48 protein-coding genes and 1 pseudogene (1 of these 49 running past the window's edge) are annotated in these 54,285 nt (G+C 68.5%); 26 read left to right on the top strand and 23 right to left on the bottom strand.

The features are described from left to right. The first annotated feature begins 198 nt into the window (after window positions 1-198). Together GXY47_02905 and GXY47_02900 are read left to right on the top strand one after the other, a co-directional pair. Window positions 199-1,374, top strand: a complete 1,176-nt coding sequence (locus GXY47_02905; GenBank protein NLV30079.1) for a DNA repair exonuclease — start codon at window positions 199-201, stop codon at window positions 1,372-1,374. After that, complete coding sequence (locus GXY47_02900; protein ID NLV30078.1) at window positions 1,371-4,379, top strand: AAA family ATPase; 3,009 nt, start codon at window positions 1,371-1,373, stop codon at window positions 4,377-4,379. Before GXY47_02905 ends, GXY47_02900 begins: the two co-directional genes overlap by 4 nt. Before the next feature lie 13 nt (window positions 4,380-4,392). Here the strand turns inward: GXY47_02900 and GXY47_02895 are convergent, their stop codons facing one another. After that, window positions 4,393-4,644, bottom strand: coding sequence for a hypothetical protein (locus GXY47_02895; GenBank protein ID NLV30077.1), 252 nt, complete (start codon window positions 4,642-4,644; stop codon window positions 4,393-4,395). Further along, window positions 4,628-4,909, bottom strand: a complete 282-nt coding sequence (locus GXY47_02890; GenBank protein ID NLV30076.1) for a BrnT family toxin — start codon at window positions 4,907-4,909, stop codon at window positions 4,628-4,630. The genes GXY47_02895 and GXY47_02890 overlap by 17 nt, the downstream gene beginning before the upstream one ends. 208 nt (window positions 4,910-5,117) lie before the next feature. Between GXY47_02890 and GXY47_02885 the strand changes: the two genes are divergently transcribed. From GXY47_02885 to gloB, 4 genes are all read left to right on the top strand, one after another. Next, the gene (locus tag GXY47_02885) at window positions 5,118-5,486 is read left to right on the top strand and encodes a DUF488 family protein (protein ID NLV30075.1); all 369 of its coding nucleotides are present in this window, start codon (window positions 5,118-5,120) and stop codon (window positions 5,484-5,486) included. Next, window positions 5,483-6,037, top strand: coding sequence for a hemerythrin (locus GXY47_02880; GenBank protein ID NLV30074.1), 555 nt, complete (start codon window positions 5,483-5,485; stop codon window positions 6,035-6,037). The genes GXY47_02885 and GXY47_02880 overlap by 4 nt, the downstream gene beginning before the upstream one ends. 160 nt (window positions 6,038-6,197) lie before the next feature. Beyond that, window positions 6,198-9,347, top strand: coding sequence for a transporter substrate-binding domain-containing protein (locus tag GXY47_02875; protein ID NLV30073.1), 3,150 nt, complete (start codon window positions 6,198-6,200; stop codon window positions 9,345-9,347). A gap of 10 nt (window positions 9,348-9,357) precedes the next feature. Then, a complete protein-coding gene (gene gloB / locus GXY47_02870; protein ID NLV30072.1) occupies window positions 9,358-10,110 on the top strand; it encodes a hydroxyacylglutathione hydrolase in 753 nt (250 codons plus the stop codon). A gap of 12 nt (window positions 10,111-10,122) precedes the next feature. Here the strand turns inward: gloB and GXY47_02865 are convergent, their stop codons facing one another. Next, entirely contained in the window at window positions 10,123-11,010 is an 888-nt protein-coding gene (locus GXY47_02865; protein NLV30071.1) for a DUF1848 domain-containing protein, read from the bottom strand. Window positions 11,011-11,013: 3 nt separating this feature from the next. Then, window positions 11,014-11,397 carry a hypothetical protein gene (locus tag GXY47_02860; GenBank protein ID NLV30070.1) on the bottom strand — a complete coding sequence of 128 codons (384 nt, stop codon included), beginning with the start codon at window positions 11,395-11,397 and terminating at the stop codon, window positions 11,014-11,016. Between the two features lie 177 nt (window positions 11,398-11,574). Here GXY47_02860 and GXY47_02855 point away from each other — a divergent pair, with 177 nt between their 5' ends. From GXY47_02855 to GXY47_02835, 5 genes are all read left to right on the top strand, one after another. Next, window positions 11,575-12,570 carry a DUF362 domain-containing protein gene (locus GXY47_02855; GenBank protein NLV30069.1) on the top strand — a complete coding sequence of 332 codons (996 nt, stop codon included), beginning with the start codon at window positions 11,575-11,577 and terminating at the stop codon, window positions 12,568-12,570. 5 nt (window positions 12,571-12,575) lie between these two features. Beyond that, window positions 12,576-13,100, top strand: a complete 525-nt coding sequence (locus tag GXY47_02850; GenBank protein NLV30068.1) for a hypothetical protein — start codon at window positions 12,576-12,578, stop codon at window positions 13,098-13,100. Between the two features lie 34 nt (window positions 13,101-13,134). Next, window positions 13,135-14,064, top strand: coding sequence for a DUF362 domain-containing protein (locus GXY47_02845; GenBank protein ID NLV30067.1), 930 nt, complete (start codon window positions 13,135-13,137; stop codon window positions 14,062-14,064). Between the two features lie 25 nt (window positions 14,065-14,089). After that, window positions 14,090-15,709, top strand: a complete 1,620-nt coding sequence (locus tag GXY47_02840; GenBank protein NLV30066.1) for a 4Fe-4S binding protein — start codon at window positions 14,090-14,092, stop codon at window positions 15,707-15,709. Window positions 15,710-15,778: 69 nt separating this feature from the next. Continuing rightward, window positions 15,779-17,209 (top strand): amidophosphoribosyltransferase, encoded by a 1,431-nt coding sequence (locus tag GXY47_02835; protein NLV30065.1) that lies wholly within the window; start codon window positions 15,779-15,781, stop codon window positions 17,207-17,209. On the opposite strand, the gene GXY47_02830 is transcribed toward GXY47_02835, so the two are convergent. Continuing rightward, a complete protein-coding gene (locus tag GXY47_02830; protein ID NLV30064.1) occupies window positions 17,182-19,083 on the bottom strand; it encodes a hypothetical protein in 1,902 nt (633 codons plus the stop codon). The two genes, GXY47_02835 and GXY47_02830, sit on opposite strands and share 28 nt — an antisense overlap. 74 nt (window positions 19,084-19,157) lie before the next feature. After that, a complete protein-coding gene (locus tag GXY47_02825; GenBank protein NLV30063.1) occupies window positions 19,158-19,661 on the bottom strand; it encodes a porin family protein in 504 nt (167 codons plus the stop codon). Window positions 19,662-19,991: 330 nt separating this feature from the next. Between GXY47_02825 and GXY47_02820 the strand changes: the two genes are divergently transcribed. From GXY47_02820 to GXY47_02805, 4 genes and pseudogenes are all read left to right on the top strand, one after another. Then, the gene (locus GXY47_02820; protein ID NLV30062.1) at window positions 19,992-20,417 is read left to right on the top strand and encodes a DUF4258 domain-containing protein; all 426 of its coding nucleotides are present in this window, start codon (window positions 19,992-19,994) and stop codon (window positions 20,415-20,417) included. Beyond that, window positions 20,414-20,599, top strand: coding sequence for a hypothetical protein (locus GXY47_02815; GenBank protein ID NLV30061.1), 186 nt, complete (start codon window positions 20,414-20,416; stop codon window positions 20,597-20,599). The genes GXY47_02820 and GXY47_02815 overlap by 4 nt, the downstream gene beginning before the upstream one ends. Window positions 20,600-20,608: 9 nt before the next feature. Beyond that, window positions 20,609-21,940: pseudogene (locus tag GXY47_02810) on the top strand (radical SAM protein). Then, window positions 21,930-23,327 (top strand): phenylacetate--CoA ligase family protein, encoded by a 1,398-nt coding sequence (locus GXY47_02805; protein NLV30060.1) that lies wholly within the window; start codon window positions 21,930-21,932, stop codon window positions 23,325-23,327. Before GXY47_02810 ends, GXY47_02805 begins: the two are co-directional and overlap by 11 nt. Here GXY47_02805 and GXY47_02800 read toward each other — a convergent pair. Beyond that, window positions 23,311-24,042: a methyltransferase domain-containing protein gene (locus GXY47_02800; GenBank protein NLV30059.1), complete on the bottom strand. Its 732-nt coding sequence runs from the start codon at window positions 24,040-24,042 to the stop codon at window positions 23,311-23,313. The genes GXY47_02805 and GXY47_02800 overlap by 17 nt on opposite strands. Before the next feature lie 232 nt (window positions 24,043-24,274). Here GXY47_02800 and GXY47_02795 point away from each other — a divergent pair, with 232 nt between their 5' ends. After that, the gene (locus GXY47_02795) at window positions 24,275-25,093 is read left to right on the top strand and encodes a 4Fe-4S dicluster domain-containing protein (GenBank protein NLV30058.1); all 819 of its coding nucleotides are present in this window, start codon (window positions 24,275-24,277) and stop codon (window positions 25,091-25,093) included. A 12-nt stretch (window positions 25,094-25,105) separates the two neighbouring features. Continuing rightward, window positions 25,106-27,208 carry a hypothetical protein gene (locus GXY47_02790; protein ID NLV30057.1) on the top strand — a complete coding sequence of 701 codons (2,103 nt, stop codon included), beginning with the start codon at window positions 25,106-25,108 and terminating at the stop codon, window positions 27,206-27,208. Window positions 27,209-27,268: 60 nt separating this feature from the next. Here the strand turns inward: GXY47_02790 and nifS are convergent, their stop codons facing one another. From nifS to GXY47_02770, 4 genes are all read right to left on the bottom strand, one after another. Next, the gene (gene nifS / locus GXY47_02785) at window positions 27,269-28,489 is read right to left on the bottom strand and encodes a cysteine desulfurase NifS (GenBank protein NLV30056.1); all 1,221 of its coding nucleotides are present in this window, start codon (window positions 28,487-28,489) and stop codon (window positions 27,269-27,271) included. Window positions 28,490-28,495: 6 nt separating this feature from the next. Next, complete coding sequence (locus GXY47_02780) at window positions 28,496-29,455, bottom strand: hypothetical protein (protein ID NLV30055.1); 960 nt, start codon at window positions 29,453-29,455, stop codon at window positions 28,496-28,498. Between the two features lie 168 nt (window positions 29,456-29,623). Further along, window positions 29,624-31,738, bottom strand: coding sequence for an EAL domain-containing protein (locus GXY47_02775; protein ID NLV30054.1), 2,115 nt, complete (start codon window positions 31,736-31,738; stop codon window positions 29,624-29,626). 54 nt (window positions 31,739-31,792) lie between these two features. Next, window positions 31,793-34,660, bottom strand: a complete 2,868-nt coding sequence (locus GXY47_02770) for a PAS domain-containing protein (protein ID NLV30053.1) — start codon at window positions 34,658-34,660, stop codon at window positions 31,793-31,795. 139 nt (window positions 34,661-34,799) lie between these two features. On the opposite strand from GXY47_02770, the gene GXY47_02765 reads away from it, so the two are divergent. Further along, window positions 34,800-35,156, top strand: coding sequence for a metallopeptidase family protein (locus tag GXY47_02765; GenBank protein NLV30052.1), 357 nt, complete (start codon window positions 34,800-34,802; stop codon window positions 35,154-35,156). 27 nt (window positions 35,157-35,183) lie between these two features. On the opposite strand, the gene GXY47_02760 is transcribed toward GXY47_02765, so the two are convergent. Together GXY47_02760 and GXY47_02755 are read right to left on the bottom strand one after the other, a co-directional pair. Beyond that, window positions 35,184-36,242 carry an N-acetyl-gamma-glutamyl-phosphate reductase gene (locus GXY47_02760; protein ID NLV30051.1) on the bottom strand — a complete coding sequence of 353 codons (1,059 nt, stop codon included), beginning with the start codon at window positions 36,240-36,242 and terminating at the stop codon, window positions 35,184-35,186. A 186-nt stretch (window positions 36,243-36,428) separates the two neighbouring features. Beyond that, window positions 36,429-37,427 carry a hypothetical protein gene (locus GXY47_02755; GenBank protein ID NLV30050.1) on the bottom strand — a complete coding sequence of 333 codons (999 nt, stop codon included), beginning with the start codon at window positions 37,425-37,427 and terminating at the stop codon, window positions 36,429-36,431. 1,038 nt (window positions 37,428-38,465) lie between these two features. Between GXY47_02755 and GXY47_02750 the strand changes: the two genes are divergently transcribed. Beyond that, window positions 38,466-38,987, top strand: a complete 522-nt coding sequence (locus tag GXY47_02750) for a vitamin K epoxide reductase family protein (protein ID NLV30049.1) — start codon at window positions 38,466-38,468, stop codon at window positions 38,985-38,987. 7 nt (window positions 38,988-38,994) lie between these two features. Here GXY47_02750 and GXY47_02745 read toward each other — a convergent pair whose 3' ends face one another. The 4 genes from GXY47_02745 to GXY47_02730 all read right to left on the bottom strand — a co-directional run bounded on the left by GXY47_02745 (window position 38,995) and on the right by GXY47_02730 (window position 42,349). Next, on the bottom strand, window positions 38,995-40,155 hold the full coding sequence (locus tag GXY47_02745) for a hypothetical protein (protein NLV30048.1): 1,161 nt from the start codon (window positions 40,153-40,155) through the stop codon (window positions 38,995-38,997). 126 nt (window positions 40,156-40,281) lie between these two features. Beyond that, window positions 40,282-41,655 carry a hypothetical protein gene (locus tag GXY47_02740; protein NLV30047.1) on the bottom strand — a complete coding sequence of 458 codons (1,374 nt, stop codon included), beginning with the start codon at window positions 41,653-41,655 and terminating at the stop codon, window positions 40,282-40,284. 82 nt (window positions 41,656-41,737) lie between these two features. Next, complete coding sequence (locus GXY47_02735; GenBank protein NLV30046.1) at window positions 41,738-42,193, bottom strand: redoxin domain-containing protein; 456 nt, start codon at window positions 42,191-42,193, stop codon at window positions 41,738-41,740. Window positions 42,194-42,202: 9 nt separating this feature from the next. Continuing rightward, a complete protein-coding gene (locus tag GXY47_02730) occupies window positions 42,203-42,349 on the bottom strand; it encodes a redoxin domain-containing protein (GenBank protein ID NLV30045.1) in 147 nt (48 codons plus the stop codon). A 186-nt stretch (window positions 42,350-42,535) separates the two neighbouring features. On the opposite strand from GXY47_02730, the gene GXY47_02725 reads away from it, so the two are divergent. Both GXY47_02725 and GXY47_02720 read left to right on the top strand, forming a co-directional pair. After that, window positions 42,536-42,991, top strand: a complete 456-nt coding sequence (locus GXY47_02725; protein NLV30044.1) for an ATP-binding protein — start codon at window positions 42,536-42,538, stop codon at window positions 42,989-42,991. Between the two features lie 100 nt (window positions 42,992-43,091). Further along, on the top strand, window positions 43,092-44,366 hold the full coding sequence (locus tag GXY47_02720; protein NLV30043.1) for an MgtC/SapB family protein: 1,275 nt from the start codon (window positions 43,092-43,094) through the stop codon (window positions 44,364-44,366). Between the two features lie 19 nt (window positions 44,367-44,385). On the opposite strand, the gene GXY47_02715 is transcribed toward GXY47_02720, so the two are convergent. Then, window positions 44,386-45,237 carry a YitT family protein gene (locus GXY47_02715; protein NLV30042.1) on the bottom strand — a complete coding sequence of 284 codons (852 nt, stop codon included), beginning with the start codon at window positions 45,235-45,237 and terminating at the stop codon, window positions 44,386-44,388. An 18-nt stretch (window positions 45,238-45,255) separates the two neighbouring features. Next, entirely contained in the window at window positions 45,256-46,254 is a 999-nt protein-coding gene (locus GXY47_02710) for an NAD(P)-dependent glycerol-3-phosphate dehydrogenase (protein NLV30041.1), read from the bottom strand. A gap of 124 nt (window positions 46,255-46,378) precedes the next feature. Here GXY47_02710 and GXY47_02705 point away from each other — a divergent pair, with 124 nt between their 5' ends. Beyond that, complete coding sequence (locus GXY47_02705) at window positions 46,379-47,200, top strand: rhomboid family intramembrane serine protease (GenBank protein ID NLV30040.1); 822 nt, start codon at window positions 46,379-46,381, stop codon at window positions 47,198-47,200. Here the strand turns inward: GXY47_02705 and moaA are convergent, their stop codons facing one another. Next, on the bottom strand, window positions 47,201-48,229 hold the full coding sequence (gene moaA / locus GXY47_02700; protein NLV30039.1) for a GTP 3',8-cyclase MoaA: 1,029 nt from the start codon (window positions 48,227-48,229) through the stop codon (window positions 47,201-47,203). It lies immediately after the preceding gene. A gap of 164 nt (window positions 48,230-48,393) precedes the next feature. On the opposite strand from moaA, the gene GXY47_02695 reads away from it, so the two are divergent. The 3 genes from GXY47_02695 to GXY47_02685 are packed head-to-tail and all read left to right on the top strand — an operon-like array spanning window position 48,394 to window position 50,220. Then, the gene (locus tag GXY47_02695; protein NLV30038.1) at window positions 48,394-49,092 is read left to right on the top strand and encodes a CPBP family intramembrane metalloprotease; all 699 of its coding nucleotides are present in this window, start codon (window positions 48,394-48,396) and stop codon (window positions 49,090-49,092) included. A 25-nt stretch (window positions 49,093-49,117) separates the two neighbouring features. Then, window positions 49,118-49,798 (top strand): HAD-IA family hydrolase, encoded by a 681-nt coding sequence (locus GXY47_02690; protein NLV30037.1) that lies wholly within the window; start codon window positions 49,118-49,120, stop codon window positions 49,796-49,798. After that, window positions 49,798-50,220 (top strand): YjbQ family protein, encoded by a 423-nt coding sequence (locus GXY47_02685; GenBank protein NLV30036.1) that lies wholly within the window; start codon window positions 49,798-49,800, stop codon window positions 50,218-50,220. The genes GXY47_02690 and GXY47_02685 overlap by 1 nt, the downstream gene beginning before the upstream one ends. Before the next feature lie 7 nt (window positions 50,221-50,227). On the opposite strand, the gene GXY47_02680 is transcribed toward GXY47_02685, so the two are convergent. The 3 genes from GXY47_02680 to GXY47_02670 form a co-directional block, all read right to left on the bottom strand. Then, window positions 50,228-51,310: a hypothetical protein gene (locus tag GXY47_02680; GenBank protein NLV30035.1), complete on the bottom strand. Its 1,083-nt coding sequence runs from the start codon at window positions 51,308-51,310 to the stop codon at window positions 50,228-50,230. Then, window positions 51,307-52,263: a thioredoxin-disulfide reductase gene (gene trxB, locus GXY47_02675; GenBank protein NLV30034.1), complete on the bottom strand. Its 957-nt coding sequence runs from the start codon at window positions 52,261-52,263 to the stop codon at window positions 51,307-51,309. The genes GXY47_02680 and trxB overlap by 4 nt, the downstream gene beginning before the upstream one ends. A gap of 65 nt (window positions 52,264-52,328) precedes the next feature. Next, entirely contained in the window at window positions 52,329-53,975 is a 1,647-nt protein-coding gene (locus GXY47_02670; GenBank protein NLV30033.1) for an alpha-D-glucose phosphate-specific phosphoglucomutase, read from the bottom strand. Window positions 53,976-54,100: 125 nt separating this feature from the next. Between GXY47_02670 and GXY47_02665 the strand changes: the two genes are divergently transcribed. After that, window positions 54,101-54,285, top strand: partial view of a DinB family protein gene (locus GXY47_02665; protein NLV30032.1) — the beginning only. Its footprint extends 283 nt past the window's final position; the window shows 185 of its 468 coding nt (coding positions 1-185); its start codon is at window positions 54,101-54,103; the stop codon falls past the right edge of the window.

Below are 54,285 nucleotides of genomic sequence, written 5' to 3'. Positions count from 1 at the left end.
TCCCAGGTCAGGAATCCAGTATACCGGAAATCACGGATAGCGTGCACACTTTGGAGCAGGTTCGGTTTGACGGACCCTGTCCATGAATGCGGGAGCGGTTTCGGGCTTGGGGACACTGGTGACTGTCCCCTTACAAAAAGGGATTGCACTTCGGGGCGGGTGCGCGACAATGTTGGCAGCACGGGGGGAAAGAGCTTCATGAAGATCATCCACACCGCCGACTGGCAGATCGGCAAGCCGTTCGCGGGGATCGAGGACGATTACAAGCGCGCGCTCGTGCAGAGGGCGCGCATCGACGCCGTGGAGCGGATTGCGGAGATCGCACGCGAGGAAGGCGCACGGCTCGTGCTCGTCGCCGGGGACCTCTTCGATTCGCCGAGCGCGGACAAGGCCACGGTCGCGGAGGCGTCGAGCGCCATCGGCCGGATCGGCGCGCCGGTGGTCGCGATCCCGGGCAACCACGACCACGGCGGCCCGGGGAGCGTCTGGGAGCAGGATTTCTTCCGGCGCGAAAGCGCCCGCCTCGCCCCGAACCTGACGGTCCTGCTGGGCACGGCGCCGCTCGAACTCGACGAGGTCGTCGTGCTTCCCTGCCCCCTGCTCCGCCGGCTGGAGGCGGGGGACCGGACCGACTGGCTGCGCGACCCGGCCCTGTTCCAGAGCCTTTCCCCCTCCAAGGCCCGCGTCGTCCTGGCCCACGGCAGCGTCCACGGCTTCGCGGGGGGCGGGGACGACGAGGAGGCGGACGGGACGGAACCGAACCGTCTGGACCTTGCGCGCCTCCCGATGGAGGAGATCGACTACGTCGCCCTGGGGGATTGGCACGGGGCGAAGCAGGTGGGACCCAAGGCGTGGTATTCCGGCACCCCCGAGAGCGACCGGTTCCGGAAGGGGGAGGAGCAGAAGCCGGGCCACATCCTGCTCGTGGAGCCGCGGCGCGGGGCAATGCCCGGGGTTCGGATGATCCCCACGGGCCGGCTGCGGTGGTCGGAGGTCTCGTTCGAGTTCGCGGATGACGGAGGGGTCGCCCACCTTGCCGACCGGCTCGACGAGTTGCTGGGCCAGCGGGCCAACGAGGACCTGCTCCGCCTCTCCCTCGGCGGGAGTCTGGGCATCGGGGCCTCGAGCCGCCTCGAGGCGCTCCTCGATTCCCTCCGGGCCCGGCTCCTGCGGCTCAAAATCGACGACCGCACCACGATCGCCCCCACCGACCGGGAGGTGGAGGCCCTCACCATGCAGGCGGGCGATCCCCTCATCGCCACCGTGGCGCGCCGCCTGGTCGAACTGGCCCGCTCCGCCGGGGACGAAGCGGAGATCGCGGCCGTGGCGCTGCGCGAACTGCACGCCGCCTGCCGGCAGGAGGGGGGGGCATGAAGATCGTATCCGCCACGGTGCGCAACTACCGGATTCATCGCGAGACCCGGGTGGACTTCGACCCCTCCCTCACCCTGATCGGGGGACCGAACGAATCGGGCAAGAGCACCTTCATCGAAGCGGTCCACCGGGGACTTTTTCTCAAATCCAGGATCACGGGGGAGGGGCGGCAGGGGATGGTCTCGAGCCTGTACCCCGGCCACCCGGAGGTCGAGATCGTTTTCCGCGCCGGCGGGAAGGAATACCGGCTGCAGAAGCGCTTCAGCGGGGCGGGGGGCACGACGACGCTCTCCGAGTCCGGGGGCGCCTCCCGGCAGGGGGACGAAGCCGAATCGCTCCTCAACGCGCTTTTGCAGGTGGAGGACGTGGGCGGCGGCCGCAACCTCGCCGACCGGATCCTGCAGCAATGGGCCCATCTCTGGGTGTGGCAGGGCAAAAGCGGGCACGACCCCTCGGGCGACGCGGCATCGGAACAGAACGCGCTGCTCGCGCGGCTCCAGCAGGAAGGGGGCGCCGTCGCCCTGCAGTCCCCGCGCGACGCCGAGGTGGCCGGCCGCTTCGCCGAGCGCTCCGCCGCCCTCTTCACCCAGGCGGGCAGGCCGAAGGCCGGGTCCGAACTGCAGCAGGCGGAGGCCCGGCTCGAGGCCGCCCGGGCGGCCCGGCAGGACGCGGCCGGGCGGCAGCAGCGGCTGGTCGATGCCGCTTCCGCCTTCGACGAGGCCGAGGAGACGATCCGGCGCACCACGGCCGACCTGGAATCGCTGGCCGCCGGGCTCCGGAAAGTCGAGGAGCAGCTGGCCGCGGCGCAGACCTTGAAGGCGCGGGAGGAACAGCAGGCGCTCGCCTCCGCCCGGGCGGAGGAGAGGCTTGCCGACCTCCTGAAGGCCGACGGGCAGATCGACACGCTGCGCCGGGAGATACGGGCCCTGGAAGCGGCGCTGGCCCCCGGACGGGAGGAGGCCGAACGGGCCCGCGACCGGCGGGAGGAGCGGCGGGCGCAGGCGCAGCTTGCGGCCAAAGCCCACGGGGAGGCCGCCGCGGAGGCGCGGCTCCTCCGTCAGCGGTGCGACCTCGCCCGCGCCTGGGTGGAACGGTTCGACTGCGACGCCCGGTGCCGGCGCCTGGCCGGCCGGCTGGAGGACGCTCAAAAGATCCGGGACTCCATCCGCTCCCTGCGCGACGACCTGGCGCCGCTGCCCCGGGTGGACGCGGACTCCCTGGGCCGCCTGCGCCAGCTCCAGGCGCACGCGGACCGGGCCGCGGCCACGCTCGAAGCCATGGCCGCCGGCATCGAGGTCGTCTCATCGGGCCGGCCGGTGCGGATCGGAGACCGGGAGGCGCCCGCGGGGAGCGCGCACAGGGTGACGGATGCCGTCGACATCTTTATCGGGGAGGACGTTCACCTGCGCGTCCGGCCGGGCGGCGGCAACAGCCTCGCCGAGGCCCGGGACTCCCTCCGTGCGGCGGGCGACGCGCTCCGGGAGGCGCTCGACCCGCTCGGGGTGGATTCGGTCGCCAGGGCGGCCGAAATCCTGAATGTACGCGAAGGCCTGCAGTCGAAACTCGAGCGGGAACAATCCAGGCTCGGGGATTTCGATGACGGCAGCCTCGAAGGGGACCTGGCTGAAGCCCGGGAAGCGCTGGCCGCAGCCGAAGGCGAAGTGGACCGCCGCTCGCGGCTGGTCCCCGGCACCCGGGAACCTCTGGATCGCGATCGGGCGGCGGCCTGGCGCCAGGGCGAAGAGCAGGCCCTGGAACGGGCCGAGGAGGAGGAGACCACAAAAAAGGCCGCCGGGCAGGCCGCCGGGGAAGCCTTCGATGCGGCAGAACAGGCCCTGGTGCAACTCGCCGCCGCCATCGGCGCGCAGGAGGCGCACCTTGTCGAGATCCAGGCCCAGCTGCGCCTCCTCCTCACGAACCACGGAGAGGACGCATCCCGCCTCGAGGCCCTGCGCGCGGCCGGGGAGGCCGCCGCGGAAGCCCGTGCGGCTCTCGAACAGACTCGCGCGCAGCTGGCCCGGCTGCAGCCCCAGCAGCTGGAGCGGGACCGCAGCCGGCTCGAAAGGGCTGTCCGGACCCAGGAAGAGCAGCGGCAGAAAGCGCGCGAACAGCGCGCCGCCAGCCGTGCCGCCCTCACCCTCGACGGCAGCGAAGACCCCTTGGCGGAACTGGTCCGGGCCGACGTGCGCGAGCGGGCGGCCCGGGAGTACCACGAGTCCGTCCGCCGGCGGGCGGAAGCCGTCCGGCTCCTCGGCCGGCTCTTCGAAGAGGAGCGGCGCGTCCTGGCCGAGCGGTTCACCCGGCCGCTGGCGGAGCGGATATCGGACTACCTCGCGGGGGTCCTCGGCCCCGGCGCCCGGGCCGTGGTCACCTTCGACGGCGGCGTCTTCAAAGGCCTCCGCCTCGTCCGGCCCGGGGCGGCGGAGGCCTTCCCCTTCGACGCCCTGAGCGGCGGCGCGCGCGAGCAACTGGCCGCGGCGGTGCGGCTGGCCACGGCCGAGCTGCTGGCCGCGAACCATGGCGGTTCGCTCCCCGTGGTCTTCGACGACTCCTTCGCCTTCTCCGACCCGCTCCGGGTGCGCAACCTGCAGCGCATGCTGGATCTGGCCGCCGCCCGCGGGCTGCAGGTCATCGTGCTGACGTGCAACCCCTCGGACTACGCCCCCCTCGGCGCCCGCCAGACCCTCTTGTCCCCTGCCCCGGTCCAGCCCGTCGAGCCGGGCCAGCCAAGCCAGCCGGTTCAGCCGGGAGTGGATGACATGGGGCTGCACGCGGAGGGCGCCGTCATGGAGGAAGCTCCTTCGGCCGCGGAGACAACGGAAGCCGACGGCGACGCCTTCCTTGCCGCCCTCCAGGGGCTGGGGGGGAAATCGGGCAACCAGGCGCTCTGCGAACGGCTGGGCTGGACCGGGGAGCGTTACGCCGCGGTCAAGACCCGTCTCGCCCGAGAGGGACGCATCATCACCGGAAAAGGAAGGGGCGGGAGCGTGATGCAGCCGGCATAGGTGCCCATCAATATCATGAGGCTTCTGCGATGAGCCGGGCCAGATCCAAGGCCTTCGGATCCACCAATTCCCCCGTAACATAGCGGTGGAGGATACTGCCGATCAGTGTTTGATAGGGCACTCCCAGCCGATCCGCCTCGGATCGCAGATCCGCAAGCACCTTTCCATCCAGCCGGATGCTGATAGGGGTTCTGGCCGCGTCGGGATCCACTTTCACCCTTCCCGGACGTCGTTTCAGTTTTTGCAGGTCATATTCCCTTTTCATACTCCCTCCTCTCACCAGGGGTCGCCTTTCGAGCCGAAATCATGCGAATGGTGGATCCTTCGGAGCGTTCGCAGAACACGACCAGAAGCAATCGACTCCCTGTCGAATGACCGATTCGAATGAAACGATCTTCATTGGAGCCATGTTCCGGATCATAGAATTCGATGGATGCCGCATCGGCCCAAACAGTCTGGGCTTCCTCGAACCAGATTCCGTGTTTCCTGAAATTGGACCGGTTCCTATTCTCGTTCCACTCGAATTTCATTCTTCTACTGTATGCTATTGTATATACATCAGTCAATCCCCATGCACCGCAGCCCATGCACCGCAGCCCATGCACCGCGGCCCATGCACCGCGGCACGCGCACCGCGCTTCCGCGGGTTCCTCTCGCTGCGGCGCGCGCGGGACTGAACCCCTTCCCTTGGTCCCCCGTCCGGGGCATAATGGTCTCAAGGAACGACGCATGGCATCCCTGGATATTCGTGCGAAGCGCGTGTACGCCCCCATCGAAAAAACCGACGGGACCCGTGTGCTGGTCGACCGGGTGTGGCCCCGGGGCGTATCCAAAGAAAAACTGGGCGCGGAGCTGTGGCTCCGGGAGGCGGCGCCCACGGCGGCGCTCCGGAAATGGTTCGGCCACGCCCCCTCCCGCTGGGAGGAGTTCAGGCGCCGCTACCACGGCGAACTCGACGCGAAACCGGAAACGGTGCGGGCGCTCCTGGAACTTGCGGCGCATGGACGGATCACCCTTCTCTACTCGGCCCGCGACGAGGGGTGCAACCAGGCCGTCGCCCTTGGGGAATACCTGGTGTCGCGGGCGAAAGGAAGACAAGGGACATGAAAGCGACCGACGAGCTCAAGGCGGAACACGAAGGGATAGGCGTCATGCTGCGGGTGCTCGAGGCCGTGGCCGAACGGCTGGGGGAGGGGGAGGCGGTGGACGGCGGCGACCTCGAGGGGATGCTGGAATTCCTGACGGTCTTCGTCGACCGCTGCCACCACGGCAAGGAGGAGGACTTCCTCTTCCCCGCGCTCGAGCAGGCCGGGGTGGCGCGGGAGAACGGCCCGATCGGGGTGATGCTCGTCGAGCACGAGGAGGGGCGCCGCCTGGTCGCCCGGCTCCGGGAGGCGTTCGCCGGCCTCGGGCCCGGAAACGCGGCAGGCGCCGAAAGCGCCCGGCGCCTCCTCGAGGCCTACGTGACGCTGCTGTTCGGGCACATGGCCAAGGAAAACGAGGTCCTCTTCGTCATGGCCGACGCCCGGCTCGATTCCGACCGGGACGGCGAACTCGTCGCCGCGTTCGAGAAGCTCGAGCGGGAGCGCATCGGCGCCGGGCGGCACGAAGCGTTTCACGCCCTGCTCGGCCGGCTCGAGGAGGAGTACCTGTTCTGACCCCCCGCCGAAAGAATCGTGTGGCGCCCCGCGCCCTCAGTGTGTAATCTGGAAGCAGAGGTCTCCGGGGTTCGCGTTCCCGGGGACAGATTTGGTCCCTGAGGGAGGAAGAGCGGACAAGCCCGGTCCGCAGATGTCAAACCCGCCTGGCCGAGTGTTCATGACTATTCGTGCATTTTCGCGACACGCGCTGATACCGTGGATTCTTCTCGCGTTGGGAGTCTTCCCCGCCGCCCCGTCGGCCCGGGAGGAACCTCCCGCGCGCCCCGCCATCCGCTCGGCCGCGGAGATCGACTACCCCCCCTTCAGTTTCGTCGACCCCGAGGGGAACGCCGACGGGTTTTCGGTGGAGCTGCTGCGGGCGGCGCTGGGCGCGATGGGGCGGGAGGTCACCTTCCGGACCGGCACCTGGGCCGAGGCCCGCGGGTGGCTCGAAGAGGGGGGGGTCCGGGCGCTCCCTCTGGTGGGGCGCACCCCGGAGCGCGAGGAACTCTACGATTTCACCGTCCCCTACATGACGCTGCACGGGGCCATCGTCGTCCGCGGCGCCGAAACCGGCATCGCCCGCCTCGAGGACCTCGTCGGCCGCCGCGTGGCCGTCATGCAGGGGGACAACGCCGAGGAGTTTTTGCGCCGCACGGGCCTCGGGATCGAGATCCGGCCCCTGCCGACCTTCGAGATCGCCCTGGAGGAGCTGGCCGCGGGACGGCATGACGCCGTCGTGGTGCAGCGGCTGGTGGCGCTACGCTTGATCCAGAAAACCGGGCTGACGGGCCTCCGCGTCCTCGACGAGCCGGTCGAGGGGTTCCGCCAGGACTTCTGCTTCGCCGTCCGGGAGGGGGACCGCGACACCCTGGCGCTTCTCAACGAGGGGCTGGCCATCGTCATGGCCGACGGGACCTACCGCCACCTGCACGCCAAATGGTTCGCCGCGATGGAGCTCGCCTCCGATCGTCCCCTCGTCATCGGCGGCGACCGCAACTTCCCCCCCTACGAGTTCCTGGACGAGCGCGGGCAGCCGGCGGGGTACAACGTCGACCTGACCCGCGCCATCGCCCGCGAGATCGGGCTGGATGTGGAGATCCGGCTCGGCCACTGGCCCGAAAGGGTGCAGTCGCTCAAGGACGGCTACATCGACCTGCTGCAGGGGGCTTTCTACTCCCCCGCCCGCAACCTGGAGCTGGACTTCACCCAGGCGCACACCGTGGGGCACTACGTCGCGGTCGTGCGCGAGGGGGAGCGGACCCCGCCCGCATCGATCGCGGAGCTGCGGGGCAGAAGGATCGTGGTCGAGGAGGGGGACATCCTGCACGATTTCGCCCTGGAGCAGGGGCTCGGGCGCAGCCTCGTCGCGGTGGCGGACCAGGAGACGGCCCTCCGGGAACTGGCCGGGGGGCGCCACGACTGCGCCGTGGTCATGCGCGTCACGGCGCTCCACCTGATCGAAAAGCACGGCTGGTCGAACCTGGTCCTGGGGAAAAAGCCGATCGTCGGGTTCGAGTACGGCTACGCCGCCAAGAAGGGGCGAAAGGCGTTGATCGCGCAGTTCAGCGAGGGGCTCAAGGCGCTCGAGCGCAGCGGCGAGTACCGCCGCATCCACGACAAGTGGCTCGGCGTCTATTCCCCCGGCTCTTCCCTGCTGACCGTGCTGCGCTATTCGGCCGTCGTCGTGGTCCCGCTCCTCCTCCTGCTGGCGACGGCCCTCGCCTGGACCTGGGCCCTGCGGCGCCAGGTGGCCGACCGGACCCGGGAGCTCCGGGAAAGCCTGGAGAAGTTCGAAACCTTCGCCCGGCTGGCCCCCGTGGCCGTGGCCATCTCGGACGACGAGGGGAAGGTGATCCACCTGAGCCGGAAATTCACCGAGCTGTTCGGCTACACGGCCGAGGACCTCCCCCGCCTGGACGAGTGGTGGCGTCGCGCCTACCCGGACGAGGAGCGGCGCCGGCGCGTGCGCGAGCACTGGACGGCGACGATGGCCGAGCTGAGGCGCACGGGGGCCGAAATCCCGCCCGTGGAGTTCCCGGTGCGCGCGGCCGACGGCCGGGAACTCCAGATCGAGTTTCGCGCGGCCCCGGCGGGCAAGTTCGACATCATCATCTTCGTGGACGTCAGCGAGCGACGCAGGGCCGAGCGGGAAAAGCAGAAACTCCAGGCAGAACTGATCCAGTCCCAGAAGATGGAATCGGTGGGACGGCTGGCGGGGGGGGTGGCGCACGACTATAACAACATGCTCAACGTCATCATCGGGTTCGCCGAGCTGGCGCTGGAAAACACCCCCCCGGAGGACCCGCGCCGCGGGGACCTCGAGGAGATCCTCGCCGCCGCCCGCCGCTCGGCCGACATCACCCGGCAGCTCCTGGCCTTCGCCCGGCGCCAGACCATCCAGCCGGAGGCCCTCGACCTGAACGCGTCGGTCGAGAGCATGCTCAAGATGCTCCGGCGCCTCATCGGGGAGGCGATCGACCTCCGGTGGCACCCCGGGCCGGGGCTCTGGAGCGTCTTCATGGACCCCTCCCAGCTCGGGCAGATCCTGGCCAACCTCTGCGTCAACGCCCGCGACGCCATCGCCGACGTGGGTAAGATCACCCTGGAAACGGACAACGTCACCCTCGATGACGCCTACTGCGCCGAGCACCCGGGGTTCATCCCCGGGGAGTTCGTGTCCCTGGCCGTCAGCGACGACGGCCACGGGATGGACCGGGAGACCCTCGCCAACGCCTTCGAGCCCTTCTTCACCACCAAGAAGCCGGGGGAGGGGACGGGCCTGGGGCTGGCGACGATTTACGGCATCGTCAAGCAGAACGGCGGCTTCGTCAACGTCTACAGCGAGCCGAGCGAAGGAACCACCGTCAGGATCTACCTCCCGCGCCACGCGGGGGAAGGAGCCGCCGTCCGCGTCCCCGAACCGGGGCGGATGCCCCCCGCCGAGGGGGAGACCGTAATGGTCGTGGAAGACGAGGCCGCCATCGGGCATCTGGCCCGGACCCTGCTCGAAAGGCTCGGCTATGTCGTTCTCTCCGCCGACAGCCCGCGCGCGGCGCTGGCCGAGGCCGGGCGGCACGGCGGGAGCATCGACCTCGTGATCACCGACGTCGTCATGCCCGAGATGAATGGACGCGACCTGGCCGACCGGATGCGGCAGATCCACCCCGAGATCCGGGTGCTCTACATGTCCGGGTACACCGCCAACGTCATCGCCCACCACGGGATGCTCGACCCCGGGGTGTTCTTCATTCAGAAGCCGTTCACCAACCGGGAACTGGCGACACGGGTCAGGGAAACGCTCTCCGGCCGTCAGCGGCCGGACTGAAGGAGGCTCCATGGAAGTGACCGCCCTCCCCGCCCTGGGAGACAATTACATCTACATGATCTCCGGCGACGCGCCCGACCGGGCGACGGCGGTGGACCCGGGGGACGCCCGGCCCGTCCTCCGCTGGCTCGAGAAGTCGGGGCGGCGGCTCGAGTCGATACTCATCACCCACCACCACGCCGACCACACGGCCGGCGTCCCGCGCCTGCGGGAACTCTTCCCAGGCGCCGGGGTCTGCGGGGGGGCGGGCGACCGGGGCCGGATCCCGTGCCAGACCCGGTTCCTCGCCGAGGGGGACCTCCTCCCCGTCTGCGGCGCCCCGGCCCGGGTCCTCGAGGTGCCGGGACACACCCGGGGGCACATCGCCTATTTCCTCGAAGACGGGCGCGGGGGCGGGGAGCTGTTCTCGGGCGACACCGTCTTCGGCGGGACCATCGGGAATCTGTTCGAGGGGACCCCGGACGACATGTTCGCGTCGCTCGAGAAAATCCGCGCGCTCCCGGGCGGAACCCGCATCTGGTGCGCGCACGAATACACCCTCGAATTCGTGCGGGAGGCGGCGCGGGTGGACCCGGAGAACACCCTCCTCCGGCGGCGGCTGGAGCGCCTGGAATCGGCCGCGGGCACGCCGACGGTGCCCCTCACCCTCGCGGAGGAGCGCGCCACCAACCCCTTCTTCCGCTGGGACGCCCCCGAATTCCTGGCCCTTTTCGGGACCGCCCCCGGGATCGAGACCTTCCGTCACCTCTGCGCCATCGCCTGACGGGCCCGATCCTCAGGTTCGGACCAGCGCGCCCGAGGCGGGGTCGCACCGCGCCGCGGCCCTGCGCGCCCTTTCCGCATCGGTCGTCGCGTAGCAGTAGAGGCACCCCCCGGGGCAGGTGTCGTAAACGCCGATGTCGCGGCTGGGGACGCAGCGGCACGCTTCCCGCTGCCCCCGGTCCCTTCCCGGGCCGACGGTCAACCCGAATAGGCGCCGGATCAGGACGTCGTCGATGCATTTGCCCGCTTCCACGCCGAAGCGCTCCAGGGGCTCGGCGCAGCTCCGGATCTCCATGCCGCATGCGCGGGCCGTCGCAGCCAGCCCGCTGATGAGGATCCCCAGGTCTCGCTCCCCGGGCGTCCGCTCGGCCTGGACCCCCCGCCGCTCCATTTCCCGGAAACCGGGCCCGGTCTTCCGGTAAAAATCGACCAGGCTGACGATTACCCGACTGGTCGAGCCCGAGAGCGCCCGCGCGATCGCCGAAAATTGTTCCAGGTGCCAGTCGACCCCGGTGCGCGCCGAAAGGAGGATGGGATCGTAGCGCCAGACCACCCTTTCCGCCCCCACCCGGGCGGCCAGCCGCCGGAAGGACGCGATGCGCCCGGCGCGATCGGGGATGCCCCGTTCGATCTCCCGGCCGTAGGCGTTCAGGGTGTAAAGGAAAACGTACCGGTAGCCGCGCCGGTCGAGACGCGGGAGATGGGGCTCGAGCGGCGCCGGGTTCTTGGTCCAGAACACGAACAGCGCCACCTCCTCCGGGGTGAGGGGGATGCGGCTCACCCGGCCGCGGACGCGCGGGTGGGGGACATCGCAGAACCCCTCCTCGACCCGCGCGATGAACCAGTCGGCATACCAGGCCGGGATATCCGTGCGCCGGCTCGCGCTGATGATCGCACCCATGGCTTAGCGCGAAAGGAACGCCTCCCGGCTCCGGTCCGAGGAGAGGACCCACAGGCCGTAGGCCCCGAGCGCGGTCCCGAAGGGGAAGTTCAGCAGATGGAGGACGCTGACGACGACGCCCAGGATCCGGCCCCAGTTCCGGAGCCGCACCAGGCCGATGCCTGCGACGATCGAGGGGGCGGAGAGCAGGAGGAGCAGCAGGGCGATCGCCCCACCGACCACGGCCAGGACCGAGGGCGCCACCGCCGGGTGCACGGAGGGGGGCGACGCGGCCCCGACGATCCCGATCACCCCGCCGAAGACGGCCAGGATCGCCACGGCGCCGAGGACACCCAGCGCCCCGCAGACGATGTTCAGAACCCCCAGGACCTTGATATGCTGATCCATCACCCACCCCTTTTCTTCGAGCCGCGATTATACTCCTGCCTTACGTTTCCCGGGGAGGCGGGGTTCAAAAAATCGCGAACCGGGAATTATTGACTTTGAACAGGCCGTATCCTACCCTTCCGGAAACGGGGCGCGTGGGCCCCGGTTCCCTGTTTATGGTCCAAGGAAAGGATCCGGATGTCCCATATACCCGACCGCAGGCGGTTTTTGAAACAGGCCGTCGCCCTGGGCGCGGCGGCCGCCCACCCTTCAATCACGGGAAGATTCGCGAAAGCCCAGGAAGCGCCGAAATCGCGCCTCGTCATCGTGCGCGACCCGGCCGTGCTCACCCCCGCCGGGGACGCGGACGTCGACACCGCGGTCCTGGCCCGCATGCTCGACCAGGGGGTGGCCCGGCTCACGGGGCACTCCGATGCCCGGGCGGCGTGGAGATCGCTGTTCACCCCTGAAGATGTCGTGGGGGTGAAGATCAACTGCCTCTTCGGACGGGGGGCCTCCACCCACCCGGCCGTGGCGCACGCGGTCGCCGCCGCCCTGGTCGCAAGCGGCGTCAAGCCCTCGAACGTCATCATCTGGGACCGCTCCACGGGGGACCTGCTCAAGAGCGGCTACACCATCAGCAAGGAGGGGGACGGGGTGCGCGTCCTGGCCAACGACGGGGTGTGGGAGGACGAGCCGACGGTCCAGGGGCAGATCAGCGGCCGCCTGACCAGGATCCTCACGCGCGACATCACCGCCCTGGTCAACGTCCCCTTCATGAAGGACCACGGGATGGCGGGGGTCACCGGGGCGATGAAAAACCATTACGGGAGCTTCGACAACCCGGGGCGCTGCCACGCGAACCACTGCGATCCCTACCTCGCGGACCTGAACGAGATCCCCGTCATCCGCCGGAAGACGCGCCTCATCGTCATGGACGCGCTGCGCCCCCAGGCCGACGGAGGCCCGCCCCTGCGGCGTGACGCGCTGTGGGACTACGCCGGACTGCTCATCGCCCGCGACCCCGTGGCCGTGGACGCCATGGAGTGGCGCATCATCGAGGAGCGGCGCAAGGCCACCGGCCTGCCCACGCTGGCCGCTGCCGGACGGGAACCGACCTGGATCGCGACCGCCGCCTCGCGGGGGCTGGGGGTGGACGACCCGTCCCGGATGGACATCGTCAGGATAGGATGAGGGCCATGAACCGGAACCTCCTGTCCCTCACCCTGCTGGCGTCCCTCCTCGGTCTCCCCGCCGCCCGGGGAGCCCGCGCGGACCTGGAAAAGATCGCCGTGGACCGCCCCGCGGCCGGCTGGAGCGCGGTCCCGGGATCGACCGTCTACGGGCGCGGGGACGGGCTCCAGGACATCTACAACGGCGGGTACGAGGTCTACACCCGCGCGGGGATGCTCGAAGCGCTCCGGCGCCTGTACGAAAACGCGGGGGAGTATCTCGAGGTGACCGTGCACACCGCGCGGTCGCCGCAGGAGGCGCGCGGGTTTCTCGCCGACCGCTACCGGATGGAAACAGGGGGGCCGGCGCCGCGTAATACAGACTGGGACCGTTTCACCGCCGCGGGCGCCGGGAGCACGTCGGGCTACGCGGTCGCGGGACGCGTCTTCCTCTCGGTCGTGGCCTACGACGCCGGGGAGAAGGGGCGGCGGCAGACGGAGTTGTTTCTCAAAACGATGCTCGGGCGCGCCGCCCCGGCCCGGGCGGACTGACCGGCCGGACGGCCGCGTGTGGCAAGGGAGACCCATGGATAGACGCAGATTCCTCGGACTGGCCGGAATGGCCTGCGGCGGCGCCGCCATCGGCGGGTGCGGCCGGGGTCCGGACCCGGGCGGGACGGCCGCGCCCGGGCGCGCCTCGCTGACGGCGGGAAAGGGAAAAGGGGAGGTGTACGTGGGCAAGGACGCCGACCCCGTCACGGCCCTCCGGTCGGCGCTGGCCGCAGCCGGGGGCCTCGAGTTCATCCGGCCCGGGAGCCGCGTGGTCCTCAAGCCCAACGCCGCCTGGTCCCGCACCCCCGCCCAGGCCGCCAATACCGACCCCAGGCTGCTCTCGGCCATGATCGAGCTCTGCCGCGAGGCGGGAGCGGGCAAGATCACCATCTTCGAGCATACGATCGACCGCCCGGCGGCGCAGGTGCTCGCCGTTTCCGGCATCGCCGCCGCCGCGCGCCAGGGGGGGGCCGAGCTGATCTACGCGGCGACCGAGCGGGATTTCGCCCCGATCGAGGTGCCCCGCGGCAGGATGATGAAGCGGGACACGCTGGCCCGCGCGGTGCTCGAGGCGGACGTGTTCATCAACATGCCCAAGGCCAAGCACCACTCCCAGACGCAGCTGACGCTAGGGCTCAAAAACCTCATGGGGGTGAATTTCAACCGCCAGGCTTGGCACTCGAGCCCGGACCTCGCCCAGTACATCGCCGACTACGCCAGCGCGGTGGCCGTCGACCTCACCGTCATGGACGCGTCCCGCATCCTGGTCACCAACGGGCCGAAGGGGCCCGGCAAGACGCGCGAACCCGGGGAGGTGATCGTGTCCTTCGACCCGGTCGCCGCCGACGCCTACGCCTGCGGGCTGTTCGACCTGGAACCGTCGGCGGTCCCCTACATCGGAAAAGCGGCGGACCTGGGCCTCGGCGAAGGCAGCAGCTCCAACATCGTCGTCAGGCGGGCCTGACCCGCAGCCACCGGGTACCGACTCTATGAAAACCGTCCGAAGAGGCAGCCAGCTCTTTTTCCTCATCCTCTTTTTCGTGCTTTTCTTCCAGACCGCGCGCCAGATCGACTGGGCGGACGGCCGGATGACGGTCGGGGCCTTCCTCCCCGCCGATTTCTTCCTCCGCATCGACCCCCTGCTCGGCTGGACGGCGCTCGCCGCATCGCGCACCTTCCTCCTCTCGGTCGCGCTCTGGACGGTGCCGGTGCTGCTCCTGACCCTTCTTTTCGGCCGGGCCTTCTGCGGCTGGGTCTGCCCGCTCGGAACCCTGATCGACGGCGCGGACAAGGGGGTGCGGCCCAATCGGGAACGCCGCACCCACCGGGAGCGTTCCTGGCCCCGGTTGAAGTACTACGTCCTGGCGGCCGTGGCCGCGAGCGCCATCCTGGGATCGCAGCTGGTCTGGTTCCTCGACCCGATCGCCCTCACCTTCCGGAGCCTGACCCTCGGGTTCTTCGCCCCCCTCGACCGTGCGGTCCATGCGCTCTCGGCGGTCCCGGGTTTGGGCTGGATGGAATTCCCGGCGATCTTTCCCGATCAGCGGGCGGCGTACGGGTCGGGGTTCGCCGCGCTGCTGATGCTGGCGGCCATTCTCGCCGGCGGCGTCCTCTCCCGCCGGTTCTGGTGCCGCAGCCTCTGTCCGCTGGGCGCCCTGCTGGGCATTGTCGCACGCGTCCCCCTCTTCCGCCGCCGGGTGGGCGCCGGGTGCAACGAATGCACCCTCTGCCAGCGGGACTGCAAGATGGACGCGATCGGCGCCAAGGGGAAGCGAACCGCCGCGGCCGAGTGCATCTTCTGCTACTCCTGCGACGAACTCTGCCCGCAGGGGGCGATCCGGATGGCCCCCGGCAAGCCGGAGAGGAGCCTCCCGCTCGACCTCAACCGCAGGCGCCTCCTCACCGGCATCGGCGTGGGCGCCGTCTGGGGGCTGGGCGCATCGTCGGCCCTGGCGCGGCGCCCCACGCGGGACGGGGAGAGCCACATCACCGGCAAACGGCTGATCCGTCCCCCCGGGTCGGCGGCCGAGGAGCTCTTCACCGAGCGCTGCGTCCGCTGCGGCGCCTGCATGAAAATATGCCCGACCAACGGACTCCAGCCGGCGCTCTTCGAAGGGGGACCGGGCGCGATCTGGACCCCGGTGCTGATGCCCCGCGTGGGCGAATGCAGCCAGAACTGCAACCTCTGCGGCGAGGTCTGCCCCACGGACGCCATCGAATCGTTCACCATCCCGGAAAAGGAGCACCTGTTCATAGGGCGAGCCGTCATCAACCGCTCCTCCTGCGTCGTCTGGGAATCGCGCAAACAGTGCCTGGTCTGCGACGAGGTCTGCTCCTACAGCGCCATCTACTGGCTGGACGAGAGCGGGGCCGAGATCGGGCATCCCGCCGGCGAGGGGGACGCCCAGCCCCGCCAGGGGTTCCCCTACGTGGACCCCGCCCGCTGCGTGGGGTGCGGCATCTGCGAATACAACTGCCCCGCCGGCGGCCCCGACGCCGCCATCCGGGTGACGCGCGACGGGGACAAGCGGCACCTGTCCCGGGAGGGGCAGCGGGCGTGGCAGGCGGCCAACTGGACCGAGCGCGAGGGGATACCCCCGCTCCGGTAGCGCATCCGCCTCCCCCGCACGGCCGTTTTCTGGTATAGTTCCGGCGCACTCAAGCAAAAGGAGCAGGGTATGTCCGGAATCTTCGGCGCGGCATCCAGGAAGGGCAACTGTATTCAATCGCTCTATTACGGTCTCGACTACCACAGCCACCTCGGCACCGACTACGCCGGGATGGCCGTGTACCGCGACCGGGGGATCGAGCGCAAGATTCACGACATCCGCGGGGAAAACTTCCGGCCCAAGTTCCGGCACGATTACGAAAGGATGGGCGGCCCCTACGGCATCGGCGTCATCGGCTACGACATCCAGCCGGTGGTGCTCTCGTCCCGCCTCGGGGTCTTCTCCGTGGTCATCAACGGCAACATCCACAACCTCGACGCCATCATCGCCCGGCTCCAGTCGGAGGGTTCGACGTTTGCCGAGATCCAGCCCGATTCCACCATCAGCCCCGCCGAGGTCATCGCCGAAATCATCAGCCGCGCCGACAGCCTCGAGTCGGGCATCCTCTCCGTCTTCGCCCAGATCGAGGGTTCGGTATCGCTGCTGGCGCTGACCAAGGACGGCATCTACGCGGCGCGGGACCGGGAGGGGCATTCCACCCTCGTCATCGGGGAGAACGGCGACGGGTTCGCCGTCACCACCGAAACCACCGCGTTTCCCAACCTGGGCTTCAGGACCATCGCCGAGCTCGCGCCCGGCGACGTGGTGCTGATCTCCGAACGGGGGATCGTCAAGCGCTGCGGAACCGAGCCGACCCTGGGCAGGCCCTGCGCCTTTCTCTGGATCTACACCAGCTTCCCCGCCAGCTCCATCCACGGGATCAACGTGGAACAGGCGCGCTACCGCAGCGGAGCGCTGCTGGCGCGCCGGGACCGGGCCGCCGGCTTCACGGCCGACATCGTTTCCGGCGTCCCCGACAGCGGCGTGGGGCACGCCATCGGTTACGCCAACGAATCGGGGATCCCCTACGCCCGCCCGCTGGTCAAGTACACCCCCTCCTGGCCCCGGAGCTACATGCCCTCGGAGCAGGCGACGCGCGACCTGATCGCCAACATGAAACTGATCGCGATCCCCGAGCTCATCCGGGACAAGCGCATCGTCCTCTGCGACGATTCCATCGTGCGCGGCACCCAGCTCCGGAGGATGATCAAGGAAAAGCTGCTGGCCAACGGGGCCCGCGAGGTGCACATCCGCATCGCCTGCCCCCCGCTTGTGTTCCCCTGCATCTACAACGAGTCGACGCGCACGACCAAGGAGCTGGCCGCGCGCAAGGCGATCCGGGCCCTGGAGGGGAGCGACATCCCCGATGTCACCGAGTACCTCGACACCCGGTCGGCCAAATTCGGGAAGATGGTCTCCGCGATCGCCCAGGAACTGGGGGCCGATTCGCTCCTGTACCAGGACATCGGGGACATGGCCGCGGCCATCGGCCGGCCGATCGAGGGGATCTGCACATACTGCTGGACGGGGTGTCAGGGGAGCGCGGCGAACACCCGGTAGGAATGGGGTTTTATCTCGACCGGGACCGTCGTGCGCTTCACCCCCCCCGCGCCGAAGAGCCCGAAGCCGCCTGAAGTCCCCGCCTTGCCCGCCAGGGTCTCCCCCGTGGTCACTTCCCGCACCCCCGTGTACCGGGCGTCGAGCGACAGGGTGACGGCGACCGGTTCCGGACGGAACGACTCCACGATGAAGGTGCCGTTGTCATAGACGAAGAGCGCGACGTCTCCCGGCGCCTCCACCCGCACGAACATCCCGCCGAGCAGAACGTTGCGGATCTGCGTGAGCACCGGGGGGGGGAAGCTGTAAAGGTCGCTGAAGTTGTCCGGGACCGTCAGGACGTAAAGGGTCCCCCCGCCGTAGGCGGCCTGGACGAGGAGCGGGTACCCGAGGTCGTTCTGGGTCATGGCGCTCGCCAGTTCCCAGGCGTCGTTGGTGAGGTACTGGAGCTGCGGGATGAGGATGCGCAGGCCCGGAGGGAGCTCGGGCTGGCCCCGGAAATTCCTGACGATCGCCCTCCGGCCGGTGTCGCGGATCTCGGCGATATCCCCGATCCCCTTCCCTTCGAGCGCCCGCAGCAGGCCCGAGGTGATGGTCACCGATTTGCCCGCCGTCAGCTGGCGCTTGATCTTGTCCACGATGCCGGCATCGAAGGCTGCCGACTCGGTCAGCAGCACCATGGGCGCGTCTTCAGGAAAGCGCGGGAGGAGGTCGATCGGGATGCCGATCATCCCCAGGTAGTTATGGAGGAAATCCTCGCCCGTGGAATGATAGGGCTTGTAGCTCGCGAGCCCGACGGGACGGCCGAGCTGGCCCAGGAACCGGTCCGCCTCCCCGAGCGCGTACCCCGCAGCGCGCGCGAAGGTGAGCGGAGGGGTCTCCCCCCCTTCCGGGGCGGCGACCGAGGCCGCCATGGCGTCGAAATCGAAGCTGGGCCCGAGATCCTGCCAGGGCGCCCGGTCGGCCGGGCGGATCGGGCGCTCGAGCTGGGCGAAGTCGAAGAGGGTGATTTCCGGGGCCCGGGCGAACAGGGTGAGCCAGATCTGTTCCGCGTAGCGGTCGGGGTAGCGCCCCCCGTAGGTGTCGACCCAGCCGCCGCCGTTGTGCCCGGGGCGGATGTTCTCGAAGTAGCGGAAAATCGAATACCCCAGGTACTGCTGCAGGTGCTGGTCGCCGGTCCGGTCGCGCGTCTCCGTGCCGGTGTAGATGCCGTCGAACAGCACGGGCCCCCGCTCGAGATCGAAGCCGAGCCCCTGGAAGTGCTCGTACCAGTTCGGGTACTTGACCACCATCCGGACCCGGGGGTTCACCCGTTTCGCCGGCCCGATGACGAGGTTGCGGGCGGCTTCGTCCATCAACTGCAGGCGGAAGCCGGTCCAGCTCTTCTCCCCCTTGGCCCGGATGCAGCGCTCGCACTTGCAGTTGGTGAAGAAGAAGTCGTCCAGGATGATTTCGTCGAAGAGCCCGGCCGTGAACTCGACCACCTGCCGGACCTTGTCCCGGTGTTCGGGGTTGCTGTAGCAGTAGGTCTCGAAGCGGTTGCTCTCGTTGACGGTCAGGGTGATGCCGCCGGCGACCTCCAGCCCCCGCTTCCGGAAAAAGTCGGCCGCCCGCTTCACCGTCTCCTCGTCCGCGACGATCGTGTCCCGGTGGGTTTCCAGGTAAATCTTGTCGACCTTCACCTGGCGCGCTATCGCGTCCCAGCGGGCCTGGAGCCACTCGGGGTCGGCCATCCGCCGCACCTCGTAGACGCGGGCGTAGACGGAGACGGAGAAATTGCGGTACTGCCCCGGGGGCGGCATGGCCCCCGGGAGTGAGGAGACGAGGACCGCCACGGCGGCCATTGCGGCGCAAAGGAAGGAAAACCGTCGCATCATGCCCGCCCTGCCGGAAGAGACGGGGGCGCCGTCAATACGGCCCCCGTGCCCTTCCGGCCCGATTCATGCCTGGACTAACGGCTGCCGAAGTTGAACACCACGCCGGCGGAAAACCGCATGTTGTTCTGGAAATCGGAATTGACCCGGGTGCCCACGTATTCCAGCTGGATCGGACGTACGGACATCTTGTCGGTGACCTTGACATCCACCCCGCCGCCGAAGGCCAAGGCGAAGTTGTTCTGGGTGGCGTCCCCCGCTTCGGGGTTGACGTGGTTGACGCCGAAGAGCGCATGGAGGAAAGGCGTGACTTTTTCACCCCTCATCTTGAAGCGCGGTCCGAACATGAAGTTGTGCGACTTGACATCGTACCACGGATAGACACCCGAAGCCGTGGCGACGGGACCGTCCAGGTACCCGTAGTGGCCGCTGAAATCCATGACGGCGCTCCAGTTGTCGCTGACGTTGAAATCCACTGCGGCGTTCCACCCGTTCAGGTTGCAGGAAATGTCATCCCCCGCATCGCAGCGGAAAAAGGAATACCCTCCGAAAACCTCGGCAACCGGGACATCCTGCGCCATGACCATTCCCGAAAAGCCCAACAACAGAATCACTGCAAGCCCAAGCTTTTTCATCAGTCGTACCCCTTCAAGTGTAAGTTATGTTTGTCTGACTGCAATCACAATCAGCGTGAGCGTCCTCGAAACCAAAGTCCAATCCTAACCGAAGAGTTCGTTATGGGTTCTCACCCGAGATGGCCGCATATTATCCAAATATGGTTTTTATTGTCAACAAGTATTGAAGATAACAGAAGACTTGGTTTTCCGCGGGGATAGTGAGAATCTTTAACAGGGTGGGGCCTGCGTTCCGGCACGGCCCCGATGGAAAACCGGATTCGGGAGATCACACGCATGCCCCAGAAAAAGAAGGGATCCAGACCCGGAAGGAAGGGACAGCCCCTTTCCCGCAGGGAGTTCACGCTCTCCTCCCTGGCGGCCGTGGGAGCGCATTCGCTCGCAGTGGGAGCGCATTCGCTCGCCGTGGCCGAGGATCTCCCCCCGCTCTCGGACGAGGCGCGGGCGATGAAGCTGGTCCTGCCCGACGGGGTGAGCGGGCGGCTGGAAGAGCGCCACATCACCGAGGAGGACATCCGCCGCGTCATCGACCACGCGGAAAAATCGGGCGTCAAACTCTACCGCCCGGGGTGCCCGGGATTTCTGGCCAAGCTGCGGGTCGCCGAGACCTATTTCTACGTGGAATACGAGCCGGTCGACGGGGCCTTCCGCGTGGAGACGGCCTATGCGCACCGGCTGCTGCTCGAGGGGGACCCCAGATGACCGAATGGTACTGCTACGAGGACAAGGTCGCCATGGAGGAAAAGGAACTGCTCATCAGCTACATGCTGCTCCGGCAGTTCGTCCCGGGAATCAAGTGCCCGGTCTGCGGCCGGGAATACCTGACCGAGGAGGTGGTGTCCACCATCGTCAACCCGGCGGAAGACGCCCTTGAACAGAAATAGAGCGGGCGCATGACCGAGGTCCTGTCGCAAACCGAGAGCCTGTGCCCCCACTGCCTGCGGCGCATCCCCGCCGAGCGGGTGGCCGAAGGGGAGGAGGTTTACCTGCTGCGGCGCTGCCCGGAACACGGAGAGGTGGAGCCGGTCCTGATCTGGCGCAACCGCCCCGTCCCCTATCCGCTCTGGGAACGGGCCCGCGCCGGCCGGCCCGGCGCCGAGCCCGATCCGCCCGGGGACTGCCCCCGCCTCTGCGGCATCTGCCCCGGGCACCTGCAGCAGACCTGCAGCGCCATCGTGGAGGTCACCGGCCGCTGCGACCTCCGCTGCCCCGTCTGCTTCGCCGCCTCCGGGCCCGCGGCCGGCCCCGACCCCGCACCCGCCCGGCTGGAGCGGCTGCTCCGGCGGACGTTCGCGCTCGCCGGGAACTGCCCCCTGCAGTTGAGCGGCGGGGAGCCCACCCTCCGGGATGATCTGCCCCTGATCGTGCGCCGTGCGCGCGACATCGGTTTCGACCATGTCCAGGTCAACACCAACGGCCTGCGCCTCGGGCGCGACGCGGAGTTCGCACGCGCGCTCGCCGATGCGGGCGTCACCAGTTTCTTTCTCCAGTTCGACGGGGTCAGCGACGATGTCTTCCGCCGCCTCCGGGGGGCGCCGCTTCTGGACCTCAAGCTGAAGGCCCTGGAGCGCTCGAGGGAGCTCGGGATCGGCGTCATCCTCGTCCCGACCCTCGCGAGGGGGGTGAACGACTCCCGGATCGGCGACCTCATCCGGTTCGCAAAGGCATGGATCCCGGTCGTGAAGGGGATCCACTTCCAGCCCCAGGCCTGGCTCGGCCGCTACCCGCAATCGCCCCGCAACGGCGACCGGATGCTGATCCCCGACATCCTCGAGGCGATCGAGCGTCAGACCGGGGGGGAGCTCGAGGCCGCCCATTTCATCCCCCCCGGGTGAGAGGAATCCCACTGCTCCTTTTCCGCCCTCTCCGTGCTGAGAGAAGATGGGACACTGATGCCAACGACCCGGTTCGAGCGCGCCGGCCCGGCCGGGGACGACGCCGCGGAAAGGTCGCGCGCCTATGTGCGCCGCCACTGGAAGTACGCCGACCCGGGCCCGTCCGCCCCGCGACCCGGGCGGGGAGACTCTTTCGAGCGGATCCGCACCCACGCCTTCTGCATCTCCGGCATGGCGTTCCAGGATGCCTGGAACATCGACCTCGAACGCCTCCGGCGCTGCTGCATCCATGTCGCGTCCGAAACCCGGGGGCTGGTCCCCTTCTGCGCCCACTACCTGACCGACACGCGCGGCCGCGCGCTCCACGAGGAGTCCCGGCATGTTCCTTGAGGAGTGGCTTGCCGCCGTCATCCGTTCCGAACCGGGGTACGACGCCGGTCGGCGCGCGCGGATCCCCGCAGGGGCCGGACGCCCCCTGGGGCGGACCGAGGTGCGGCGGTACCAGGGGGCGCTCCTGGCCCGGGTGGTGCGGTACGCGGCGGCGCAGAGCTCCTTTTACGGGGAACTCTTCCGCAGGAGCGGGACCCGCCCGGAGGGGATCGGCGGGTGCGACGACATCGGACGCCTTCCCCTTACCCGGCAGGAGGATGTGGCCCGCGAGCCCTATCGCTTCCTGTGCCTCTCCCGGGCCCGGGTCGAACGGGTCCACACCTTCGTCACCTCCGGCACGACGGGGCCCCGGAAGAAGATCTTCTGGACCCGGGGGGACCTCGGGCGCATCGTCCGCTTCATGGCCGCCGGCATCGGGACGGTGGCCGGCCGCGGGGACGTCGTGCATATCTGCCTCCCCGACGGCCCCCCCTACAGCCAGGCCGACCTGCTCGCCCGCGGGGTGGCCGCCATCGGCGCCCGTGCGGTGGTGGCCGGAACCGGGCGCTCCGCGCGGGAGCACCTGGAGCTGATCCGGCGGCACGGCAGCACCGTCCTGTTCGGCTACGCGGGCCCCCTGTACCGCCTCACGCGCGAACTGGAGGCGCTGTGCGACCCGGGCCGGTGCGGGGTGCGCGTCCTCTTTCTCGCCGCCGAGTACGTCCCCGAGGCGCGCAGGCGGGAACTGGAAAGGATCTGGAACTGCCGCGTGAGGACCCACTACGGCCTCACCGAAATGGGGCTGGGCGTGGCCGTGGAGTGCGAGGCGGGGCACGGCTACCACTTCAACGAGGCCGACCTCCTGCTCGAGATCCTCGATCCCGTGACGCTCGAGCCGGCCGCCGCGGGGGAGGAGGGGGAACTGGTGTTCACCACCCTCAACCGCGAGGCGATGCCGCTCTTGCGCTACCGTACCGGCGACCTCTCCCGCTGGATCCCGGGGCCCTGCCCCTGCGGCGCCCGGAGCCTGCTCCGGTTCGACGCGGTCCGGAAGCGCCGGGAATCGATCGTGACGATCGGCGCGGGGGAGGAGATCTACCCCACGCTGTTCGACGACATCCTCTACGCCCTCCCCGGGGTGCTGGACTACCAGGTGGAGGTGACGCGGGAGCGGGGGAGGCCGCGCCTCGATTTCCGTGTCGACCTGCTCCCGGGACCGGAGGACGCGGCGCACACCATCGCCGCGAGGCTCCACGGGCACCCCCTCATCGAACGGAATCTCCGCCGCGGGGAGATGGCCCCCCCGCACGTGGACATCCTGCCTCCGGGAGCTCTGAAAACGGCGGAGCGGGCCAAAAAACTGGTCGTGGACCGGCGGCCCCTGAGGCGGGTCACGGCCCGGGCTTGACGGCCGTGATCGAGGCACTGGCCCATTTCCGGTCCACGTGCGGGATCATGGGCCCGATGTCCCACCCCTTCTCCTCGAGAAACCCGAGGACCTCGCGGGCCCGGTAGCGGTGCGTCGCCTCGATGCGGATTCCCCCGAAACCGGCCCCGGCCAGCCTGCGGGCGTACTCCCCCTCCTCGAGCGCCCCGCCGAGGCACCCCACCCAGCGACTCACGCCGGCACGGATCCCCGCGGGGATGTCACCCCGGGTGACGATATCGCACGCCGCCAGCCTTCCGCCGGGGGCCAGGACCCGGAATGCCTCCTCGAAGGCCCGGCCCTTGTCGGCGGAGAGGTTGAGGACGCAGTTGGAGATGATGACATCGATCGCGCCGTCCCTGAGGGGGATCCGCTCGATGTCGCCCCTGACCAGCTCGACGTTGTCCGCCCCCGCGCCCCTCAGGTTGCGGGCGGCCAGGGCCACCATCTCCTCCGTCATGTCCAGGCCGTAGACCCGCCCCCCCGGCGCCACCCGGCGGGCCGCCAGCAGGCAGTCACGCCCGCCGCCGCTGCCGAGGTCCAGCACCACCTGTCCCGGCCGGAGCCGGGCCAGCGCCACGGGATCGCCGCAACCGAGCGGCACGGCCACGGCCGCGCCCCCTTCCCGCTGGCTCCTCTGGAGCGCGCGGGCTGCGATCGACCCGTATCTGCGCCGCACTTCCCCCCCGATGTCCATACCGCCCTCCGTCCGGGGCCGCATCCAGACCGGGTGCGGCCCGCTTTCGACGAAACGTTACCATCATCGCGGACGTATATTAAAGGGATTGGATTGAATGGTTGACAACCCGTCCCCGTTTGTTTCACAGTGGTAGCCGCCCACCCGCACGCGGATGCCAAGGCAACGGTTGTTCATGGGGCTGCCCCGAAAACGACCTTCATTCTTTAATATCGAGCGAAGGAGTAACGCTATGTCCGATGGCAAGAAAGCTGAAAGCACGGAAGCTGCTGCCAAAAAGAAATTTACAAGACGTGATTTTCTGGTCACCGGCGGTGCCGTCGTCGCCGTGGATGCCCTGATATCCACCAACCCCGCAGCGGCGGCCGCGCTGCCGCCTGAAAAGGTCCAGGCGTACCCCGCGTCCAAGGGATACCTGGTCTACGACAGCAAGAAATGCACCGGGTGCACGACCTGCATGCTCAGCTGTTCCCTGACCCACTACGGGGAGCAGAACCTGTCGCTGGCGCGCATCCAGATCATGCAGGACTCCTTCGGAAAGTTCCCCTACGATCTCGAGATCGCCCCCTGCCGCCAGTGCAAGTACCCCCCCTGCGTGCAGAGCTGCCCCGTGCAGGCCTGTTTCGTCGACGAGGCCAACGGCAACGTCCGCAGGATCGACACCGACAAGTGCATCGGCTGCAAGACCTGCCTCAAGATGTGCCCGCAGCAGCCGCACCGGACCGTGTGGAACCACAAGATCAGCAAATCGACCAAGTGCGACCTCTGCCTGGACACCCCCTACTGGAACGAAAAGGGGGGGATCGGCGGCAAGCAGGCGTGCGTGGAATCGTGTCCGATGAAGGCCATCAGGTTCGTGACCGAAATGCCCGACCAGAAGGAAACCGAGGGGTACAACGTCAACCTGCGCAACGAGCACTGGCTCAAGCTGGGGCTGGTGGACGACAGCAGGACTCAACCGCCTGGAATGGGCGGCTTCGGCGGTGGCGCACCCAAAGCCAAAATGCAGGCACCGAAAGCCAAAATGCAGGCGCCCAAAGCGAAAGTTTAAGGAGGAGACATCATGCCAGGCGGATATACAGGTAAGATTTTAAGAGTCAATCTGACGAACAAACAGATCAGCACCCTCCCCACGGAAAAGTACCTGGAATTCGGAGGCGGCCACGGCATCGGCTCGGCCGTCTTCTTCGACCTCGTCGGCGACCAGCTCCCGTTCGAGGCCTTCGATCCCCGCAACCTCATCATCATGATGGCCTCCCCCTTCTCGGGCACCTTCATGCCCGGGAGCGGGCGGTGCGAGGTCCAGGGCCTGGGCCCCATGCTCTACCCGGTCGAGTGGTTCGGCCACAGCAATTTCGGCGGCCGCTTCACCGCCCAGATGAAGTTCGCGGGCTGGGACGGCATCGTCGTGGAAGGCGCCTCGGAAAACCCGGTCTACATCGACGTCGTCAACGACAAGGTGAAGATCGAGGACGCCACCAACGGCGTTTGGGGCATGGACACCTGGGACGCGCAGCAGGAGATTTCCCGCCGCGCCGTCCCCGGGCTGCGCCGGGGCGAATGGGCCGAACTGGCCCAGAGCTGCTACACCACCCAGATCCCGGCCGTCGTGGCCTGCGGCCCCGCGGGCGAACGCAAGAGCCGGCTGGCCGCGCTGCTTCACGGGCCGGGCTCCCAGGCCGCCCTCTGCGGCTTCGGCGGCGTGTTCGGGTCCAAGAACCTGAAGGCCATCAGCTTCCTCGGCACCGGGGGGGTCCCGATCGCCGACCCGAAGGCGTTCATGGACGCCCGCCTCTGGTTCCGCCAGTTCCAGTGGGACGTGGATAACCCGCGCGACGCCGAAATCTTCGAGGGGAGCGGCTATTCCCTGATCAACGGCGCCCCGAGCGGGGGCAACGTGACCAACGGCGGACCGAACCGGGTGCCCGCGCGCGCGGCCGCGTGCGCCTCCTGTCCCAGGGGGTGCAAGATGCGGCTGGCCAGCGCCGACAGCAACGAGGCGGTGTGCGCCGGCACCATGGTGGCCAACGTCGGCGGCGGCGGCATGTTCGGCGGCTTCGGCCGCAAGCCGGACCCGAACGCCATGCCCACGGCTCTGAGCCAGAAGCTGACGCGCCAGGCCAACGACCTCATGCACCGCTACGGCCTCGGCCACTGGCAGGTGATGGCCACCCGCGGCTATATCGAGGCCCTCGCCCGCGAAGGCGTCATCGGCAAGGGAAAGCAGATCGATTTCGAGCTGCCCCCCTCGGGAAGCTACGCCTATCACGAAACGATGTTCCGGACCATCGCCCTGCGCGAGGGTCCTCTCGGCGCGCTCGCGTGCGAGGGGGCGGCCCGCATGGCGGAAAAGCTCGGGCGCTACCAGAAAGACGTTTCGAGCGGCCTCCTGAAGCTGACGTACTACGGGACCCAGGAGCATTACGACTCCGCCACCCAGGTGGAATGGGGCTACGGCTCCATCCTGGGGGAGCGCGACCTGATGCTGCACCAGATGTCCAACTACCCGCTGCACTGGATGGCGCAGTCGGGCAACCCCTACCTCGACGCCGAGCAGGCCTCCAAGCTCTACGCCGAGGCGATGGTGCCCTACCAGGACGACCGCTACCTGGTCGATTACGGGGACGGGCCGACGGGGATCTATTCCGATTCCAAGGTCAAGCAGGTGGCCTGGGTCAAGCACTACGAGAAATTCTGGATCGGCGCGGGCGGGTTCTGCGGCTGGCGCTGGCCGCAGTGCATCACCAACAACTCCGCCGACCGGCGGGGGGCCACCCCGAACGCGGAGCCGAGGTTCTGGAACGCGGTGACGGGCCAGAACAAGACCTTCGCCGATTACATGGAACTCGGGCACAAGATCTTCACCCTCGACCGCGCCATCTGGGCGCTGCAGGGCCGGACGCGGGACATGGAGGTCTTCCCCGACTATGTCTACGACCAGCCCACCCGCGGCAGCGTCCAGCCGATGGTGGTCGACGGCAAATGGACCTACGCCACCGGCCAGGGGCGCAAGCTGGACCGCGCCAAGGTCGAGGACTGGAAGACCCGCTTCTACAAGTTCGAGGGGTACGATCCCAAGACCGGCATCGCCACGCGGGAGACCCTCGAGAAGATGGGGATGAAAAAGGTGGCGGACGCCCTCCAGAAACAGGGCAAGCTGGGCTGACCGCCTCTGAATCCTGAGGCTTCGGGCCGCGGGTCGCGCAGGCGATCCGCGGCCTTTTTTTTAGTGCGATCCGATCATCCCGACCGCGTCGGGGCGCGGGGCGTTACGGGCGTTGTCCCAGTACGGCGAGAGGGTGCGCAGGTTGGCGACGATGCCGGGAAACACCTCGATCACCCGGTCGATCTCGGCTTCGGTGGTGTAGCGGCTCAGGCTGAAGCGGACGGAACCGTGGACGGCCGTGAACGGCACCTTCATCGCCCGGAGCACGTGCGAGGGCTCGAGCGACCCGGAGGTGCAGGCCGATCCGCTCGAGGCGCAGATCCCGTATTCGCTGAGCTGAAACAGCATCCCCTCCCCCTCGATGTAGTGGAAGGAGATGTTGAGCGTATTCGGCAACCGCGGCGCCCCGCCCCCGTTGACCTCGACCGACGGGATCCTTTCCACCAGCCCCCGCTCCAGCCGGTCGCGCAAGCGCCCGATCCTGGCCTCGTCTTCCCGCGCGGTTTCGGTCGCGAGGCCGAGGGCCCGGCCGAGGCCGACGATGTAGGGGACGTTCTCGGTCCCCCCCCGCCGGCCCGATTCCTGGTGCCCCCCGAGCAGAAACGGGCGGACACGGGTGCCGCGGCGGAGGTAGAGGGCCCCGATCCCCTTGGGCGCGTGCAGCTTGTGCCCGGAAAAGGACAGGAGATCGACGTAGGGGAGCCCCCGCACCATGTCGATGGGCAGCTTCCCCACCGTCTGGGTCGCGTCGGTATGGAAGAGGATGCCCGGGTCGGTCTCCTTGACGATGCGCGAGAGCCGCTCGATGGGAAACACCACGCCGGTCTCGTTGTTGGCGTGCATGATCGACACCAGCAGGGTTTCGGGCGAAAGCGCGCGGATGAACCCCGGCATGTCGAGGTTCCCGTCCCGGTCCACACCCACATAGGTGACCGGGTGCCCGCCCCGTTCCATCTCCCGGCAGACCTCCAGCACGGCCGGGTGCTCGACCGTGGTGGTGACGATCTGTTTGCGGTTCGGGTTCGCGCGCGCGGCCCCCTGGATCGCGGTGTTGTTGCTCTCGGTCGCGCACCCGGTGAAGAGGATTTCTCCGGGAGCCGTCCCGCCCAGGCATTCCGCGATCGTCCGCCGCGCGGCCTCCAGCGCCTGACCCGTCTTCCGGGCGGGCTCGTACATGGAACTGGGGTTGAAATAGTCGTCGGTGAAAAACGGGATCATGGCCTCGTACACTTCGGGGGCGATCCGCGTCGTGGCGTTGTTGTCGAGATAGATGATGTCCATGTCCCGTCAGACCTCGATCACCCGGATCCGCTCGTCCACCTGTTCCTTCAGAATCCGCTCCACCATCATCTTCAGCGTCTGGGCCGCCCCCGCGCAGTTGGCGCAGGCGCCCTGGAGCCGGCAGTAGACCATGGTACCCTTGATGTCCACGATCTCGACATCGCCCCTGTCCATTTTCAGGGAGGGCCGGATGTACTCCTCCACCACCTTTTCCACCTTCTTGGAGAACTGGTAGGGGGAAAAATCGGCCGGCGGCGGCGCCTCGATGGAGACCAGGGGCAGCGGCGACCCAGCCCCGCCCGAGGCCGGGCTCTTCCCCTGCCAGACCCGGTCGAGCAGGTCCTGCAGTCCGCCGGGGACGTGGTGACAGCTGCCGCAGGCGCCGCCGGCCTTGATGGCGCTCGTTATCTGCGGGATGGTGCGCAGGTTGAGTTCCTTGATCTTGCGCAGGATGTAGGGCTCGGTGAGGGAGAAGCACTTGCACACCACCCGTCCCTCTTCCGTCTCCTGGTCATGGAGATCGATGCCCAGTGCCTTCAGGTCCACCCCGCGCCGCTGGGCCCAGTTGAAGACCGCCGCCTCCAGCGCCTCGGCCCCCATGACGGAGCAGTGGATCTTCTGTTCCGGGAGCCCCTCGAGGTAGGTCACGATGTCGCTGTTCTGGATCTTGAGCGCGGCGATCGGGGTGTACTCCCCCTTCTCGATGATGTCGCAGAGCGCCTCGGAAGCGGCGATGGCGGAGGTGCAGCCGAAGGTCAGGTATTTCGCCTCGGTGATGACGTCCTGGGTCGGGTCGCTGGGATGGCGCCGGACGCGGAAGGTGAACCGCATCGCGTCCCCGCAGGCGATCGATCCGTGCTCCCCCAGACCGTCGGGGTTTTCGATCTCGCCCAGGTGGGTGCCCGGCCTGCCGTGCACCGCGTCCATGAAAAGCTGCTTGGTCTTTTCGCTGTATTCCCAACCCATCGTCCGACTCCGTGTGATTTCCGGTGGCCCCGGTCCGGGCGGCGCCCCGCGCGGCGCCCCGCCCCCTCCGGCCGGGTGACTGTATACTATAGCGCTTCGGGAGGCTTCAGGCAAACGGGGAGGTGCGGACGAGGGGGGGGGACACGGCGGGGAAAACGGGCGGGGGGCTCAGCCGGCCTCGGCCACGCGCGGGAAGGTCCGGACGGCGCCCGGCTCGAACAGCACCCTCCAGGGGAGGGGGCCGGCCAGCAGGGCGTCCACATCCCGGGGCGCCATCGCCTTGGAGAAGTAGTACCCCTGGCCGAAATGGCAGTGCAGCGACTGGAGCATCCGCAGCTGCATGACGTTCTCGATCCCCTCGGCGATCAGTTCCATGTCCAGGTTCCGCCCCAGGTTCACGATCGCCTGCACGATCTTCCAGGTCTCCTCGCACAGCCCCAGGTTCCCGACGAAGGAACGGTCGATCTTGAGGCTGTCGATCGGAAAGCGGTTCAGGTAGCTGAGCGAGGAGTACCCCGTCCCGAAGTCGTCCATGTGGAGCCGGATGTTCATCGCCTTGATGTCCGAGAGGGTCCGGAAGACCGCCTCGGAGTTTTCCATGAGGGCGCTTTCGGTGATCTCCAGGCTCAGTCGGCGCGGGTCCAGTCCCGTCGCGCGCAGCACGTCGTCCAGTTCGCGGATGAGGTTGGGATCGGTGTAATGCCCGGGACAGAGGTTGACGTTGATGGTCAGCTCCTCCCCGCCCGCGAGCCTCCAGCGGGCCATCTGCCGGCACGATTCCCGCAGCACCCAGCTCTCCAGCGGCAGCAGGATGTCGGTGGACTCGGCGATGGCGAGGAAATCCTTGGGGAACATCATCTCCTCGCTCCGCTGCCAGCGGACCAGCGCCTCGAAACCGACCAGCCGCCCCGTCTTCAGTTCGGTGATCGGCTGGTAGTGGACCCGGAACTGTCCGCTGTCCAGGGCCCGGCGCAGGTCGGATTCCATTCTCAGGCGGGCGACGGCCGAAGACCTCATGTTCGCGTCGAAGATCTCGAACCTCCCCTTCCCCCCCCCTTTCGCCCGCTGCATGGCGACGTAGGCGTCCCGGATCATTTCGTCCGGATGGACGTGGTCCCGGGTGCTGACGGTGATGCCGATATGGGTGGTGGCGTAGATCGACTGACCGTCGACCAGGAAAGCCCGGGAGAGCTCCTTGTGCAGCCGGGAGGCGGCCCTGGCCGCCTGCTTGCCGTCGGAGGCCTCCTCGATCAGGAGCACGAAGTCGTCGTTGCCGAAATGGGCGACGGTGTCCTCCGCCGAAACACACTCCTGGATCCGGCGCGCCGCCTGCACGATCAGTCCGTCGGCGACCACGTGCCCGAGGCTGCCGGCGACCGTCTTGACTTCGCCGATCTCCACCACGGCGATGCCGAAGGAACGGGCGTTGTCACGCGTCCGCCGCAACGCATGCTCCACCCGGTCCAGGAACAGGAGGCGGTTGGGGAGCCCGGTGAGGGGATTGTAGACCTTGCGGTCGGTGATGTCGGTCTGCGACCCGGCGATCCGGTGGGCCCGGCCTTCCCCGTCGCGGCTCGCCAGCCCCCGGCAGAGGACCCAGCGGTAGGCCCCCTTCGCGTCCAGGATGCGGTACTCGCTCTCGAAATGACCGGTTTCCCCCTTCAGGTGCCGGGCGACGTTCTTTTCCACCTGCTCCCTGTCGGCCGGGTGGATCCTGCCGAACCAGTCCAGGGGGGAGCTCCCGATCTCGGGGTCCCGGTAGCCCAGCATCGATTTCCAGCGCGGGGAGAAATAGATCTCCTTCGACCGCAGATCCCAGTCCCAGAGCCCGTCGTTGGCCCCCTGGGTGGCGAGCGAATAGCGCTCCTCGCTCTCCCGCAGCTTCCTCTCCATGCGATGGCGGTAGAGGGCGATCTCGATATGGCTGTGCAGCTCCCGCTCCTCGAACGGCTTGATCATGTAGCCGAAGGGTTCCGTCACCTTGGCCCGCTCCAGGGTCTTTTCGTCCGCGCACGCGGTCAGAAAGATCACGGGGATGCCCAGCCGGGCGTGAATGGCCCGGGCCGCCTCGACGCCGTCCATCTCCCCCTTCAGGATGATGTCCATCAGCACCAGGTCGGGCATGGTCTGGTCCGCCTTGCCGATCGCTTCCGGGCCCGAGGTCGCGGCCCCGGCCACCTCGTATCCGAGCAGCCGGAGGCTGTTCTGGATGTCCATGGACACGATCGTTTCGTCCTCGACGACCAGGATCCGTCTCGGCTTCACAGGCGCTGTATTCGTCATCGTTCCAATCCTTGATATGAGGGGCCGCGGCGCTCCCGCCCGGCGCCCGAACCGTTACGTCCTGGCATGGGGGATCACGATCGCGCAGGCGAACCCGCTGCGGCTCCGGAATTCGATCGTCCCCCCCAGCTGCTCGGTCAGGCTCCGGACCAGCTTCAGCCCGAGGGAATCGCACCGGTCGGGGTTCCAGTCCGGGGCGCATCCGACGCCGTCGTCCCGGACCGAGAGATGCAGCCCCCCGTCGCTGCCGGCGTAGAAACGGACGTCGATGCACCCGTTTTTCCCCTCCGGGAAGGCATACTTGAACGCGTTCGACACCAGTTCGTTGATGACCAGGCCGCAGGGGATGGCGACATCGAGACTCATCGGCACCGATTCGACCTCGAGGTTCAGGCGGATGGCCGAGGCGTTGACCCGGTAGGACCGGACCAGGTGCCCCGTGAGGCTGCGCACGTAGCCGGAGAAATCGATCCTGGCCAGGTCGCTGGACTGGTACAGCCGTTCGTGAATCAGGGCCATGGCCTTCACCCGGTCCTGGCTCTCCTTGAACTTCTGGTTCGCCTGGGGGTCCTCGATCTCGGCGCTCTGCAGATTCAGGAGGCTCGAAATGATCTGGAGGTTGTTCTTGACGCGGTGGTGGATCTCCTTGAGCAGGACCTCCTTCTCCTGGAGCGACGCCTTGATCTGCTCCTCCGCCCGGCGGCTGGCCGTGACATCCTGGTATTGCCACAGGTGGTAGCGGTTGCCGGCGTCGATCGAAAGGGGTACGTAATTGCGCAGGAAGGCGCGCTCCTGCCACGCGATCTCCTCCCCGAGCACCGGTTCCGCGTCCCTGATGACGGATTCGATCCTCTCGGCGAACTCCGCCGTCTGGGCGAAAAGGAGGCGGCTGTCGATCCCGAGCAGCGACCCGCGCTGGACGGGGACCCTGAACATGTCGGTGAAGGACTGGTTGACGTGGGTGATCCGGCGCTCCTCGTCCTCGACCACGACGCCCGAATGGAGGTGGTCGATCAGGCTGGAAAGGAGCACGGTGGCGGCGCGGAGGCTCTCCTCGGTCTTCTTCTGCCGGGTGACGTCCTCGGCGATGCCGACGACGCGCTCCACCTTCCCCGCCTGGTCCCGGACCGGGAACGCGCGGTCGTGGATCCAGCGGATCGACCCGTCGGGACGCTCCACGCGGTATTCCTCGTCATACTCGTTCCACCCCTGCCGGATGAGGGCCTCCGATATCCTGCCCCGGTCCTCGGGATGGATCGCCTGGATCCAGGAGGAGGGGTTGCGCTGCAGGCTCGCGCACGTCCGCCCCCACACCTCCTCGTAACCGGGGCTCACGTATTGCTTGGCCCGGCCGTCCGGGGCCGATATCCAGAACACCGCCTGGATGTTGCCGGTCAGCTGCCGGAACTGCTGCTCCACCCGGACGCTCGCGATGATGGTGCCCAGAATCTGCCCCGCCATCTTCAGCCCGTCGATTTCCGAAAGGGGCCACTCCCGGTCGACGAAACACTGCTCCAGCCCGATGCAGCCCCACAGCTGCCCGTCGACGAACATCGGGACGATGACGCCCGAACGGATCCCCATCGCCTCGAGGATCTCCCGTTTCTTCCTGTCGACATCCCGCGCGTGGAACACGACCGGGTGCCCGCCGTAAAACCGGTCGGACATCTCGTCGATCATCTGGCTCCGGATCAGGTCCAGGACCTTGCGGTCCCCCTCCTCCTTCGCGAGCGCCGAACTTTCCCACTCGTAGCGGCAGGCGTCCCCCACCTGCCCCCCCAGTTCCGGGGTCCGGCTGTCCATCAGGTAGACACGCGTCACCGCGGTCGCTTCCCCGAGTCTCCGGATCACGTCACGGGCACCGGTCTCCCATCCCGTGTTCCCCAGGAACTGGCGCGCCGCGTGACTGACCGCGTCCAGGATGGCGTTCCGGCGTTCCATCTCCCCCTCGATCGAACGCGTGCGGGTGATCCCCACCGCGATCGCGTGGGCGTTGACGGAAGCCGCGCACACGATCGCGAGCCAACCCCAGCCGGCGGCCGGCGCGGCGTCCACTGTCGCCAGCAAAAGAGCGAAGGCGCCGCCGATCAGGGGCGCCGCGATGCTCGTCCCCTCCAGCCCCCGTCGGACCGCGACCCACACCAGCGGGGCCGAAAGCAGGATGAAGGCATAGAGCCTGTCCGGCGCCGGGCGGGTGAAGACGAACCAGAGGGCGGCGCCCGCAAGGCAGAGGAAAGCGAGGGCGAAGAAGGTGCTGCGCCGGTCCATGCGCAGCGGCCGGAGGAAACCGGCCCGTTCATCCCTGACCCCGAACAGCGCTGCCTGCAGCCGGGGACCGAGATGGATCACGAGCAGCGGGGTCAGCAGGAGCAGGCCGCAGGCGTACCCCACCAGCGGCGGCGCGAACTCCCCCAGCAGGCGGCTCCAATCCCCCGGTGCTTCCAGGGCCCCCGGCAGGATGGCGGCCGCGGCGCACAGGACCGCCCCGCCCGCGGAGACCCCCAGGAAAAAGGCGAGGTCCCTCCCCCGGCGCAGCGTCGCGCGGTGCCCGGACAGGAACCGGAGCAGGAGGGCGGCCGCCCCGATTTCCACCAGGACGACCGCCGCGCCGATACCGAGCGCCCAGGCGCCGGAATAGGCGGGGTCGTGGAACCAGAAGGAGTGGACGAAGGCGGCGGCGGCCACCACCGGGGCGTATCCCAGGCCGCAGGAGAGAAGGAGTCCGACGTTCAAGCCGGCGTGGAGGCCGAATTCCCCCGTAAACGCGGACACTCCCAGGGCCCGCACCCCCCAGAGCAGGGCCGCATAGAGGCCGAGGTAGAGGGCCGCGGGCACGATCAGGCGCATGTGGTAGCCGAACCTGGGGGCCAGGTTGAAATCGGAGTCGAGAAGCGCGGTTTCCAGTTTGAAAGCGTTTTGCATTTTCCGGCATTCCTATGGATACAACGGCTTATCGTCGCCCCGGGGCCGTAACTATAGGCAAGAATTGCATCCATCCCGGCCCGCGGGCCGCGGGGATGCGGCGGGAGTGTGGTAGAATGGCCCGTAACGGGCGGCCACCATGAGACTGAGCGAATTCGAGGAGATCGTCGCGAAAGCCCTGCGGGGGGTGCCCCGGCGCTTCAGGGACATCCTGGAGCGGGAGGGCATCCCGGTGCTGGCGCGCAACCGGGTCCCCGGGCCGCTGCGGGAAAAGGACCGGTTGCTGTTCGGGCTCTTCGTCGGGGTGCCCTACACGGAACGCTCCGCCTTCGACCTCGAAATGGAGCCCACTCGCATCGAGCTGTACCGGGAGAGCTTCGAGGAGGCCTTCCCCGACCGCGGGGAAATGGAGGCCGAAATCGTGAAGACCGTGATCCACGAAATCGGCCACTATTTCGGCTTTTCCGAACAGGAGCTCGAGCGCCACGGCCTCTGACCGGCCGGGGACGGCCCCGCGGGCCCGCTAGGGATGCTGCGGCGCCATGTCCAGCCCCATCGTCTCGGGCAGCCCGAACATGGCGTTCATGTTCTGCAGCGCCGAACCCGCCTGCCCCTTGACCAGGTTGTCGATGTGGCTGATGACGCGGAAAACGCCCGTGCGCTCGTCGGTGGCCACGGTGACGATGACGCGGTTGGAACCGCGCACGTCGCCCGTCCCCACCGCCTCGCCGAAGTCGCGCACCTGGAGAAAGGGCTCCCCGGCGAAGGTGTCCCGGTAAGCCTCCAGGACCTTCCGGTGCGTCACCCCTTCCGGGAGCCGGCCGTAGAGGGTGGAGAGAATGCCGCGCACCATCGGCACCACCTGCGGCGTGAAGGTGACACGCACCTCGGCGCCGGCAAGCAGACCGAGTTCACGCTCGACCTCCATCACGTGCTGATGTCCGGTCAGCCGGTAGGCGTTCGCGTTCTCGTACCGCTCTGGGAAATGAAAGCCGGCCGCAGGCTTCTTTCCCGCGCCCGAAACGCCGGTCTTGCAGTCGCAGCAGATCCCCTCCCTTTCCACCACCCCGTGCTTCACCGCGGGCCAAAGCCCGCAGATGCAGCTCATGGCGAAGCACCCGGGGTTCCCCACGACGCGCGCCTTCCGGACCCGGTCGCGGTGGAGCTCGGTCAGCCCGTAGACGCTCTCCCGCAGCAGGTCGGGCGCCTTGTGCACCGGGTCGCGCGAGATCCGGGTGGCGTATTCACGATACAGCGCCTCGGAGTCGAAGCGGAAGTCGCCGGAGTAGTCGATGACCCTGCGTCCGGCGGCCACCTCGGCGGGGGCCGCCGCCTGCCCGACCCCGTCGGGCGTCGCGAAGAAAACGACGTCGGCCGCGGTCTCCCGCGCCTCGGCGGAATCGGGCGCGACGATGACCTGGTCGCAGAAACCCCTCAGGTAGGGCCACATGTCGCTCAGCCTGCCGCCCACCCCCTGCACGTCGACCAGCGCCGCCAGGGAGGCCTCTCGATGCCGCAGCAGCAGCTCCACCAGCCCGATCCCCCCGTAACCGCCCGCTCCCACCAGCTTCACTCGTACCATCGCATCCTCCTCAACCCGCGCCGCCGCGGCCGCGCCGTGCCCCCATGTCGTCCGTGAACCAGGGCGTTCCTCAGGCGATCTTGTCCAAAACAAGGCCCGTATTCACCCGATTGCGAATATGGGGCCATGATCCCAGCAATGACGGCGCTTTGTCAAATCCTGCCTCCAAAAGGCTGCCGCGGGGGATCAGGGGTGCAGCAGTTCGCGCGCGGAAAGGAGGATTTCGATGGTCCCCTTTTCCCGGAGCCTTGCGACCAGGGCCTCGAGCTCCTCGCCGACCTTGTGCTTCCGCAGGCGCTCCTCCAGCTGCGGCCGCACGTCTTCGAAGGTGAACCGCCCCTCCGGCCTCCGCTCCACCACCTCCAGGATATGGTACCCCTGGCGGCTGCGGACCATGCCCGCCTCCCCCACGGGGAGGGAAAAGGCCGCCTCGGAGTATTCCGGGGGCAGGCTCCCGCGCGTGCCGAATCCCATCTCCCCCCCGAGGGTGCGGGAGGGGTCCATGGAGTGTTCCGCCGCCAGATCGGCGAAATCCTCCCCGCGGCGCACCCTGTCGAGCAGGCTCCGGGCGAGCCGCCGCGCCTCCTCTTCCCCCTCTCCTCCTTCGACCCGGATGAGGATCTGGCGGGTCCGGACGATCTCGGGGTGCTCGAGTTCCTCCGGGTGGGCGGAAAAATGCTCCCGCATCTCCTCCTCGGAAACGACGACCTTCCCGTGGACCGTCTCCTCGAGGTATCTGGCCGTGACCAGGTTCTCGCGCAGTTTCCTTTCCCAGGAGGCTCGGTCGAGGTTCTGCCCGGCCAGGGCCGCGTCGAGTGCCGCGTCGCTCTTGAACGATCCGCGGGATTTCTCCATTTCAGCCGCCACCTCCGCCTCCGACACCCGGACCCCTGCAGCGGCCGCCGCCTGCAGGACCAGTTCGGCGTTGATCAGCGCCGTGATCTTGCCCAGGACCAGTTCCCCCCGGTACTCGGGGCGCAGGTCTTTCCATTCCGGATCGCCGATGGCGCCCAGTTCCCGGCGCACCTCCAGCTCCAGGTCCCGGCCGGGGATCTCCGTCCCGTTCACCCGCGCTACCACCGCGGGGAAAATCCCCTCCAGGCCGCGATCCCCCTCTCCGGCGAGGCCGGGCGAGGCCAGGAGCGCGGCCAGCAAAGCCGCCAGCGCCCGCTCAGACAATGTCATGCACCCTCTCCCCCATCGATTTCATGCGCCTAAGCTAACACAGCGGACTCCGGTTTTCATGTTATAATCGACCCCCTGCGGCCCGCCGCTCGCGGGGCGCGGGAACGGAATCCACAAGGGTGAAAGGGACGGAAGAGAAGGACCATGCTCCACGAAAAACAGAACTCCACGAAACGGCACTCCATTGACCTGTCCGGAAGAAGCATCCTCGCGGCCCTGTCGCTCCTCGCGGCGCTCGCGGCCCTTCAGGGGGCTCCTCCCGCGCAGGCGGAACTCCCGGTGGTGCGGGCGGTCCTCTTCAGTTCCCCTACCTGCTCGCACTGTGCCGAGGTCAGGGAGAAGGTGCTCCCCCCCCTGGCGGCCCGTTTCGGGCCCCAGCTCCAGGTAGCCATCGTCAGCACCGCCAGCCCGAACGGGCAGGAACTGTTTCTCGCGGCCTGCATGAAGCACGGGCTCCTGCAACTGTCGGTCCCGCTCCTGGTCGTGGGAAACAAGGCCCTGGTGGGAAGCCTCGACATCCCGAACGAGTTTCCGGGCCTCATCGAGACCCACCTGGCGTCGGGGGGTGTGGACTGGCCCGCGATCCCCGGGCTGCAGACGATGCTGGCCTCGGCAGGGGCTCCCCAGGCGCCGGCGGCGGCCTCCACGCGGACCTCTCCGCCCTCTCCGGCCCCGCCCGCACCGAAGCCGGCCGCGCCTCTACCGGAACCGGTCGCGGGTGCTCCGGCGCCCCCGGCGGCCCCCAGGCCGTCGCCTCCGGCCGCCCCGCGGGCCGCGGCCACCGCGACGGCGGCGACGCTGCCACCCCCGGAGAATGCGCCCTCCCGGATCCCGGGGCCGGATTCCGATCCCTCGACCCCGCTCCCGAACGCGGAGCCACAACCCGGGACACCGGTCGCCGAATCCCGGAGCCCCGAACCGGCATCTCCCGCTTCCGGCATCATCGACCTGACCGGGGGGGAACGGATACCCGGAGTCCTGGAAAAGATCCTCCGCGATCCTTACGGCAACGGCCTCTCGATCCTGCTGCTCCTCGCCATGACCGCGGTGGTGCTGGCTTCCCCGAAAATTGCGCGACGCGCCCGGGCGGCGCATGGGGAGATCCGCAGGCCGCGCCTGGACGCGCTCGTCCCGCTCCTGGTCGTGGCGGGGCTCGTCGTCGCCGGGTACCTGTCGATCGTGGAAGTACGGGAGGTCGAGGCCGTCTGCGGCCCCGTGGGGGACTGCAACACCGTGCAGCAGAGCTCCTACGCGAAGCTTTTCGGCATCCTCCCCATCGGAGTACTGGGACTCGGCGGTTTCCTGGCCATCCTGACCGCGTGGGCGCTGCGCCGCTGGGGCCCCTCCCGGATTTCCCTCCAGGCGGCGGTGGCTCTCCTGGCGCTGACGGCCTTCGGGGTGCTCTTTTCGATCTACCTGACGTTCCTGGAGCCCTTCGTGATCGGCGCCACCTGCCTCTGGTGCCTCAGTTCGGCCGTGATCATGACCCTGCTGTTTCTGCTCACGCTCGGGCCGGGGGCCGGGGCCTGGAAGGAGCTCGGGAAGAGCCCCGGGGCATAGGGCTCGGCTACTCTCCGGCCGCGTCCCCGACGGCGCCGAAGACGACGACGCTCTTTTCGGCGACCGCCGCGGCCGCGTGCCGCGTCCAGTCCAGGTCGATGGTCCCCTCCGGAAGCGGGCGGACCCGCAGGGCGACGACGGCCTTGACGCAGTAATCGGAGTTTTTCTCGTACTCCCGGCTGTAGCGGTGACGCTCCGGGACCCGCGCCACGCAGGCTTCGGTGGCCCGGATGGAGATGTCGGGGATCCCCGGGTTCTTCATCTGGGGCGCCACCACGCGCAGCGGCCCGCTCCCCACCAGCCTCCCTTCGGCGGAGATGGAAGCGGCGGGGTAAGGCTCCCCGTTGACGGTGAAGGAAAGCAGGATGTCGGCGTCGGGCAGCGGCACCCCCGCCCTGAGCCCCCGGGCGCCGTATCGGACCCAGCCGCATTCCCCCAGGGTCGCCTCGTCCAGCCCCAGGACCGGGGCCGCCTGGGGATATTTCTTCCGCAGCTGCTCGATGGAAAAGGTCGTGGTGTACCCGTCCAGGCTGATGACGTCGACGCTCGACGCCCCCTTTCGCATCCCGGCGGCCTCCAGCACGTCGATGAGGCGGAAGCCGCCGAGGTCCGAATAGCTGTCGCCGTCCCTGGACTTGCTCACGTTGACGAACAGGGCCTGCTCGAGCACCGGGACGTCGCGCTTTTTCAGCTCGTCCAGGGAGAGGATCACGTGCGGGGCCGGGGGGAGGTCGGGCCGGCTCGCGGCGTCCCCGGGATGGGTCGCCGCCCGGATCTCGTCGGCATTGGAAAACCCGTCCCGGTCGGAATCGCGCGCGGCGATCGCCCCGAACGCCCCGGCGGCGCGCCCCGCCTCGAGGTAGTCCCTCCCGTAGGGGTTCAGGGTATCCCCTTTCCTGCGGCCGTAATCGGTCACCCGGTGGCAGGAATCACAGCTGCTGAGCACCACGGCGCCCTCCTTCGCCCCGGGGGGCGGGGCCGAAATGCGGCTGTGGCAGGCGTCGCAGGTGTCCATCCGGGTCCCCTCGAGGTGCGGATGCGCGCCGACGAAGATTTCCGAGTCCTGTTCCTGGTGGGTCCGGTAGGCGGCCGTTCCGGCGCCGGCCACGAGGAGGAACGCCGCGCCCAGCGCGGCCGTTGCGGGTTTGATTTTGCGGAGGAAATGCATGCTCTCGTCTCCCGGTAGCGGCCCTCGGGCCGGTAATGTCTGCGCGCCCATGCGCGAAAAGATCTTACCTAAAGCTACCTTTACTTACAACTATGGAGACGAGAGGACAAATAGTACCGCAAAATGCTATTTAACCTGGATCACGGCCCGCTCCGCGGCGACGGGGAGGATGGGGACCTCGCCGATCTTCACCAGGTCGGCCACCGATTGCGGAAGCCTGCGGTAGTTGAGGGCGCCGGTGATCGTGAGTTCCCCCCGGGCGATATCCGCCGGGATCTCCCAGCGGTAGCGCTCCACGACCGCCTCGAGCGGCCTGAGGCGGTTGTCGAAAACGCCGGTGTCGGCCGCGTACCACTGCGCGACGGTCTCCTCCCCCAGCGGGTTGAGGAACACCTTCCGGAACAGGCGGTCCCCTTCGGGAAGCGCATCCCGCGGGACCCCCTTGAAGTCGGCGATCCCCATCATCCGGCCGAGGTCATGCCAGGCGGGCCGGTTGGTGGTCACGCTGTAGCTCTTCCCGGCCGGATCTCCCGCGGCCGGGGACGCCGGGATATGGTAGGTCTTCCCCGCCGCATCGCGCGCTTCCATCCTGAGCCAGAGCTGCCGCTCCTCCGTCGATCCCGTGGGGATGCGGTGGCCGGCGCGGTGGTTGCTGATCACGACCGAAATGTCGAGCGTCCGGCCCGCGGCCGTCTCCCCCGTCGCCGGGTAGAGGTACAGGGTCGCCGCCCCGCGGAGCATGGCGGGGGAGTAGGCGCCCTGGAACAGGTGCTGCGCCACGTCGGGCCGTTCCTTCCCCATGACGGCCGCCTTCCCCGCCGCCGCCGGAACGTGGCAGCGGAGGCACGTAATCCCCGCCTCCCGGTAGGGGCTGAGGCTCCACTCCCGGTAGGTCTCCTTGACCGGGGCCCCGTAAGGACTGCTTTCGTCGTGGCAGGTTCCGCACAGCTCGGCCCCCTTGAAGAGGGGGGAGTAGGCGGCTTCGTGCCCCATGGGGGCGGCGTCCCTGCGCGAACCGTGTTTGACCTTGCCCGGGCTGACGACGTAGTTCCCGTTGATTGGGGCCTCGCCGTCAAAGCCCGTCATGGCGTGGCACATGTCGCAGGAAACCCCGTCGGCCTTCGGATCGGCTTTCCCCGCTTCGGGCGGCGGCACGTCCCCCGCCAGAAAGGCCTGGGGCGCATGGCACTGGATGCATCCGGCTTCCACCGGGGCCACCCTGGGCTCGATCCGGGTGTGGGGGAGCGCCAGCCGGAAATACTCCGCCTGGTCCCAGGGGAGGGCCTGCGACCGGGCCATGGCCGATCTTTCGTACTGGAGCGCGATCTCCTTGTGGCAGACGGCGCAGCGCTCGGACGGCTCGAAGGCGTCGTAGGGGTGATCCCCCATCTTCGCCCCTGCGCCCGGCTGCCCGGCATCCCCCCGCTGCCACCCCGCGAGCAGCAGCAGCGCCGCGGCCACGGACAGCAACAGCCCCGTTCTTCCCCTCTTTCTCCCCATGGCCCGCACCTCCCCTGGCCCGGCCGTTCCGGCGGGTCCCGCCGGAACGGCCGGGGCGACGGCGACTGCACCAACGGCCCGCCTAGTGATCCGTGAACGGATCCCAGACTTTCCATACGTTGCCGACCAGCTCGGGCGCCGGCTTGAGCGTCTTCTTCCCCGGTTCCCAGCCCGCCGGGCACGCCTCGGTCCCCTTGGCGGCGCGCACGTACTGGTAGGCCTGGATCTGGCGGACGGTCTCATTGAATTTGCGTCCGACCGGGGGGGTCAGCACTTCCATCGCCTGAATGACGCCGTCGGGATCGATGATGAAGCGGCCCCGGTAATCGACGCCGTCCTCCGCATCGTAGACGCCGTACAGGGACCCGATATTCCCTCCCCCGTCCGAAGCCATGTAGAAGGGGATGTCCTTCTTGGCCATCTTGGACAGTTCCTGGTCGTTCCAGACCTTGTGCACGAACTGGCTGTCCACGCTCATGGAGATGACTTCAACGCCCAGCTTGGCAATCTCGTCGTACTTGGCAGCGACCGCTGACACTTCGGTCGCTCAAACGAAGGTGAAATCCCCGGGATAGAAACAGAGCAACACCCACTTGCCCTGGAAATCGGACAATTTCACCGTGGTGAATCCGCCCTTGTGATAGGCCGGCGCCTCGAACTCGGGCGCCTTGGTTCCTACTTTCACCGATGACATATCTGTTCTCCTCTCGATCAGGTTTGTGCCCGTTCCATCGCTTTTCACGCACCTGATTGTACCCCAACCGCGCGTCCCGTTGCCAGCGGTTACGGCCGCACTCCTGTCATCGCGCGCCCCCTTTGAGTTATAATAGGGATCCTTCGAAGACCACCAGGACCGTCACGACCGTGCAAAGGAGGGGGCATGCCCGGACAACCGCCCGCAAGCTGCGAATTCGACAGCGACAAGCTTCTGGTCCAGGTGGACCTCACGATTTCCGGGGGGGTGGAGGCCATCGCCCCCGTCCTCGAAAAGATCATGGCCATCGTCAAGGGGATGGGATGCGCCAGGGACCGGGAGTTCGAAGTGGAACTGGCCCTGGGCGAAGCCCTCGCCAACGCCATCCGGCACGGCATCGCCCGCGCCCCCGGGGGGAAGGTCCAGTGTTCGGTCGCCTGCGACCGCGAGCGGGGCATGCTCATAGTCGTCCGGGACCCGGGCCCCGGGTTCGACCCCGCCTCCATCCCGAGTCCCGTGACGGGGCAGAATCTCTTCTCGACCGGGGGACGCGGCATCTTCCTCATCAACCGGCTGGTGGACGAGGTCCGCTTCGAAAAGGGGGGGACCGAAATCCGGATGAAGGTGACTCCCCCCCGCTGACGCGCTCCGGGGGCGCTCCCCCGAGGCGCCGCCCGACAAATCCGGTTGCCGTCGCGGCGCGGCTGTGCGATGGTGTTCCCTGCGGCGAAGGGAACCGGCCATGGAATGGACGACGCTTCGGGATTTCGGGATCGCGCTTCTGATCGGGGCCCTGGTGGGCGCCGAGCGGGAGAACCACAAGCGCGCGGAGGACCCTTCCGGCAACAGCGGCCTGAGGACCTTCATCCTGCTCGCCATGGCGGGGGCGGTTTCCGCCTGGATCGGCGCCCGCACGGGCACCCCGTGGATTTTCGTCGCCACCCTGGCCGTAGCGGGCGCGGGCCAGATCGGCAGCTACGTGACCCACGGCCGGCGGAGGCCGGAATCGAACGGCTGGACCACCGAGGCAGCGGCGCTCTGCGTCTGCCTGCTCGGCGGGATGACGATGCTGGGATACCCAGAACTGGCCGTGGGGCTCGGCATCGTCACCACGGCCATCCTGGCTTACAAGGACCCGATGCACGGCTGGGTCACCCGGCTGGGGCGGGACGATATCTACGCCGGGCTGAGGCTCCTCTTCGCCTCGTTCATCGTGCTCCCGCTCCTCCCCGACCGGACGGTGGACCCCTGGGACGCCCTCAACCCCTACAAACTCTGGCTCCTGGTCATCCTGATCTCCACCCTCTCCCTGGTCGGTTATGTCGCCACCCGCTGGCTGGGACCGGGACGGGGCACCGCGCTGACCGGGCTGACGGGGGGAGTGGTGTCCTCCACCGCCGTCACCCTCTCCTTCGCCCGGGGCGAGAGGGATTCGGGGCGGGCCGACTCGGGGGACCTTTTCGCCCTGGGGATCCTGATCGCCTGGGGGGTGATGTTCCCGCGGGTGCTGGTGGAAGTGGCGGTGGTGTACCCCCCGCTCCTCGCCGGGCTGGCGCCCCCCTTCATAGCCATGGGCCTGGCTTCGTTCGGGGCGGCCGCCTTCTTCCATCGCCGCAGCCTCCGCGCCCGGACCGGGGGCCACGGGACCACCCGGGAAGTCCCGCTGAAAAACCCCTTCAGCCTCACCCGCGCCGTCAGTTTCGGCCTGGTTTTCGCCCTGGTGCTCGTGACCGTCAGCATCGTCCGGGATCGCTTCAGCGCGGGCGGGCTCTACCTGGTCTCGTTTCTGGCCGGCCTGACCGACGTGGACGCCATCACCCTCTCCATGGCCGGCTTCGCCCGGACCGGGGGGGGGCTGGAAACGGCCGCGGGCGCCATCACCCTGGCCGCCCTGGCCAACACCTTCGTCAAATGCGCCTTCGTCCTCCTCTTCAGCAGCAGGGCGCTCAAGAGGAGGGTGCTTCCGGCGACGCTCGTCATCGCGGTTGCGGGCGCCGCCGCGCTCTGGCTGGCCTGACCCCGCAGGTGCCGTCCCCCTACCAGTGCGGCTGGTTGCCCATCCTGCGCCCCATGACCTCCTGCGTGTCCATCACCACCACGAACGCTTTCGGGTCGACGCCGGTGATCGCCTTCTTGATCTGGGGAAGGTCCCTGAAGGAGATGACGGTATAGAGGACGTGCTGCGCCTCCCCGCTGTACGCCCCTTTCCCTTCAAGGATGGTCACGCCGCGCCGGTCCTTTTTCAGGATCTCCCGCGAGATCTCGGGCCAGTGCTCGGAGACGATCAGCATGGTCTTCCTCTTGCTGAGCCCCATGACGACGAGGTTCATCATCTGCGCGCTCACGTAGATGAACAGGAGCGTGTACAGCGCCATGTCCAGGGAAAAGATCAGCGCGGCCCCGAGGAGCAGGCCGGCGTTGAAGAGAAGCGAGGTGGTCCCGACCTTGACCGAAAACTTCTTGTTGAGGATGACGGCCAGAATGTCCACGCCCCCGGCGGACCCGATCGACCGGAGGATGAGGCCGCTTCCGCAGCCGTTGATGATTCCCGCGAGCATGCCCGCCAGGATCGGGTCCGAGACCGGGACCGGCACGCGCACGAAATGGAGCGCGGCGGAAAGGATCGTCATCCCCAGGATGCTGTAGAGGAAAAAACGCCGGCCGACGAACTTCCATCCGACGAGGAAAAGCGGGATGTTGAGCAGAAAATAGACGAGGCCCAGGGGGAGGGCGTCGCTCACGAGGTGGATGAGGAGCGTGACCCCGGTGAACCCCGCGCTGAGGAACCCCTGCGGGAGCAGGATGCCGTTCACCGCCGCCGCGCACAGGGCGCTCCCCACGAGGATCAGTACGATATTCCAGGCCAGGGTCTTCACCGCCCCTCCAATTTCCGGCCCCCGCGGGGCCTATTCGCTCTTGAGCGACCGTTCCATCAGTTCGCCGATAGCCTCCCTCGGGCCGATCGCGCCGCGCAGGAGGCGCCCGACCATCGTCGCTATCGGCATGTCCACCCCGAGGCGCCGGGAGAGCTCGAGCACGGCTTCGGTGGTCTTCACCCCCTCGGCCACCTCGCGCATCGGTCCCAGGATGTCGCCGAGGGTCCGCCCCTTCCCCAGTTCGACCCCCACCCCGCGGTTCCGGCTCTGCGCCCCGGTACAGGTGAGCACGAGGTCCCCCATCCCTGCCAGCCCGGCCAGGGTCTCCTGCTTCCCGCCGCAGGCCGCGGCCAGGCGGGAAATTTCGGCCAGCCCCCGCGTGACGAGGGCGGCCATGGGGTTATGCCCCAGCCCCAGCCCCTCGATGACGCCCGCGGCGATGGCGATGACGTTCTTGACCGCGCCCCCCAGTTCCACCCCCACCACGTCCTCGGAAGCGTACAGGCGCAGCGTCCGGGAGGAAAACTCCCGCTGGATCCGCTCCGCGACCTCCGGGCAGCCGGAGGCCGCCACGAGCGCCGTAGGCTCCCCGCGCGCCACCTCGCGAGCGAAGCTCGGTCCCGACAGGACCGCGATCCGGGGAGTGAAGCGGGAGCGGAGAACCTCCCCGATGACCTCGCTCATGCGCATCAGCGTCGCCTGTTCCAGCCCCTTGGTGGCGCTCACGAGCACCTGGCCCGCCCCCAGGAGCGGGAGCATGCGTTCGTACAGGGCGCGGCAGACGTGCGACGGCATCACCGTCAGCACGATCCCCGCCGGCCCGATCGCCTCCTCGAGGCTCGAGGTGGCCCGGACGGCGGCGGGCAGGACGACATCGGGCAGAAAGAGCCGGTTCCGCCCCTCCTCCCTTATGGAGGCGACCACCTCCTCCTCGCGCGCCCAGAGCCGGACGCCGTGCCCCATGTCCGCCAGCGCACCCGCGAGCGCCGTCCCCCAGCTCCCCGCCCCGATGACGGCGACCTCTGCCATGACCCCTCCTCCCGTGGTCAAAATAGCACACCGGCGCGAGGGCTTGGGGAAGAAGTCCCATAATTTTCGGCCCGGCGGGCGATTGGGAATTCCCAAACCCGCCGGTTGCCGTCATAATGTCCCCATGCTGAAGCGACAGAAAACAGGGTCCGTGCTTTGCCCCTCGTGCGGCAAACTGGTCGGGGTGAAGGACGAGGTCTGCTACAACTGCGGCCGGCGCAACCCCGGGATGTGGGGCTTCGCCGGGGTGTTGCGCCGTGCGGGGGGCAGCCTCGGGTTCGTCCCCGTGGTCCTGTACGGCTGCGCGCTGCTGTACGCGGCCACCCTCTTCATGGACCCGCAGGGGATCCGGATGTCGGGGCTCTCCATCCTCTCCCCGAGCACGCGGAGCCTGGCCGCCTTCGGCGCCAGCGGCGCCATCCCCGTGTTCGGCTACGACCGCTGGTGGACCGTCCTGTCCGCCGCCTGGCTTCACGGCGGGCTGCTGCACATCGCGTTCAACCTGCTCTGGATACGCCAGCTGGCCCCGGCGGCGGCCGAGCTGTACGGGGCCTCCCGCGCGGCCATCATTTACACGGTCGCCTCCATCGCCGGGTTCCTGCTGAGCAGCCTCTGGGGCATCCCGCTGACGGTGGGGGCCTCCGCCCCCATCTTCGGGCTGCTGGGGGCGCTGGTGGCCTACGGCCGGCGCACCGGGAGCCGCCAGGTCGGCAGCCAGGCGCTGACCTACGCCGCGATCCTTTTTGTTTTCGGGTTCCTGATGCCCAACATCGACAACTTCGCCCACCTGGGGGGGTTCGTGGGGGGATTCCTCGCGGGCCGGGTGCTCAACCCCCTCCTCCCCGAGCGGGTGGCGCACACGATCGCGGCCCTCGTCTGCCTGGGGCTGACGGCCCTCTCCATCGTCGCTTCGGTGGCCACTTCGGGGATTTTCTTCGCGCGGTGATCAGCCGCCGATACGGATCATCTCGATCTTCCGGCGCGACCCCGGCTCGTAATCACCCGCTTTCATCGCCTCCAGGCGCTCTTCGGAGTAACGGTCGGTCCTCGATTCCCAGGCGGACCGGATGGTCTGCAGGATTTCCCCGTCCCCGGCGCCGCCGCGCAGAAGGCGCTTGAGATCGAGACTCCGGTCGGAAAAGAGGCAGAGGACGAGCTTGCCGTCGGCCGTCAGGCGCGCGCGCGTGCAGCCGGCGCAGAAGGGCTCGGTCACCGAGGCGATGACGCCGATGTTGCCCTTCCGGTCGGCATACGCGTAATTGACCGCGGGCGCGCTCGGGTCGGTTCGCCCGGCCTCCTCGAGGGGATACCGCGCGTGGATGAGATCCAGGATCTCCCCCTTGGGTATCATGTTCTCCGATACCCAGTGGTTGGAGTTCCCCACATCCATGAACTCGATGAACCGGAGCCAGAACCCGTTCTGCCGCGCGAACTCGACCAGGGGGAGGATGTCGTCGTCGTTGACGCCGCGCTGGATCACGGAATTGATCTTGATCGGATCGAAGCCCAGGAACCGGGCGGTCAGCAGCCCCTCCAGGACGCCGGCCAGGTCGTCGCGCCGGGTCAGGGCACGGAATTTCGCGGGACTCAGGGTGTCGAGGCTCGCGTTGATCCGCCCGAGGCCCGCGCGGAGCAGCCCCGCCGCGTGCTCTTTCAGGTGCGAGGCATTGGTCGTCAGGGAAAGGTCCCTGAGCCCTCCCAGGCCGGCGAGGGCGGAAACCAGGGTATCCAGCCCGTGCCGCAACAGGGGCTCCCCCCCGGTGAGCCGGATCTCCTCGACCCCCGACCGCAAAAACAGCCCGGCCAGGCGCGTGATCTCCTCGAAGGTGAGGATCTCCCTCCGGTCGATCCACTCGTACTGCTCGAGCGGCATGCAGTATGCGCACCGGAAGTTGCACCGGTCGGTGACCGATATCCTCAGGTCCCTCAGTTCCCGACCGAGAGTGTCCTTGATGCTGACCCGATCGACATCCATTGGTTCCAGCTCCGAAGCGATTCCGGCCGCTCCCTGCCCCCCTCCCATGATAGCACGGGCGGCCTTTCAGTATCGCACCTCGGGCGGCTCAAGGCAACCGGGAGCGGAAAGGGGGCACTCCGGCCCTCGCCGGGCCGGGCCGGTTGAGGTATGATGCCTCCCCTATGAAGAAGTACCGCGGATACCTCCGGGAAACGCGCCGGCCCGTCTACTCGGCCGCCCTGGTTTTCCCCTTCCTGCTGGTGTACCACGCGGGGACGCTGCTCGTCGGCGGCACGCACATCAACGGCGCCGACGCGCTGATCATCCGCCTCCTCGGCGCGCTCGGGGTCTTTTCGGTCTACGCCTCCGCCCTGGTCCTGGCCGCGGCGCTGGCCGCCTGGCAATGGCGCACCCGCGCGCCCGGCAGGATCCGCGCCCGCCTGCTGGCGCTCAGCCTGCTGGAAAGCGCTTTTTTCGCCCTCGTGCTCCTGGCCGCCTTCGGCTGGCTGGGCCCGCGCCTCCCCCTGGCCCTCTCCGATCCGGCGCCCGTCCTCCGCGACTTCATCCTCTACTGCGGGGCCGGGGTGTACGAGGAGTTCCTCTTCCGGTGGCTCCTCCTCGGTTTCCTCCTCTGGCTGTTCCGCAGGATCCTGCCCGGCGGCCATGCCGCGGCGACGGCGGGCGCCGTCCTCTCCGCGGCGTTGATCTTCGCCGCCTTCCACTACATCGGCCCCGGCGGGGACCCTTTCTCCCCGGGAAGTTTTGCCCTGCGGGCGGCCGGCGGGTTGTATTTCGGCCTGATTTTCATCGCGCGGGGATTCGGGCTGGCCGCGGCGTCCCACGCCCTGTACGATATCTTTCTCGGGCTGGCCGCACGCTGAGCCCCGGGAGCGCCCAAGAGGTCCTATGATCCAGAGAATCGAATACGTCATCTTCGACAACGACGGGCTCCTGCTCGACACCGAGCCCTTTTATACCCGCGCCCACGGGGCGGTCGCCGCCCGTTTCGGCAAGGTGTTCGACTGGACGGTGAAATCCCGGATGATCGGGCTGCGGGCCGAGGATTCGGCCCGGGTGGTGATCGAGGGCCTCGGGCTCCCCCTCTCGGTCCCCGAATACCTCGAGGCGCGCCAGGGGATGCTGGACGAGCTCTTCCCCCAGACCGAGCCGATGCCCGGGGCGGTGCGCCTCAGCCGCCACCTCCACCGGCACGGGATCCCCATGGCGGTGGCCACGAGCTCCGATCGCCGCCATTTCGAGCTGAAAATCACCCGGCACCGGGAGTGGTTCCGCATCTTCTCCTCGGTGGTCACCGGGGACGACCCGGCCGTCGGCCGGGGCAAGCCCGCGCCCGACATTTTTCTGCTGGCGGCCCGGACGGTCGGCGCCGACCCGGGCCGCTGCCTGGTGTTCGAGGATTCCCCCGCGGGGGTCGCCGCCGCGCTCGCCGCGGGGATGTACGTCGTCGCGGTCCCCGACCCGCACCTGGACGAGGCCGCCTGCGACGGGGCGCACCAGGTCCTCCGCAGCCTGGAGGAGGTGAACCTTCCCGCCTGGGGGCTCCCCCCTTTTCCCGAGGAGGCATGATGAAAAGTCACCGCAAGGTGCTCGAGGTCCTCATCCCGGGCCGCATGGAGTTCCTCAACATCACCCCCGAGGTGCGGGCCGCCCTCCGGGAGAGCGGCATCCGGGAGGGCCTCGTCCTCGTCAACGCCATGCATATCACCGCAAGCGTCTTCATCAACGACGACGAGCCCGGCCTGCACGAGGACTACGCCCGCTGGCTGGAGCGGTTGGCCCCCTTCGACGCGGGGACCGAACGGTACCGCCACAACCTCACCGGCGAAATCAACGGCGACGCCCATCACAAGCGGCAGGTCATGGGGCGCGAGGTGGTCGTGGCCGTTACGGGCGGGGCGCTCGACTTCGGGCCCTGGGAGCAGATCTTCTACGGCGAGTTCGACGGCGGGCGCAAAAAGCGGATCCTGATCAAGATCATCGGGGAATGAAACGCCGTCAGAGGAGCTGCGCGATGCGGGCCGCGGCGATATCCGCCCCGCCCCCCGTCAGCCGCTCCGCCGGTTCCGGCCTCCGCTCGAGCCGGTCGAGGAAGGGGCGCAGGTTCCCGCGGTAGAGCTCCGCGGCGGGGATGTGGACGTTCCGGAGGTAGCGGCCGACGGCCTCCTCGAGGACGGGGTATTCCCGGAAATCGCTCCGTTCGGCGTACACCAACGGCTTGCGGTTGACGACGCAGTCGGACAGGATACCGAAGCCGGGCTTGGAGACCACCGCATCGACGGAGGCGACCACGTCGGAAAAAGGGACGCGCTCCCGTTCCAGGGCATGGAGGTTGGGCGACTCCCACCGGAGCGGAAGGACGGTGAAGAAGGCGCAGTCTTCTATCTCCCCGACGCGCGCCAGGGCCTCGGCCCCCCACTCGAGCGTCGTGAAGGAGAGGAGGACCCACTTCCTGCCCGGGTCGCACCCCGTGATCCGCGCGATCTCCTTTCGCCGCGAGCGGCCTGCGGCGGCGACCAGGGGGATGTCCTCCCTGCGGGGGAAGGATTCCATCGCGGGGGAAAACGGGAGGCGCAGGAGCAGTCCCGTCCGGGCGTACCCTTCCCGGAAGGCCTCCACGACCTCCCCCCAGCGCGGGTCGCGAGCGCACAGGCCCTCATAGATCCAGTCCCAGGAAAAGTTCCCGACGGCCAGGCTGGGGATTCCCAAACCGGCCGCCGCCTCGATGGGGATCGCCGGGATGTCGGCCACCACGACGCCGATGCCCTGCCTGCCGAGAAACTCGCGCTCCGCGTCGACGCTCTCCCTCCGCCGGGCGCAGACCCCCTCGGCCCGCAGCAGCGTGGCCTCGACGTCCACCCGGATCGAGTCGAGCTGGACCATCCCGACGTCGAACGATCCCGCGCGCAGGGTGTAAGCGCCGGGGCCGAGCTGGCTCCGCAGGAACGGTTCCCCGAGCCCGCTCACCACGTGCACCGCGGCGTCCGGCCGGATGCGGCGGAAGGCCCGGACGATGTCGCACGACCGGCGCCCGTGCCCGTAGCCGTGGGCCGTGATATAGAAAGCGACCGCCGGTTTCACTGCGCCGGGTGCGTCCCCAGCCACCGCTCGGCCCGCAGCGCCGCCATGCACCCGAAGCCGGCGGCGGTGACGGCCTGCCGGTAGTTGGGGTCGTGTACGTCGCCGGCCGCGAACACCCCGTCCACGCTGGTTTCCACGTCGTTGCGGGTGACGATGTATCCCTGCGGGTTCAGTTCCAGCGCGCCCCCGAGAAACCCGGTGGCCGGCTGGTGCCCGATCCCCATGAAGACGCCCGAGACCGGCACCGTGCGCTCCACGCCGCTCTTGACATCCTTCACGGTGACGGCTTCCAGGACCTCCGCCCCGTGGTAGGCGGTCAGCACGCTGTTCCAGAGGAAGGCGATCTTCGCTTCCCTCTCCGCCCGATCCTGCATGATCCGGCTCGCGCGCAGTTCATCCCGGCGGTGGACCACCGTCACCTTCGAGGCGTGGTGCGCCAGCGTCAGCGCCTCCTCCAGGGCCGTGTCCCCGCCCCCGACCACCATGACCTCCTGGTTGCGGAAGAACATCCCGTCGCATATCGCGCAGGCCGAAAGCCCGCGGCTGCGGTACCGGTCCTCGCCGGGCAGGTCGAGCCACCTGGCGCTCGCCCCGGTGGCGACGATCACGGTGCGCGCCTCCTCCCATCCCGAACGGGAGCGGACGCGGAGGGGGCCGCCGGAGCCGACCTCGGGAGGTCGGCCGAAATCCACCTCCTCGGCATCCTCCTCGCGCATCTCCACCCCGAAACGGAGCACCTGCTTTTTCATCGCTTCCATGAGGTCGGGGCCCTGGATCCCATCGGGGAAACCGGGAAAGTTCTCCACCTCGCTCGTGAACATGAGCTGCCCGCCCGGCATCTGCATCCCCCGGGGTTCGGAGGCGAACAGGAGCGGATCCAGCCCGGACCGCGCCGCGTAGATGGCCGCGGTGTATCCCGCGGGACCGGAGCCGATAATGATGACGTGTCTCATAAAACACCCTTGCCTGTTGTGGTTGAACAGTGATCGATTATAACAGACCGGCGGTGGAAGCCCAATCAGGTCACCACCGAGGGGCCCGTGAGGCCGAACCGCTCCTCGATCCGGAGCAGGCCGCGCGCGGCCCGGACCAGGGGCGCGAGGGTCGCTTCCAGCGGCAGCCCCCCCTCGGGCCGGACCCTTTCGAAATAGAGCCGCAGCGTCGCCCCCTCGGTCCCCGTTCCCGACAGCCGGCCCACGATGCGGGAACCCTCGTCGAGCAGGATCCGGATCCCCTGGTTGCGGCTGACGCTGCCGTCGACCGGGTCGGTGTAGCTGAAGTCATCGGCGTCCCGCACGGCCGCGTCCGCCAGCCGGGTCCCGGCGAGCGCGGGGACGCGCCCCCTCAGGTCGTCCATCATCCTCCCGGCCTCTGCGGCGTCCAGCCCCGCGTAGTCGTGGCGCTGGAAGTAGCTGCGCCCGAAGCGGCGCCAGTGGCCGGAAAGCGTCTCCCCGACCGAGGCGCGAGCGCCGGCGAGGATCGAGAGCCAGCAGAGGACGGCCCAGATCCCGTCCTTTTCGCGCACGTGGTCCGACCCCGTGCCGAAGCTCTCCTCCCCGCAGAGGGTGCACCGCCCCGAATCCATCAGGTTGCCGAAAAATTTCCACCCGGTCGGCGTTTCATGGCAGGGGACCCCCAGGGCCCGGGCCACGCGGTCCACCGCGGTGCTCGTAGGCATCGAGCGCGCCACCCCCCGCAGCCCGGAGCGGTAACCCGGGATGCACCCGGCCGCGCGCTCCGCGATGACGGCGAGCGAGTCGCCCGGGCTCACGAAAACCCCCCGGCCCAGGATCATGTTGCGGTCGCCGTCCCCGTCGCAGGCGGCGCCCATGTCCGGGGCGTCGGGCAGGGACATCCTCCTGAAGAGGTCCCCGGCGTGCCTCCGGTCGGGGTCGGGGTGCCCCCCGCCGAAGTCCTCGAGCGGCGTCCCGCGGATGACGGTGCCCTCGGGGGCTTCCAGCATCCCTTCCAGGATGGCCCGCCCGTACGGCCCGGTGACCCCGTGCATGGCGTCGAATACGAGCCGGAACCCGTTACGGAAGAACCCCCGGAGGGCATCGAAGTCGAATATCCCCCCGAGGACCGCGACGTAATCGGAGATCGGGTCGATGACGGCCACCTCCGCGTCCCCCAGCCCCAGGGTACGCTCCCGGTCGAGGTCGACCCCGGGAGCCTCGAGCGTGAGAAAGCGTTCGATGGCGCGCGTGTGCGCGTAGATCGCCTCGGTGACCCCCTCGGGCGCCGGGCCGCCGTTGCGGATGTTGTACTTGATCCCGAAATCGGCCTCGGCCCCCCCGGGGTTGTGGCTCGCCGTCAGGAGGATCCCCCCGAGCGCCCCCCGGCGGCGGATGACGGCCGACATCGCCGGCGTCGACAGCAGCCCGCCGCGCCCGACCAGGATGCGCCCGAAACCGTTGGCGGCGGCGATCTTCAGAATGCTCTGGATCGCGTCCCGGTTGTGGTAGCGCCCGTCGCCGCCCACGACCAGGGTCTCCCCGGAAAAGTCGGGCGTACCCTCCTCGCGCACCGAATCGAAGATGGACTGCACGAAATTCTCGACGTAGTGCGGCTGCATGAAGCGCCGTGTCTTCCTGCGCAGCCCCGAGGTGCCGGGGCGCTGGTCTTCAAAAGGGGTGGTCGGGACGATCCGGCTTTGGCATACCATGCCCCCATGATAACGCATTTCCGTGGAGCCCCCCCGAGTTTTTACGCCCGCAACCGATGCCGGATCCGCCGCCGCTGTGGTACTCTGGTCAGGCCACGATCACCATTTTACGAGGAGGGGGTACCATGAAAAAGGACGACTTTTACCAGTACGCGGTGGACGGCTACCGTCCGGTCGAAAACATGATGAAGATGGTCCCGGCGGACAAACTGGACTGGAAGCCGGGCGAAAGTTTCATGAGCCTCGGGCAGCTCATCCGCCACCTCGCCGACGGCATCGGCACCGAGCTCGAAATGCTGGTCCGCAACAC

The sequence above is a fragment of the Acidobacteriota bacterium genome (genome assembly GCA_012729555.1).
Taxonomy (GTDB): Bacteria; Acidobacteriota; UBA6911; order UBA6911; family UBA6911; genus UBA6911.
This window is presented reverse-complemented; position numbering and strand designations above follow the sequence as displayed.

Excerpts from the sequence above, each read along its gene's own strand:
- GXY47_02765 (NLV30052.1), top strand. The coding sequence starts at position 34,800 with ATGAGACTGAGCGAATTCGAGGAGATCGTCGCGAAAGCCCTGCGGGGG.
- GXY47_02835 (NLV30065.1), top strand. The coding sequence starts at position 15,779 with ATGTCCGGAATCTTCGGCGCGGCATCCAGGAAGGGCAACTGTATTCAA.
- GXY47_02775 (NLV30054.1), bottom strand. The coding sequence starts at position 31,738 with ATGACGAATACAGCGCCTGTGAAGCCGAGACGGATCCTGGTCGTCGAG.
- GXY47_02710 (NLV30041.1), bottom strand. The coding sequence starts at position 46,254 with ATGGCAGAGGTCGCCGTCATCGGGGCGGGGAGCTGGGGGACGGCGCTC.
- GXY47_02830 (NLV30064.1), bottom strand. The coding sequence starts at position 19,083 with ATGATGCGACGGTTTTCCTTCCTTTGCGCCGCAATGGCCGCCGTGGCG.
- GXY47_02725 (NLV30044.1), top strand. The coding sequence starts at position 42,536 with ATGCCCGGACAACCGCCCGCAAGCTGCGAATTCGACAGCGACAAGCTT.
- GXY47_02845 (NLV30067.1), top strand. The coding sequence starts at position 13,135 with ATGGATAGACGCAGATTCCTCGGACTGGCCGGAATGGCCTGCGGCGGC.
- GXY47_02900 (NLV30078.1), top strand. The coding sequence starts at position 1,371 with ATGAAGATCGTATCCGCCACGGTGCGCAACTACCGGATTCATCGCGAG.
- GXY47_02730 (NLV30045.1), bottom strand. The coding sequence starts at position 42,349 with ATGTCATCGGTGAAAGTAGGAACCAAGGCGCCCGAGTTCGAGGCGCCG.
- GXY47_02880 (NLV30074.1), top strand. The coding sequence starts at position 5,483 with ATGAAAGCGACCGACGAGCTCAAGGCGGAACACGAAGGGATAGGCGTC.
- GXY47_02745 (NLV30048.1), bottom strand. The coding sequence starts at position 40,155 with ATGCATTTCCTCCGCAAAATCAAACCCGCAACGGCCGCGCTGGGCGCG.
- GXY47_02800 (NLV30059.1), bottom strand. The coding sequence starts at position 24,042 with ATGGACATCGGGGGGGAAGTGCGGCGCAGATACGGGTCGATCGCAGCC.
- GXY47_02865 (NLV30071.1), bottom strand. The coding sequence starts at position 11,010 with ATGGGTGCGATCATCAGCGCGAGCCGGCGCACGGATATCCCGGCCTGG.
- GXY47_02840 (NLV30066.1), top strand. The coding sequence starts at position 14,090 with ATGAAAACCGTCCGAAGAGGCAGCCAGCTCTTTTTCCTCATCCTCTTT.
- GXY47_02685 (NLV30036.1), top strand. The coding sequence starts at position 49,798 with ATGAAAAGTCACCGCAAGGTGCTCGAGGTCCTCATCCCGGGCCGCATG.
- GXY47_02820 (NLV30062.1), top strand. The coding sequence starts at position 19,992 with ATGCCCCAGAAAAAGAAGGGATCCAGACCCGGAAGGAAGGGACAGCCC.
- gloB (NLV30072.1), top strand. The coding sequence starts at position 9,358 with ATGGAAGTGACCGCCCTCCCCGCCCTGGGAGACAATTACATCTACATG.
- GXY47_02750 (NLV30049.1), top strand. The coding sequence starts at position 38,466 with ATGACCGCGGTGGTGCTGGCTTCCCCGAAAATTGCGCGACGCGCCCGG.
- GXY47_02875 (NLV30073.1), top strand. The coding sequence starts at position 6,198 with ATGACTATTCGTGCATTTTCGCGACACGCGCTGATACCGTGGATTCTT.
- GXY47_02780 (NLV30055.1), bottom strand. The coding sequence starts at position 29,455 with ATGGGTTGGGAATACAGCGAAAAGACCAAGCAGCTTTTCATGGACGCG.
- GXY47_02805 (NLV30060.1), top strand. The coding sequence starts at position 21,930 with ATGTTCCTTGAGGAGTGGCTTGCCGCCGTCATCCGTTCCGAACCGGGG.
- GXY47_02815 (NLV30061.1), top strand. The coding sequence starts at position 20,414 with ATGACCGAATGGTACTGCTACGAGGACAAGGTCGCCATGGAGGAAAAG.
- trxB (NLV30034.1), bottom strand. The coding sequence starts at position 52,263 with ATGAGACACGTCATCATTATCGGCTCCGGTCCCGCGGGATACACCGCG.
- GXY47_02790 (NLV30057.1), top strand. The coding sequence starts at position 25,106 with ATGCCAGGCGGATATACAGGTAAGATTTTAAGAGTCAATCTGACGAAC.
- GXY47_02720 (NLV30043.1), top strand. The coding sequence starts at position 43,092 with ATGGAATGGACGACGCTTCGGGATTTCGGGATCGCGCTTCTGATCGGG.
- GXY47_02690 (NLV30037.1), top strand. The coding sequence starts at position 49,118 with ATGATCCAGAGAATCGAATACGTCATCTTCGACAACGACGGGCTCCTG.
- GXY47_02860 (NLV30070.1), bottom strand. The coding sequence starts at position 11,397 with ATGGATCAGCATATCAAGGTCCTGGGGGTTCTGAACATCGTCTGCGGG.
- GXY47_02855 (NLV30069.1), top strand. The coding sequence starts at position 11,575 with ATGTCCCATATACCCGACCGCAGGCGGTTTTTGAAACAGGCCGTCGCC.
- GXY47_02890 (NLV30076.1), bottom strand. The coding sequence starts at position 4,909 with ATGAAATTCGAGTGGAACGAGAATAGGAACCGGTCCAATTTCAGGAAA.
- nifS (NLV30056.1), bottom strand. The coding sequence starts at position 28,489 with ATGGACATCATCTATCTCGACAACAACGCCACGACGCGGATCGCCCCC.
- GXY47_02670 (NLV30033.1), bottom strand. The coding sequence starts at position 53,975 with ATGGTATGCCAAAGCCGGATCGTCCCGACCACCCCTTTTGAAGACCAG.
- GXY47_02740 (NLV30047.1), bottom strand. The coding sequence starts at position 41,655 with ATGGGGAGAAAGAGGGGAAGAACGGGGCTGTTGCTGTCCGTGGCCGCG.
- GXY47_02705 (NLV30040.1), top strand. The coding sequence starts at position 46,379 with ATGCTGAAGCGACAGAAAACAGGGTCCGTGCTTTGCCCCTCGTGCGGC.
- GXY47_02905 (NLV30079.1), top strand. The coding sequence starts at position 199 with ATGAAGATCATCCACACCGCCGACTGGCAGATCGGCAAGCCGTTCGCG.
- GXY47_02795 (NLV30058.1), top strand. The coding sequence starts at position 24,275 with ATGTCCGATGGCAAGAAAGCTGAAAGCACGGAAGCTGCTGCCAAAAAG.
- GXY47_02825 (NLV30063.1), bottom strand. The coding sequence starts at position 19,661 with ATGGCGCAGGATGTCCCGGTTGCCGAGGTTTTCGGAGGGTATTCCTTT.
- GXY47_02760 (NLV30051.1), bottom strand. The coding sequence starts at position 36,242 with ATGGTACGAGTGAAGCTGGTGGGAGCGGGCGGTTACGGGGGGATCGGG.
- GXY47_02755 (NLV30050.1), bottom strand. The coding sequence starts at position 37,427 with ATGACATTGTCTGAGCGGGCGCTGGCGGCTTTGCTGGCCGCGCTCCTG.
- GXY47_02695 (NLV30038.1), top strand. The coding sequence starts at position 48,394 with ATGAAGAAGTACCGCGGATACCTCCGGGAAACGCGCCGGCCCGTCTAC.
- GXY47_02850 (NLV30068.1), top strand. The coding sequence starts at position 12,576 with ATGAACCGGAACCTCCTGTCCCTCACCCTGCTGGCGTCCCTCCTCGGT.
- GXY47_02895 (NLV30077.1), bottom strand. The coding sequence starts at position 4,644 with ATGAAAAGGGAATATGACCTGCAAAAACTGAAACGACGTCCGGGAAGG.
- moaA (NLV30039.1), bottom strand. The coding sequence starts at position 48,229 with ATGGATGTCGATCGGGTCAGCATCAAGGACACTCTCGGTCGGGAACTG.
- GXY47_02770 (NLV30053.1), bottom strand. The coding sequence starts at position 34,660 with ATGCAAAACGCTTTCAAACTGGAAACCGCGCTTCTCGACTCCGATTTC.